The organism is Brevibacillus porteri (genome assembly GCF_003013475.1).
GTDB lineage: Bacteria > Bacillota > Bacilli > Brevibacillales > Brevibacillaceae > Brevibacillus > Brevibacillus porteri.
This window is the reverse complement of the sequence record NZ_PXZO01000052.1, coordinates 115,344-170,761: the sequence shown is the minus strand read 5'-3', so window position 1 is coordinate 170,761 and position 55,418 is coordinate 115,344. Positions and strand designations below refer to the sequence as shown.

The 55,418-nt window shown below is 47.4% G+C and carries 68 protein-coding genes, 1 tRNA gene and 2 pseudogenes (1 of these 71 only partly in view); 68 read left to right on the top strand and 3 right to left on the bottom strand.

The window, feature by feature from the left end; genetic code table 11:
* Nucleotides 1-43: 43 nt before the first annotated feature.
* Nucleotides 44-1,015 (bottom strand): asparaginase, encoded by a 972-nt coding sequence (locus C7R92_RS24875; RefSeq protein ID WP_106835997.1) that lies wholly within the window; start codon nt 1,013-1,015, stop codon nt 44-46.
* 82 nt (nt 1,016-1,097) lie between these two features.
* On the opposite strand from C7R92_RS24875, the gene prsW reads away from it, so the two are divergent.
* From prsW to C7R92_RS24795, 17 genes are all read left to right on the top strand, one after another.
* The gene (gene prsW, locus C7R92_RS24870) at nt 1,098-1,772 is read left to right on the top strand and encodes a glutamic-type intramembrane protease PrsW (protein WP_017248088.1); all 675 of its coding nucleotides are present in this window, start codon (nt 1,098-1,100) and stop codon (nt 1,770-1,772) included.
* Nucleotides 1,773-1,792: 20 nt separating this feature from the next.
* Entirely contained in the window at nt 1,793-1,951 is a 159-nt protein-coding gene (locus C7R92_RS32435; protein ID WP_007716480.1) for a hypothetical protein, read from the top strand.
* Nucleotides 1,952-1,977: 26 nt separating this feature from the next.
* Entirely contained in the window at nt 1,978-2,637 is a 660-nt protein-coding gene (locus C7R92_RS24865) for a cell wall hydrolase (RefSeq protein ID WP_106835996.1), read from the top strand.
* A 32-nt stretch (nt 2,638-2,669) separates the two neighbouring features.
* On the top strand, nt 2,670-4,037 hold the full coding sequence (gene ypeB, locus C7R92_RS24860; RefSeq protein ID WP_106835995.1) for a germination protein YpeB: 1,368 nt from the start codon (nt 2,670-2,672) through the stop codon (nt 4,035-4,037).
* A gap of 115 nt (nt 4,038-4,152) precedes the next feature.
* Nucleotides 4,153-4,836, top strand: a complete 684-nt coding sequence (locus C7R92_RS24855; RefSeq protein WP_017248091.1) for a flagellar brake protein — start codon at nt 4,153-4,155, stop codon at nt 4,834-4,836.
* A 25-nt stretch (nt 4,837-4,861) separates the two neighbouring features.
* Nucleotides 4,862-5,044, top strand: coding sequence for a hypothetical protein (locus tag C7R92_RS24850; RefSeq protein WP_106835994.1), 183 nt, complete (start codon nt 4,862-4,864; stop codon nt 5,042-5,044).
* A gap of 209 nt (nt 5,045-5,253) precedes the next feature.
* Nucleotides 5,254-5,925: a (d)CMP kinase gene (gene cmk / locus C7R92_RS24845; protein WP_106835993.1), complete on the top strand. Its 672-nt coding sequence runs from the start codon at nt 5,254-5,256 to the stop codon at nt 5,923-5,925.
* Entirely contained in the window at nt 5,922-6,515 is a 594-nt protein-coding gene (locus tag C7R92_RS24840) for a lysophospholipid acyltransferase family protein (protein WP_106835992.1), read from the top strand. Before cmk ends, C7R92_RS24840 begins: the two co-directional genes overlap by 4 nt.
* 185 nt (nt 6,516-6,700) lie before the next feature.
* Nucleotides 6,701-7,873, top strand: coding sequence for a 30S ribosomal protein S1 (rpsA, locus tag C7R92_RS24835; protein ID WP_069845431.1), 1,173 nt, complete (start codon nt 6,701-6,703; stop codon nt 7,871-7,873).
* 76 nt (nt 7,874-7,949) lie between these two features.
* The gene (gene fni / locus C7R92_RS24830) at nt 7,950-9,002 is read left to right on the top strand and encodes a type 2 isopentenyl-diphosphate Delta-isomerase (RefSeq protein WP_106835991.1); all 1,053 of its coding nucleotides are present in this window, start codon (nt 7,950-7,952) and stop codon (nt 9,000-9,002) included.
* 85 nt (nt 9,003-9,087) lie between these two features.
* Entirely contained in the window at nt 9,088-9,723 is a 636-nt protein-coding gene (locus tag C7R92_RS24825; RefSeq protein ID WP_106835990.1) for a YphA family membrane protein, read from the top strand.
* Nucleotides 9,724-9,730: 7 nt separating this feature from the next.
* Complete coding sequence (locus tag C7R92_RS24820) at nt 9,731-10,636, top strand: YIEGIA family protein (RefSeq protein ID WP_106835989.1); 906 nt, start codon at nt 9,731-9,733, stop codon at nt 10,634-10,636.
* A gap of 3 nt (nt 10,637-10,639) precedes the next feature.
* Nucleotides 10,640-10,822 (top strand): capping complex subunit for YIEGIA, encoded by a 183-nt coding sequence (locus C7R92_RS24815; protein ID WP_017248098.1) that lies wholly within the window; start codon nt 10,640-10,642, stop codon nt 10,820-10,822.
* A gap of 54 nt (nt 10,823-10,876) precedes the next feature.
* On the top strand, nt 10,877-12,190 hold the full coding sequence (der, locus tag C7R92_RS24810) for a ribosome biogenesis GTPase Der (protein ID WP_069845505.1): 1,314 nt from the start codon (nt 10,877-10,879) through the stop codon (nt 12,188-12,190).
* A gap of 15 nt (nt 12,191-12,205) precedes the next feature.
* Nucleotides 12,206-12,808, top strand: coding sequence for a glycerol-3-phosphate 1-O-acyltransferase PlsY (gene plsY, locus C7R92_RS24805; protein WP_017248100.1), 603 nt, complete (start codon nt 12,206-12,208; stop codon nt 12,806-12,808).
* A gap of 13 nt (nt 12,809-12,821) precedes the next feature.
* Nucleotides 12,822-13,874: an NAD(P)H-dependent glycerol-3-phosphate dehydrogenase gene (locus C7R92_RS24800; RefSeq protein WP_069845427.1), complete on the top strand. Its 1,053-nt coding sequence runs from the start codon at nt 12,822-12,824 to the stop codon at nt 13,872-13,874.
* A gap of 78 nt (nt 13,875-13,952) precedes the next feature.
* Nucleotides 13,953-14,219, top strand: coding sequence for a stage VI sporulation protein F (locus C7R92_RS24795; RefSeq protein WP_007716506.1), 267 nt, complete (start codon nt 13,953-13,955; stop codon nt 14,217-14,219).
* 120 nt (nt 14,220-14,339) lie between these two features.
* Here the strand turns inward: C7R92_RS24795 and C7R92_RS24790 are convergent, their stop codons facing one another.
* Entirely contained in the window at nt 14,340-14,816 is a 477-nt protein-coding gene (locus tag C7R92_RS24790) for a hypothetical protein (protein WP_069845426.1), read from the bottom strand.
* Between the two features lie 134 nt (nt 14,817-14,950).
* Here C7R92_RS24790 and C7R92_RS24785 point away from each other — a divergent pair, with 134 nt between their 5' ends.
* The 45 genes and pseudogenes from C7R92_RS24785 (at nt 14,951) to C7R92_RS24575 (ending at nt 50,570) form a co-directional block, all read left to right on the top strand.
* Nucleotides 14,951-15,139 (top strand): DUF2768 family protein, encoded by a 189-nt coding sequence (locus C7R92_RS24785; protein WP_017248104.1) that lies wholly within the window; start codon nt 14,951-14,953, stop codon nt 15,137-15,139.
* A gap of 12 nt (nt 15,140-15,151) precedes the next feature.
* On the top strand, nt 15,152-15,448 hold the full coding sequence (locus C7R92_RS24780) for a 2Fe-2S iron-sulfur cluster-binding protein (protein ID WP_106835988.1): 297 nt from the start codon (nt 15,152-15,154) through the stop codon (nt 15,446-15,448).
* 16 nt (nt 15,449-15,464) lie between these two features.
* The gene (locus C7R92_RS24775) at nt 15,465-15,812 is read left to right on the top strand and encodes a 2Fe-2S iron-sulfur cluster-binding protein (RefSeq protein ID WP_012686141.1); all 348 of its coding nucleotides are present in this window, start codon (nt 15,465-15,467) and stop codon (nt 15,810-15,812) included.
* A gap of 16 nt (nt 15,813-15,828) precedes the next feature.
* Nucleotides 15,829-16,557, top strand: a complete 729-nt coding sequence (locus tag C7R92_RS24770; protein ID WP_106835987.1) for a hypothetical protein — start codon at nt 15,829-15,831, stop codon at nt 16,555-16,557.
* 180 nt (nt 16,558-16,737) lie between these two features.
* Nucleotides 16,738-18,216: a stage IV sporulation protein A gene (spoIVA, locus tag C7R92_RS24765; RefSeq protein WP_069845504.1), complete on the top strand. Its 1,479-nt coding sequence runs from the start codon at nt 16,738-16,740 to the stop codon at nt 18,214-18,216.
* A gap of 237 nt (nt 18,217-18,453) precedes the next feature.
* Entirely contained in the window at nt 18,454-18,726 is a 273-nt protein-coding gene (locus C7R92_RS24760; protein ID WP_005831316.1) for an HU family DNA-binding protein, read from the top strand.
* A 207-nt stretch (nt 18,727-18,933) separates the two neighbouring features.
* Nucleotides 18,934-19,500, top strand: a complete 567-nt coding sequence (folE, locus tag C7R92_RS24755; protein ID WP_017248108.1) for a GTP cyclohydrolase I FolE — start codon at nt 18,934-18,936, stop codon at nt 19,498-19,500.
* A gap of 66 nt (nt 19,501-19,566) precedes the next feature.
* Nucleotides 19,567-19,643: transfer RNA gene (locus tag C7R92_RS24750), tRNA-Pro, on the top strand.
* 111 nt (nt 19,644-19,754) lie between these two features.
* Nucleotides 19,755-20,465, top strand: a complete 711-nt coding sequence (locus C7R92_RS24745) for a lytic transglycosylase domain-containing protein (protein WP_069845337.1) — start codon at nt 19,755-19,757, stop codon at nt 20,463-20,465.
* 37 nt (nt 20,466-20,502) lie between these two features.
* Complete coding sequence (gene mtrB, locus C7R92_RS24740; protein WP_017248110.1) at nt 20,503-20,733, top strand: trp RNA-binding attenuation protein MtrB; 231 nt, start codon at nt 20,503-20,505, stop codon at nt 20,731-20,733.
* A gap of 76 nt (nt 20,734-20,809) precedes the next feature.
* Nucleotides 20,810-21,325: a hypothetical protein gene (locus C7R92_RS24735; RefSeq protein WP_069845336.1), complete on the top strand. Its 516-nt coding sequence runs from the start codon at nt 20,810-20,812 to the stop codon at nt 21,323-21,325.
* Between the two features lie 125 nt (nt 21,326-21,450).
* A complete protein-coding gene (locus tag C7R92_RS24730; RefSeq protein WP_106835986.1) occupies nt 21,451-22,287 on the top strand; it encodes a heptaprenyl diphosphate synthase component 1 in 837 nt (278 codons plus the stop codon).
* Between the two features lie 4 nt (nt 22,288-22,291).
* A complete protein-coding gene (locus C7R92_RS24725) occupies nt 22,292-23,011 on the top strand; it encodes a demethylmenaquinone methyltransferase (protein ID WP_017248113.1) in 720 nt (239 codons plus the stop codon).
* A 77-nt stretch (nt 23,012-23,088) separates the two neighbouring features.
* The gene (locus C7R92_RS24720; protein WP_017248114.1) at nt 23,089-23,958 is read left to right on the top strand and encodes a UbiA-like polyprenyltransferase; all 870 of its coding nucleotides are present in this window, start codon (nt 23,089-23,091) and stop codon (nt 23,956-23,958) included.
* The gene (locus C7R92_RS24715; RefSeq protein WP_106835985.1) at nt 23,955-24,551 is read left to right on the top strand and encodes a UbiX family flavin prenyltransferase; all 597 of its coding nucleotides are present in this window, start codon (nt 23,955-23,957) and stop codon (nt 24,549-24,551) included. The genes C7R92_RS24720 and C7R92_RS24715 overlap by 4 nt, the downstream gene beginning before the upstream one ends.
* Nucleotides 24,552-24,555: 4 nt before the next feature.
* Nucleotides 24,556-25,419, top strand: a complete 864-nt coding sequence (locus tag C7R92_RS24710) for a menaquinone biosynthesis protein (protein WP_069845334.1) — start codon at nt 24,556-24,558, stop codon at nt 25,417-25,419.
* 9 nt (nt 25,420-25,428) lie between these two features.
* Nucleotides 25,429-26,394 carry a polyprenyl synthetase family protein gene (locus C7R92_RS24705; RefSeq protein ID WP_017248117.1) on the top strand — a complete coding sequence of 322 codons (966 nt, stop codon included), beginning with the start codon at nt 25,429-25,431 and terminating at the stop codon, nt 26,392-26,394.
* 104 nt (nt 26,395-26,498) lie between these two features.
* Nucleotides 26,499-26,942: a nucleoside-diphosphate kinase gene (gene ndk / locus C7R92_RS24700; protein ID WP_007716560.1), complete on the top strand. Its 444-nt coding sequence runs from the start codon at nt 26,499-26,501 to the stop codon at nt 26,940-26,942.
* A 128-nt stretch (nt 26,943-27,070) separates the two neighbouring features.
* On the top strand, nt 27,071-27,844 hold the full coding sequence (locus C7R92_RS24695) for a CheR family methyltransferase (protein ID WP_017248118.1): 774 nt from the start codon (nt 27,071-27,073) through the stop codon (nt 27,842-27,844).
* A gap of 76 nt (nt 27,845-27,920) precedes the next feature.
* The gene (locus C7R92_RS32430; RefSeq protein WP_007716564.1) at nt 27,921-28,079 is read left to right on the top strand and encodes a hypothetical protein; all 159 of its coding nucleotides are present in this window, start codon (nt 27,921-27,923) and stop codon (nt 28,077-28,079) included.
* A gap of 226 nt (nt 28,080-28,305) precedes the next feature.
* Nucleotides 28,306-29,469: a chorismate synthase gene (gene aroC, locus C7R92_RS24690; RefSeq protein ID WP_017248119.1), complete on the top strand. Its 1,164-nt coding sequence runs from the start codon at nt 28,306-28,308 to the stop codon at nt 29,467-29,469.
* Nucleotides 29,469-30,569 (top strand): 3-dehydroquinate synthase, encoded by a 1,101-nt coding sequence (aroB, locus tag C7R92_RS24685; protein ID WP_106835984.1) that lies wholly within the window; start codon nt 29,469-29,471, stop codon nt 30,567-30,569. The genes aroC and aroB overlap by 1 nt, the downstream gene beginning before the upstream one ends.
* Nucleotides 30,570-30,571: 2 nt before the next feature.
* Nucleotides 30,572-30,949: a chorismate mutase gene (gene aroH / locus C7R92_RS24680; protein WP_069845332.1), complete on the top strand. Its 378-nt coding sequence runs from the start codon at nt 30,572-30,574 to the stop codon at nt 30,947-30,949.
* A gap of 290 nt (nt 30,950-31,239) precedes the next feature.
* Nucleotides 31,240-32,754 carry an anthranilate synthase component I gene (gene trpE / locus C7R92_RS24675; protein ID WP_069845331.1) on the top strand — a complete coding sequence of 505 codons (1,515 nt, stop codon included), beginning with the start codon at nt 31,240-31,242 and terminating at the stop codon, nt 32,752-32,754.
* A complete protein-coding gene (gene trpD, locus C7R92_RS24670) occupies nt 32,748-33,773 on the top strand; it encodes an anthranilate phosphoribosyltransferase (protein ID WP_069845330.1) in 1,026 nt (341 codons plus the stop codon). Before trpE ends, trpD begins: the two co-directional genes overlap by 7 nt.
* Nucleotides 33,763-34,563, top strand: coding sequence for an indole-3-glycerol phosphate synthase TrpC (gene trpC / locus C7R92_RS24665; RefSeq protein ID WP_106835983.1), 801 nt, complete (start codon nt 33,763-33,765; stop codon nt 34,561-34,563). Before trpD ends, trpC begins: the two co-directional genes overlap by 11 nt.
* Nucleotides 34,560-35,228, top strand: a complete 669-nt coding sequence (locus C7R92_RS24660) for a phosphoribosylanthranilate isomerase (protein WP_106835982.1) — start codon at nt 34,560-34,562, stop codon at nt 35,226-35,228. The genes trpC and C7R92_RS24660 overlap by 4 nt, the downstream gene beginning before the upstream one ends.
* Nucleotides 35,191-36,411 carry a tryptophan synthase subunit beta gene (trpB, locus tag C7R92_RS24655; RefSeq protein ID WP_017248126.1) on the top strand — a complete coding sequence of 407 codons (1,221 nt, stop codon included), beginning with the start codon at nt 35,191-35,193 and terminating at the stop codon, nt 36,409-36,411. Before C7R92_RS24660 ends, trpB begins: the two co-directional genes overlap by 38 nt.
* 2 nt (nt 36,412-36,413) lie before the next feature.
* Nucleotides 36,414-37,232, top strand: coding sequence for a tryptophan synthase subunit alpha (gene trpA / locus C7R92_RS24650; protein ID WP_017248127.1), 819 nt, complete (start codon nt 36,414-36,416; stop codon nt 37,230-37,232).
* 29 nt (nt 37,233-37,261) lie between these two features.
* Nucleotides 37,262-38,356: a histidinol-phosphate transaminase gene (hisC, locus tag C7R92_RS24645; protein WP_106835981.1), complete on the top strand. Its 1,095-nt coding sequence runs from the start codon at nt 37,262-37,264 to the stop codon at nt 38,354-38,356.
* 69 nt (nt 38,357-38,425) lie between these two features.
* Nucleotides 38,426-39,529, top strand: a complete 1,104-nt coding sequence (locus tag C7R92_RS24640; protein WP_106836001.1) for a prephenate dehydrogenase — start codon at nt 38,426-38,428, stop codon at nt 39,527-39,529.
* A gap of 91 nt (nt 39,530-39,620) precedes the next feature.
* Nucleotides 39,621-40,901, top strand: coding sequence for a 3-phosphoshikimate 1-carboxyvinyltransferase (gene aroA, locus C7R92_RS24635; RefSeq protein ID WP_106835980.1), 1,281 nt, complete (start codon nt 39,621-39,623; stop codon nt 40,899-40,901).
* A gap of 323 nt (nt 40,902-41,224) precedes the next feature.
* Nucleotides 41,225-42,346: an amidohydrolase family protein gene (locus C7R92_RS24630; protein WP_069845324.1), complete on the top strand. Its 1,122-nt coding sequence runs from the start codon at nt 41,225-41,227 to the stop codon at nt 42,344-42,346.
* Between the two features lie 146 nt (nt 42,347-42,492).
* Entirely contained in the window at nt 42,493-43,083 is a 591-nt protein-coding gene (locus C7R92_RS24625) for an RNA polymerase sigma factor (RefSeq protein WP_007716581.1), read from the top strand.
* On the top strand, nt 43,080-43,730 hold the full coding sequence (locus C7R92_RS24620; protein WP_017248132.1) for a zf-HC2 domain-containing protein: 651 nt from the start codon (nt 43,080-43,082) through the stop codon (nt 43,728-43,730). The genes C7R92_RS24625 and C7R92_RS24620 overlap by 4 nt, the downstream gene beginning before the upstream one ends.
* A 128-nt stretch (nt 43,731-43,858) precedes the next feature.
* Complete coding sequence (locus C7R92_RS24615; protein WP_069845322.1) at nt 43,859-44,806, top strand: tetratricopeptide repeat protein; 948 nt, start codon at nt 43,859-43,861, stop codon at nt 44,804-44,806.
* Nucleotides 44,807-44,909: 103 nt separating this feature from the next.
* Nucleotides 44,910-46,028 (top strand): hypothetical protein, encoded by a 1,119-nt coding sequence (locus tag C7R92_RS24610; RefSeq protein WP_106835979.1) that lies wholly within the window; start codon nt 44,910-44,912, stop codon nt 46,026-46,028.
* Between the two features lie 9 nt (nt 46,029-46,037).
* Nucleotides 46,038-46,253, top strand: coding sequence for an IDEAL domain-containing protein (locus C7R92_RS24605; RefSeq protein WP_007716588.1), 216 nt, complete (start codon nt 46,038-46,040; stop codon nt 46,251-46,253).
* 89 nt (nt 46,254-46,342) lie between these two features.
* A complete protein-coding gene (locus C7R92_RS24600) occupies nt 46,343-46,765 on the top strand; it encodes a DUF2487 family protein (protein ID WP_069845320.1) in 423 nt (140 codons plus the stop codon).
* A 253-nt stretch (nt 46,766-47,018) separates the two neighbouring features.
* On the top strand, nt 47,019-47,537 hold the full coding sequence (locus C7R92_RS24595; RefSeq protein ID WP_106835978.1) for a Rieske (2Fe-2S) protein: 519 nt from the start codon (nt 47,019-47,021) through the stop codon (nt 47,535-47,537).
* Between the two features lies 1 nt (nt 47,538).
* A complete protein-coding gene (qcrB, locus tag C7R92_RS24590) occupies nt 47,539-48,210 on the top strand; it encodes a menaquinol-cytochrome c reductase cytochrome b subunit (protein ID WP_012686173.1) in 672 nt (223 codons plus the stop codon).
* A gap of 28 nt (nt 48,211-48,238) precedes the next feature.
* A pseudogene (locus C7R92_RS33510) lies at nt 48,239-48,703 on the top strand (menaquinol-cytochrome c reductase cytochrome b/c subunit); the annotation flags it as partial.
* Nucleotides 48,686-49,027: pseudogene (locus C7R92_RS33505) on the top strand (c-type cytochrome); the annotation flags it as partial. The pseudogenes C7R92_RS33510 and C7R92_RS33505, both read left to right, overlap by 18 nt.
* Before the next feature lie 79 nt (nt 49,028-49,106).
* Entirely contained in the window at nt 49,107-49,706 is a 600-nt protein-coding gene (locus C7R92_RS24580) for a DUF1405 domain-containing protein (protein ID WP_017248137.1), read from the top strand.
* A gap of 48 nt (nt 49,707-49,754) precedes the next feature.
* Entirely contained in the window at nt 49,755-50,570 is an 816-nt protein-coding gene (locus C7R92_RS24575) for a sporulation protein YpjB (RefSeq protein ID WP_106835976.1), read from the top strand.
* A 60-nt stretch (nt 50,571-50,630) separates the two neighbouring features.
* On the opposite strand, the gene C7R92_RS24570 is transcribed toward C7R92_RS24575, so the two are convergent.
* Nucleotides 50,631-51,488, bottom strand: a complete 858-nt coding sequence (locus C7R92_RS24570) for a YitT family protein (protein WP_017248139.1) — start codon at nt 51,486-51,488, stop codon at nt 50,631-50,633.
* A gap of 215 nt (nt 51,489-51,703) precedes the next feature.
* On the opposite strand from C7R92_RS24570, the gene C7R92_RS24565 reads away from it, so the two are divergent.
* The 6 genes from C7R92_RS24565 to C7R92_RS24540 form a co-directional block, all read left to right on the top strand.
* Nucleotides 51,704-52,051 (top strand): nucleotide pyrophosphohydrolase, encoded by a 348-nt coding sequence (locus C7R92_RS24565; RefSeq protein ID WP_016740047.1) that lies wholly within the window; start codon nt 51,704-51,706, stop codon nt 52,049-52,051.
* The gene (dapB, locus tag C7R92_RS24560; protein ID WP_106835975.1) at nt 52,044-52,796 is read left to right on the top strand and encodes a 4-hydroxy-tetrahydrodipicolinate reductase; all 753 of its coding nucleotides are present in this window, start codon (nt 52,044-52,046) and stop codon (nt 52,794-52,796) included. Before C7R92_RS24565 ends, dapB begins: the two co-directional genes overlap by 8 nt.
* 50 nt (nt 52,797-52,846) lie before the next feature.
* Nucleotides 52,847-53,257, top strand: a complete 411-nt coding sequence (locus tag C7R92_RS24555) for a methylglyoxal synthase (protein ID WP_056492842.1) — start codon at nt 52,847-52,849, stop codon at nt 53,255-53,257.
* Entirely contained in the window at nt 53,254-53,949 is a 696-nt protein-coding gene (gene bshB1, locus C7R92_RS24550) for a bacillithiol biosynthesis deacetylase BshB1 (RefSeq protein ID WP_106835974.1), read from the top strand. Before C7R92_RS24555 ends, bshB1 begins: the two co-directional genes overlap by 4 nt.
* Nucleotides 53,950-53,965: 16 nt before the next feature.
* Nucleotides 53,966-55,108, top strand: a complete 1,143-nt coding sequence (gene bshA / locus C7R92_RS24545) for an N-acetyl-alpha-D-glucosaminyl L-malate synthase BshA (RefSeq protein WP_106835973.1) — start codon at nt 53,966-53,968, stop codon at nt 55,106-55,108.
* A gap of 128 nt (nt 55,109-55,236) precedes the next feature.
* Nucleotides 55,237-55,418, top strand: the 5' end (the start) of a protein-coding gene (locus C7R92_RS24540; RefSeq protein WP_106835972.1) for a CCA tRNA nucleotidyltransferase. 1,042 nt of this gene lie beyond the right edge of the window; only the first 182 of its 1,224 coding nucleotides appear in the window; its start codon is at nt 55,237-55,239; its stop codon lies off the right edge, out of view.

The window sequence follows — 55,418 nt, the reverse complement described above, 5'->3', positions numbered from 1 at the left end:
ACTAAATGGGGTCTTGACCAGCCAGGAGGTTGTAGTCATTTAATTACTGGTCGAACAACTGCTGCAGCTCTTTGAAATCCCGTGTTTTTTGCAGCGTTACGATTAACTTGAGACGAGCCTTTTGCCCATTCAAGCCATTGGAGAAGATGATGCCCATCTCTTTTAGTTTGCGGCCTCCACCTTCATAGTCATAGATATCCTGCACCTGGCCATTGTAGCAGCGGGAGACGAGCACGATGGGTACTCCTTTGTCGAGTAGTTGTTGCAGGGTAGGGATGATAGCGGGAGGAAGATTTCCTAATCCAAACGCCTCTACGACGAGTCCATCAATGTGTTGCTCCAATAAAAACTGCAGCCAAGCGGGCTCCATGCCTGCAACTGCTTTGATCAGCGGTACATTCGCATCAGCATGGGTAATGGCGTAATGCTCTCGATCCAATGGAGCATGGTGGTATTGCACACTCTTTTTCGCAATGGTTCCAATCGGTCCGTATTGTGGCGACTGGAAGGTAGCTACATTGCTCGTATGTGTTTTGGTTACGTGACGTGCTGCGTGAATTTCATCATTAAACACAACGATAACACCTTTGTTCAAACTGTAGGAATCTGCGGCTGCACGAACGGAAGAAATAAGATTAACAGGGCCGTCCGCCCCGAGCTCATTGCTGCTGCGCATGGCTCCGGTAACGACAATTGGGACGTTAACCGATAAAGTCAAGTCGAGAAAGTATGCGGTCTCTTCCAACGTATCAGTCCCATGGGTAATGACAATGCCATCGTAGTGATCATTGTGAAAGGCTTCCTCAATATCGAGTCGCAGCTGATTCATGATCGCAGGAGTCATATGAGGGCTAGGTAGGTTGAGTACATTTTTCATGGTGACATCCGCGTGTTTTTCTAAAAAAGGAAGGATTTTGTTGACTGCTTGATCATCCAATGGCTTTACGCCTTCTGAGTCATCGACAGACATGGCAATCGTACCGCCTGTGTTCACTACCAAAATTTTTTTTGACATGATCTCTCTCCTGTAGCGGGTTTTCATCAACCAGTATTCATGGTACGATGAACAATAGTCTTGTGTAAAGGAGTAATAAAAGATGATTGCTTTGATCGGCGCGGCAGTTGCCCCCGGTATCGCCATCTTAAGTTACTTTTACCTGCGTGACAGTCTCGAACCGGAGCCGATTTCGATGGTGATCCGGTCGTTTATCTTTGGGATGCTGCTGGTTGTACCGATTATGGTGCTCCAGTACATCATGCAGAATGAATGGAACTGGCGGGATGGCATTGTCGCGGAAGTTTTCCAATCCGCTGTCGTGGAAGAATTTTTTAAATGGATGGTCATCTATTTTACGGTTTATAAACATTTGGAATTTGATGAGCCATACGATGGAATTGTTTATGCGGTTGCGGTGTCACTTGGTTTTGCTACGCTGGAGAATTTGTTCTACCTCATTATCAACGGAACGAATATCGCCATCTGGCGTGCCTTTTTGCCGGTATCCAGCCATGCGTTGTTTGCGGTGTGGATGGGCTATTATCTCGGACGGGCCAAATTTTCCAAGGACGCCAAACATGAGCGGCTTTTTTTATGGATGTCGATTACCTTGCCGATCGGTTTGCATGCCTTGTACAACGTGATTTTTTTGGCCGTGCAAAACTGGTTGGTAGTGATTGTGCCATTCATGCTCGTTTTGTGGTGGCAAGGCTTAAAAAAGGTACAAAGAGCACACGATTTCGGTTCTAAAAATCTCTCTTCACGTCCACAATAGACGGTAAGGAGGAGACGTACGTGCTAAAAACCGAACGAGCAAAAGTGACAATTCAATGCAATGTATGTGGAGAAAAGTTTACACTGCGTGGTCATCGAGAACCTGGAGGGCAAATAGAAACAGGGTTCAAGCAATGCCTGTGTGACAACGATAAGCATTTTCGGATTGATGAGTCCTGATCTTTTCCTTTCCCAACTGAAAAAGCGTGACAAATCTATGTGGGCCGATGCAAATAGCATCGGTCTTTTTCTATATCCAGATTTACATGCATAATCCATTCTTCCTCCACCAACACTATGCAAAGATTTCAATACATGCCAAGGAGGATTCAGCCGTGCGTACAATCTGGATCGCAGGTGTGTTAGTGATGTTGGTAGCAGCTGGCTTGAGTGGATACAAGGTTGTCTGGAAAGAAAAGAATGTAGCTGCCGTACAAGAACAGCAGATGGCCGCACCTGCTGCAAAGAAAAATACTGCCAAAACCCAAGCCAGCTTTCATCCTTCACGGGTCTCTGACAATGATTTGAGAATCATGGCGAATGCTGTTTACGGGGAGGCAAGAGGAGAGCCGTTTGAAGGACAAGTAGCTGTCGCAGCCGTTATTTTGAACCGCGTCAAGAGTCCTTCGTTTCCTGATACGCCCTCGGCTGTAATATTCGAACCACGTGCTTTTACAGCAGTTGCTGATGGTCAAATATGGCTGACACCGAATGAAAGTGCGACGAAAGCAGTGAAGAATGCGCTAAATGGCTGGGACCCGACGGGAGGCTGCACGTACTATTTTAATCCGGATACAGCAACATCCGGTTGGATTTGGACCAGGCCGCAGGTCAAAAAGATCGGGAAACACATCTTTTGCAGATGATGGATACGTAATCAAAGGAGGAGTGGCAAGGGATGGTATATGGAGCAACAGCACGTGTGTTATTTCCCATTGCCCTGGTTGCCTTAATAGGCGCTGGCGTGTGGGGATATCAGGAGCACAATGAGAAGAACTCGGTCCTGATCAAAGCGGAAAACTCATATCAACGAGCTTTTCACGATCTCACTTATCATGTGGACAAGCTGCACGATGAGCTTGGCAAATCGCTGGTAGTCAACTCGCGCAGACAAATGACCCCCATTTTGACGAGTGTTTGGCGGCTTTCCTATGCGGCACAAGCGGATGTCGGACAACTCCCACTGACCTTGATGGCGTTTAGCAAAACCGAAGAAATGCTGTCGAGGGTCGCAGATTTTTCTTATCGCGTCGCTGTGCGTGATCTGGACAAGCAGCCATTGAGCCAGAGTGAATACAAGACCTTGAAGAGCCTGCACACCCAAGCAAAGGATATCCAGGATGAGCTACGCAAGGTACAAACCCTCGCGATGGACAAACAATTGAGGTGGATGGATGTTGAGACGGCATTGGCCTCCAATAAAAGCAAAGAGGACAATTCCATCATTGATGGCTTCCAAACCATTGAGAAAAAAGTGCAGGAATACCCTGATTTAGACTGGGGCGTCGGGATACAGAGTCTCGATAAGAAAAAGCAGCAGCGAATCAAAGGGATCGATGGCAAAGCAGCCACCAAAGAGGAAGCAGAGAAGAATGCACTGGCGTTTCTCGGGTTGAAGCCAGGGGATGCGAAAGTAGAGGTGAATGAGAACGGCAAGGGGCAGGAATACTCGGCGTATAGTGTACGTGTCACGCCAAAAGGACACAAGACAGGCATTAACCTCGATGTCACCAAACGCGGCGGTAAAGTGGTTTGGATGATGAACGAGCGTGGGGTTGGTGAGGAAAAGCTGGACATGACACAGGCAGAAGAAAAAGGTCGCGTGTTCTTGCGTAACCACGGATTTGACAATATGCAGGTCTCCGAGATTGACAGCTACGACCGCAACGCACTCTTTACGTTTGTGCCTGTTCAGGATGGCGTCAGAATTTATCCTGACGGGGTGGTCGTCGAGATCGCGTTGGACAATGGAGAGGTTACTGCCTTTAACTCGACGGAGTATCTGTTTAATCACAAAAAGAGAATTCTCTCCGAGCCTCGTCTCACGAAAGAAGAAGCAAGGAAAAAAGTCAATCCGAGTGTAAAAGTGACGGATCAACGCCTTTCTCTCATCGAAGGGAAAAACGATGGAAAAGAAGTATTGACATGGGAAATGACAGGTAGCTTTGAAGGAAATTCGTACATGGTCTATATCAACGCCATGAATGGAGAAGAAGAAGAAGTTGTGAAAATGGAAACGGGATCAGCACAGAACGAGGGACAATAGCGTTTGAAAAATCATGGGGAAAGCTAGTTTTTTAGCGGCTTTCCCTATTTGCTGATTCGAAACAAAAGGGTATATAATGGAAAGGGTGATAGGGAAGGGGAGGAACATTTACTTTATGATGCTTCCACGAATAGGACAAACAATCAGACTAAACTTCACGAGTTCCTCAGAAGAAATGGAGCTGCAAACGTTCAAAAGCCGAGTGGCTGATTTGAAGGATGATGTAGCTTCCATCGAGTTGCCAACCAGCGAAAACACTGGACGGACTGGGATATTTCAACCAGGGACAGAATGCTTGGTTTGGTATGTTGGCGAGGATGGCTCACGCTATGAATTCCGCTCTGCGATTGTCGGCAGGCAAAACAACCACATTCCTGTACTGCTTTTGCAACTCCCGGCGAAAGAGGAGATTGTGCGCACACAGCGACGAAACTACTTGAGAATTGACACCACGGTAGACATCGCAGTCAAGCTGGATGATCCGATTCGACGCTATCATTTTCTGGCACGAACGCTGGATATCAGCGGTGGTGGGCTGTCTTTTAGCTGTGAGGAAAGCTATCATTTGAAGGAAAAAGACAACTTGCACGTCTGGATTTCCCTTCCAAGCAAAAATGGACAGGTTCAACATGCCTTTGTTGAGATGGAAATCGTCAGACAAAAACCGGCGGAAGAAAAAGGTTTGCACCAATGGATTTCGGGTAAGTTCACCCAAATCAGTGAGCAAGATCGGGCAAAAGTGGTTAGAGCGTGTTACGAGAGACAGCTAGAGCTTCGCAAAAAAGGCGTTGTGGATTGACGCTTCATCAGAGGAAGTGACCCTATTGACCAGTCAGTACAACGATCGTTTTCGCAGCTTTTCCAAACGGGTAGAAAAAGGCATCATGATTGGAATTGTCATATGTGCGATTGTACTGACCATAGGCGAAGTCCTCATTCAGTACGTTCCCGCAAGACTAGTATTAATCGAAACAGAGCGCTTGGAAGGCGTGTCCAGAGAGCCCTAAAGGTTTGCGCATGCTTCCATACTATGGTACTATTATAGATAACATAGAAAACGGTCTTGGATCGTTTTTTTGTAGACCATTAGTGGTCACAGCCAAATCCGAAAAACGCAATATCGTTTTTCATCACACAAAGAATGGGAAAGGGCTTCGACAGAAGCTTTTCTTGTTTTATTCCCATCCGAACTAACGTACATAGCAGGTGAGAAGTAATGAACATTGCCATTGATGGACCAGCGGGAGCAGGCAAAAGCACTGTCGCCCAAAAAGTAGCGGGACAACTGGAATACGTGTACATTGACACGGGTGCCATGTATCGTGCCCTCGCTTGGGCAGTCCACCATCATCAGCTCCCTATCAACGATGAGTCTGCAGTTTCCGAACTTTTGCAAAAAAACAGGATTCAACTGGTTCGGGAAAACGGACAGCAACATGTATTCTGGAATGAAATCGATGTCACAAGCTGGATACGTTCCACAGAAGTGAGCCAGTACGCCTCCATTGTAGCGAGCTACGGTTCCGTACGTGAACAAATGCTTGTGCTCCAGCGACGATTAGCGACTCAAGGCAATGTCGTCATGGACGGTAGAGATATCGGTACTCATGTTTTGCCTGATGCAGATGTGAAGATATTTCTGACAGCCTCCATCCAAGAGCGTGCAGAACGCCGCTGGAAGGAACTACTCGCAAAAGGTACCCAGACAGACTTATCTGAGCTGGAAAAAGAAATCGAAGAGCGAGATCGACGGGACATGCAGAGAGAAGTCGCGCCGTTGCGCCAAGCGGAAGATGCCGTTTTGGTAGACACAACAGGAATGACCATTGATCAGGTGGTCGATCGCATCTTGCAAATCTGCGAGCGAACGGGAGAGTCAACCCATTGAGTTACTATCGTTTATTCAGAGGTTTTTTTCGCATAATTTTTTCGCTTGTCTTTCGTTGGCAAGTGATCGGGCGTGAACATATACCTAAGGAAGGCCCAGTGATCCTTTGTGCCAACCATATTTCTTTGTGGGATCCACCTCTTCTCGGGAGTGGTATCGAGCGTCAGGTTCATTTCATGGCCAAAGAAGAGCTTTTCAAAATTCCGGTCATATCCTTTCTCATTACCAAATTCGGTGCATTTCCGGTCAAACGGGGTGCAGGAGATCGTGCGGCCATTCGCACGACTCTCAAATTGCTGGAAGATGGAAAAATCTTTGGAATCTTTCCTGAGGGAACTCGCAGCAAAACAGGGGAACCAGGGGAAGCAATGCCGGGTGTGGCGATGTTCGCTCTCAAATCAGAAGCCGCGGTCATTCCGGTAGCCATTATCGGGCCATATCAGCCGTTTCGTTCTATTAAGATCGTTTACGGTAAACCGATCGATCTGACTCAACTGCGCGAGGCCAAATCAAGCGCAGATACGTTGAAGGAAGCGAGCGATCTGATTATGGAGCACATCAAGCAATTACGGAACCAGCATCTCTCTTAGCAAACGGTATAGAATTGCTAAAGGGACGAATACTAAATCTGCTGGAACTTACTGGCTTCATCAGTACTAACTGCCAGCCATCAGGCGACAGTTAAAAATATACATGCTCCCGCTTCGTGTAGTGAGGTTGTACACAACCTGTACATAGACGTTTGGGACTGGATGGTATTAAGGAGGTCTTTTGAATGATGGAAGAAACGAACGTAAGCTTGACGGATGCAACAACCATTTCCGTAGGAGATGTCGTAAAAGCAACCGTAACAAAAGTTGAGGACAAACAAGCGCTTGTAGATCTAGGTTACAAGTACGATGGTCTGATTCCTATCAGCGAACTGTCTCCACTGCATGTTGAAAAGGTATCTGATGTAGTAGCGGTTGGTGATACTTTCGAAGTGAAAGTCATCAAGCTAAACGACGAGAAAGAAGAGCTCGTTGTTTCCAAGAAAGCCGTAGCGATGGAATCTTCTTGGTCTGATCTTGAGCAAAAAATGCAAGCGGGTGAGATCATCGAAGCGTCCGTGAAAGAAGTAGTGAAGGGCGGCCTGGTTGTTGATGTAGGCGTTCGCGGCTTTATTCCGGCTTCCATGGTAGAGCGTCATTTCGTTGAAGATTTCTCTGATTACAAAGGCAAAACATTGGCTTTGAAAGTAGTAGAAATGGATAAGGAAAAGAATAAAGTCATCCTGTCCCACAAAGCAGTTTTGGAAGACGAAGTAAAAGTGCAAAAGCAATCCATTATGGATAAAATCCAAGTGGGTCAAGTATTGGAAGGAACGGTTCAGCGCATGACCGATTTCGGCGTATTCGTGGATATCGGTGGTGTTGATGGATTGGTTCACGTATCTGAACTTGCTTGGAACCGTGTAGATAAGCCGTCCGATGTCGTGAAGGAAGGCGACAAGGTGCAAGTGAAGGTCCTCAAAATTGACCGTGAAAACGAGCGCATTGGCCTTAGCATTAAGGAAACGCAAGCAGGTCCATGGGCGAGCGTTGCAGAAGATTTCAAAGCGGGCTCTATTTTGAATGGAACTGTAAAACGTTTGGTGTCCTTCGGTGCATTTATTGAGCTGGCTCCTGGAATCGAAGGCCTGGTACACATCTCGCAAATTGCAAATCGCCGGGTGAATACACCGAGTGAGGTTTTGAAAGAGGGCCAAGAAGTACAAGTGAAAGTTTTGGATGTTGTTCCACAAGAACAGCGCATTAGCCTCAGCATCCGTGCAGTTGAAGAAGACCGTGTGGAGCAGGCAGAACGTGCGAGTAAGCGTGAACAGCAACAATTCACGCAAGAAAACAACCAACCAATGGGCGTGACATTGGGCGAGTTGTTCGGTGATCTGAAAGACAAGTTCAAGTAAGATAAAAAGTAGGACTCATGGGGATACGCTCTGGCGTATCCCTTTTTTCTGGGAGTGAAAGTCTAGGAGGGGTAGAATGGATCGTCGTTCGATTAGGAAACTGGACCATATTCGAAATGCTCTTGTTACCGGGGAAAATGGTGCGAATAGTTTTGATGATGTTAGCTTTGTTCCAAACAGCTTGCCGAATGCAGCATTTGCTGAAACTTCACTGGACACCGAGATCGCATCCTTACGACTCTCCTCACCGATTATGATTAATGCGATGACGGGTGGAGCTGGTGGGACTACGCAAATCAATCAAAAACTGGCGATCATTGCGAGGGAACGCAATCTGGCTATGGCTGTTGGCTCACAAATGGCAGCTCTGCGTGATCCGGATGTTACGGATAGCTATCGGATTGTCAGAAGGGAACATCCACAGGGGATCTTGTTTGCAAATGTTGGGGCGGAAGCGACAGTGGAGCAGGCAACAGCAGCGGTGGAGATGATCGAAGCGAACGGACTGCAAATCCATCTAAATGTCATGCAAGAGCTGCTGATGCCAGAGGGAGATCGGGATTTTCGCGGCTATCTCGAGAGGATTCAAGCAATCAGGGAGAGTCTGGATGTACCGGTTATGGTCAAAGAAGTCGGTTTTGGCATGGCGAAGGAATCAATCGAGAAACTCATAGAAATCGGGATCAGAACCATCGATGTGGGTGGAAGGGGCGGAACAAATTTTGCTCAAGTCGAAAATATGCGTAGTGATCATCCTCACACGATGTTTGAAGATTGGGGATTCACGACGGTAGAGAGCTTGCTGGAAGCGAATGCTGTCGGTCATCCGGGAATGTCGTACATAGCAACAGGCGGTGTTCGTCATGGTCTCGATGTAGTCAAAGCCGCTTCTTTAGGTGCGTCCGCTGTCGGGATGGCGGGGGCAATGCTGCGTCTGGTTCAACGCGAATCTCTGGAAGGATGCTTGTCTACCGTAGACAGATGGCATCACCAAATTCGTGTGGCGATGACGGCACTAGGTATGAAAGGTCTGGCAGACGCAGTTTGTACTCCTGTTATGATCACGGGAAAAACAGCGGAGAGAGCTAGGCTTCGTCACATCCAATTGGAGAGACTGGCGCAACGTTAGTTAGTGGACGAGCATTCGATTCATGAAATTTCCTTGATTGAGGCATACTTTTGGGGGAGACAACCATCATTTTGAGGAGATGAACATGAACGAGGGAACCGTTGCGATCCTCATCCAGTGGTCTTTGCTGTGTCTTGTCTGGATGGGAAGCTTTGACTTGCAGCTGCAAAACATGAAGATGGAACGCAGACGAGTGCTCGCAGTGATCAGTGCGTTTTTAATTTGTACGTTTGTGAACTGGGAAATCTATTTTGCCCCCATTCAAGTTAGTCTAAGTGGAACGATATTGCCACTGATCGCAAGCATTGTCCTTTACACCAAGCTCATGTCAAAAATACGCAGATTGTACTTGCTGAGTGCGCTGGCAACGGCCCTTTTGCTATTTTGGCTGCGCTGGCTGTTTTTTACCGATCCGATCTTGCTGTTTTGGGATGAGAGGATCATCGTACCCGCTGTTGGAGTTAGTACGATTTTTTTGATGAGCAGAACGAATCTGGGCCAGCTGTTTCAGCTTACGCTCGCCATGCCACTCGCAGATGTGATACATTCGCTTTATTTTTGGAAATTGTCGGGTTCCTGTCAATGGGGATCGGAGTATGCGCAAGATCTCTTGTGGAGTGGCATATCACTATGGGCTCTCGTCAGCATCGTCTGGTCTGCGATTCGTCGTATTCTTGGTAGAACAGAAACAGAGTCTTCCCATTCCGATACGGGCAGGTGACGCTAGGGTGTTGAAGGAATTGCTAGCTTACGAATATGTTTTTCCATTAGTTCTGGGTTTCCTATTCGGCATTATGTGCCGGATTCATCTTTTGCGAACAGATTATCGACAATATCCAACCTATCCCCACGGAAAAATTATTCACATTTCACTTGGGGTGATTGCATCCGCGCTCGGAGCGATAGCGATTCCCGCCCTGCTCAAGGAGAATTACACGGCGGTCACATTTTTAACGGTGGCTGCTCAGCAATTCCGCGATGTCAGGAACATGGAACGCACTACGCTCACAGAGATCGATAAGCAGGAGCTAGTGCCCCGTGGTGGTCCCTACATCGAAGGAATCGCAATGGTGTTTGAAGGACGCAATTACATGGTCATGTTTACTTCTTTGGTGACAACGACGGCTACCATCTTTTTTCATTGGTGGGGAGGTGTCATCGCGGGTGTCATCGCCTTGATGATTTCTCGCAAGCTGCGCTCTGGAAAAACACTGTCGCTGATTGCAGAGATCGAGCCGGGGGAAGTGAGAATGGAAGGAAGAGACTTGTATGTGAACGACATTTACATCATGAACGTCGGGTTGGCAGATGCCCAAGAGATCATACGTGAGCAAGGTGTGGGTTTTATTCTGACACCGAGGGATGCCAATGCCAAGGTCACGATTGCCCACCCAGGACAGCGGCAAGCGATATTGCACGATGTCGCGACGCAGCTCGGCGTTTATACAGATACGGGAGAGCCATCGCTATCACCATTGGTAAAACGTGATATACAGTCAGGGAGACTGGGTGTATTTTTATTACCGCAAGAAAAAGATGTGGAACGCGCAACGTCCGTCATTCGTGCAGTCCCAATTCTCGAAAGCGTCTTCCGAATGCCAACGAAGACTAGAATGGTGAAAAAGGAGCTGTAGGCCATGACAGGATTAATCTTGTCGGTGATTACGACGAACAAAGACAGGATTGCGGGTGGTGTCCCGATTTTTATCGAATCTACCACGGAGAAGATGCAGCAAACGGCTTTCACGCTGGAAAAGATACTGGACGCGATGGTGCATGAAGTGAGCGACGATACCCTTATCATTGTTCGGCATAAGTAGTGTATGGTATGATTAGCTAGTCAAAACGTAAAATGAGAGAGAGTGTTGTTGATTATGGGATTACCAGTGGTAGCCATTGTGGGGAGACCCAACGTGGGAAAGTCCACGATTTTTAACAGATTGATTGGCGAACGAGTCGCGATCGTGGAGGATATGCCGGGAGTAACCCGTGACCGCCTGTACGGGAAAGGTGAATGGTTAACTCATACTTTCCATGTGATTGATACCGGTGGAATTGAGTTTGGCGAGACCGACGCGATTCTTACACAGATGCGTTACCAGGCAGAGCTTGCGATTGACGAAGCAGATGTCATCATTATGATTGCAGATAGCCGCACAGGTGTGACAGATGCGGACGTTGAACTGTCACGAATGCTGAATCGGACAGGAAAACCTGTCGTACTCGCGGTGAACAAAGCGGATAATCCGGAAATGCGTGCGGATATTTACGACTTTTACTCCTTGGGCTTGGGCGAGCCATTCCCTGTCTCGGGTAGCCATGGTCTTGGCTTGGGCGATATGCTGGAAGACGTGGTTCAGCATTTCCCAGCAGAGGATGACGAAGAGAAAAGAGACGATATCATTCGTGTATCCATCATCGGTCGTCCAAACGTCGGGAAGTCTTCCTTGACGAATGCGATTCTCGGTGAAGAGCGAGTCATTGTCAGTGATGTTGCCGGAACGACCCGTGATGCGATCGACACGCCATTTGAGCGTGATGGCCAAAGCTACATTCTCGTAGATACGGCAGGTATGCGCAAGCGCGGGAAAGTGTATGAAACAACGGAAAAATACAGTGTGATGCGTGCGATGCGTTCCATTGAAGATTCCGATGTCGTTCTTGTTGTCATTAACGGGGAAGAGGGCATTATCGAGCAGGACAAGAAGATCGCGGGTTATGCACATGAGGCTGGCCGTGGTGTCATTATTGTCGTGAACAAATGGGATGCTATTGAAAAAGACGACAAAACGATGCAACGCTTCACAGAGTTGATCCGCGAAGAATTTAAATACCTGGATTACGCTCCGATCATGTATGTGTCTGCAAAATCGAAGCAACGTGTCCATACGATTCTGCCGAAGGTTAATGAAGTAGCACAAGCACATACTATGCGCGTTCCTACCGGCGTTCTCAATGATTTGGTAACAGATGCGACGATCCGTACACCTCCACCATCTGATCGCGGCAAACGCTTGAAGATCAACTATGCGACACAAGCGACAGTGAAACCACCGACGTTCATTTTGTTTGTGAACGATCCAGAACTTATGCACTTCTCCTATGAACGTTACATAGAGAACAAGATCCGTGAAGCTTTTGTGTTTGAAGGCACACCAGTTAGAATCTGGACACGGAAAAAAACGTAGGGAGAGAAAAACGCCATGGTGTTATTATCCTGGGTGATTAGCTATTTAATCGGTTCTATTAGCTTTAGCTATCTTATCGCCAAAAAAGTCGCAGGAATTGACATACGTTCTCATGGCAGCGGAAATGCCGGTGCAACTAATACCTTAAGGGTGTTAGGAAAAGGCCCCGGCATTGCCGTTCTCCTTCTTGATGCACTTAAAGGAACAGCTGCGATGGGACTGACTCACCTGATGACAGGAGACCCGGCAGCGTATGCTGTGGCAGGCTTGTTTGTTATCGCCGGTCACAATTGGCCGATCTTTTTTGGATTCCGCGGAGGGAAAGGCATTGCGACCACGCTAGGTGTCGTGTTAGGTTTTTCTCCCTTGGCTTTTTTGATCGCTGCCGTGTTGGCTGTCATAGTCATTGCGATCACTCGCTTTGTTTCATTAGGATCATTGGTTATCGTAACGGTTATTCCATTCACCCTTTACTTGTTGGACAAACCTATTTCCTTTATTTGGGCGAGCTTGGCGATCGCAATCTTTGCTTACATTCGTCATTATAATAATATCCGCAATCTTCTTTCAGGAAACGAACGGAAACTAGGAGATAAGTCCAACCGGAAGCTGGGATAATGTACGAACGGACATGAGAAAAGTGGAGGGGGACGTATTGATTCAAAATGTTACGGTGATTGGGGCCGGAAGCTGGGGAACGGCACTTGCAACTGTTTTGGCGGACAACGGGCATCAGGTTACGCTTTGGGTACGGGATACCAAGCTGGCAGAAGAAATAAATAGCAAGCATGTGAATGAAAAATACCTGCCTGGAGAAAAGCTTTCAGTAAACATAGTGGCGACGACCAACATTCAAGAGGCTGTAATAGGCAAGCGAATTGTTCTTCTCGTTGTTCCTTCCCATGCCATGCGCCAAATCTGTCAGCAAGTGGCTCCGTACTTAGAACCGGATGTACTTTTGATTCATGCGACAAAAGGCTTTGAACTGGAAAGTCTGAAGCGAATGTCAGAAGTCATTGCGGAAGAGGTGCCGAAAGAGATTGCGTCTAGAATGGCTGTGTTGTCAGGACCGAGCCATGCTGAGGAAGTAGTCAAACGGCAACCAACGACAGTTGTGATGGCGTCTGAATCGGAAGAAAGCATGCTGCGCTCTCAGGATTTGCTGATGAATACGAATTTTCGTGTGTATACTAACCCGGATTTGATTGGCGCTGAGATCGCTGGAGCGTTGAAGAACATCATTGCACTTGGTGCAGGGATGTCTGATGGGTTAGGGTATGGAGACAACGCTAAGGCAGCGCTGTTGACCCGTGGCTTGGCGGAAATTAGCCGTCTGGGCATTAAGCTCGGTGCTAAGCCGCTTACGTTCTCAGGTCTGGCTGGTGTCGGCGATTTGATTGCCACATGTACGAGTAAACACAGCCGAAACTGGCGTGCAGGTTATATGCTCGGACAAGGAAAAAAACTCGATGACGTACTGGCGCAGATGGGGATGGTCGTCGAAGGCGTTCGGACAACAAATGCAGCCTTTTCCTTATCGCAACGCGAGCAAGTGGAGATGCCAATCACTTCTGTTCTGTATGGCATGCTGTTTGAAGGAAAAGAAGCTCGTCAAGGCGTGGAAGAACTGATGGGGCGCGGAAAAACCTTTGAAATGGCATACCTCAATCCTGATGCGGAATAAGTCATGAATGAAGTATCACCGATTTAGGCTTCTGCACATACGATAGGGTGAAAGCCCATGTGCAGGAGGAGATTTCACATGAATAATATGTCGAAACGACTTTTTGAGCGCTTGCAAGGAAAAGCAACGGAAAATGTTGATGAAGAAAAGCTTCGCTCACTAGCCGGTCAGGTCAAGCGCAGTGATTTTGAAGATGAGACTAAGCTGCGTCAAATCATTCGTACACTTGCTACCCTTAGCGGCAAGCAATTAACTCCTGAAAAGGAGGATAAGGTCATTGAAATGTTTCGCAATCAGGAAATCAATCTGGGTGACATGTCCACCTTGACCAAGCTGCTCAAATAAGAGAAATGGGCGATTATGCCCGTTACCTGCAACAAAAACCGTCATACAGTAAGACTAGGAACAATCATGGCTCTACAGGGACATGGCTGACCTACAGATTGCAAGAAAAAAAGAGGGATCTTATCCCTCTTTTTTTCGTTCCTTGGAGTTGCTGCTTACCTGTGTAATCAGGTTCTGGACTAATGGGGATTGCAGGAGACCCAGTAATTGCCCGATATCTATATTGCCCAAAAGGTTGCCTAAGCCTGATTCCTGTGGTGCTGTTTCTGCTGCCTTTTGTGGCTCTGGAGCAGCTTTGCGTTTGCCAGTAGGCTTTTCGGCAACGACCTCAGGCTCAGGCGTGCGTTTTCCGAGGTTCTCCATCATCTCCATCGCCCCGTACAACGAATCCATCGTGTCTTCTACCTGCCGGATCGTGCTGCCGATCCCTTTGATGTTATGGCGCATTTTCGAAACAGAGGTGCGCAAATCAACCGTGGGCAGGATTCTTTTCGGTGAAATGGAAAGGGAGACATTTTCGATTTGGTCGCTTAATTTTTTGCTGGGTATAGGCGCGTATGGATTCCGCCATTTTCGATTATTTACTTTATTACTCAACGTTTCATCCCTCCAATGGGCGAATTCATCACGATAGTCTATGCGAATGTCTAGTATTAGGTTCGCAAGCGTCAGACGAAGATGGGGAAGTATGGTATAATAAAGCAAAAAATGCAAAGGATGCTGCAGTCCCGATGTATATTGATCCTATGACAAAGATGAACATTTCCTTAATTGCCATTGGGCTCATGTTCGTCTGCAATTTAGTTATGATCTTTGCCAGAAAAATAACCAATGCGTTTTTGCGGTTCCTGGTGAAGACCTTCGCATTCTTACTATTACTCGTCGTGCTTGTCATGATTTTGATTGTGATTTTTGTCTAGGGAGGATTATCGATGTCAACGATCACATTACTTACTCGTGCAGGCATTCATGAAGTCTCGATCGAGTTGAATGAATCCATTGTTGCTCTTGCGAAAAAGAACAACGTCGTGTGGGGCCATGCCTGCCAAAGAGGGGTATGTGCACAATGCCGTACGTATGTTCTGGAAGGAGCAGAGTACTTAAACGAAGTGACACCAGAAGAAAAACTGCGATTGCGCAAGGCTGAACGCACAGAAGGCTACAGATTAGGCTGCCAGACAAAGATTGTTTCAGCAGGAACAGTCAAGGTAGCTCATCGGCCGTACTAGTAAAGGAAGTGACAAAATGGGGAAAGTAACCTTTCTCCCGAGCAAGAAGAGTGTGAAGGCGCGGACAGGGCAAACCTTGGTCGGTGTAGCTTCGTCAGCTCGCGTCGTAATCCCGCAGAGATGCGGTGGGCATGCATCTTGTCTGATGTGCCGTGTGGTCGTTGAGAATGGCCTGCTGTGCCCGCCAACGGCGCTGGAAAAGCGCAAGCTGCCTGAAAAGGATCTCGCGAATGGGATTCGTTTGGCCTGTCAGGCAAAAACGACGGAAAAGGATTGTACGGTCAGGATTCCAGAAAGCAAGCTGAAATCAGTGGTAGCCGCTGCACTCGAGCGACAACGCAAAGAAAATGAAGATGGAATGTAAGAGGTGTGTATATAAGATGTGGCAATCGTGGCGAAAATCGTTCAAGCTCGTGATCAGTTTGACGATTCTGTCTTCCCTTTTATCCGGATGCTTGTATCCGGATGAGCGCAGAGCAGAGAATCAAATTCCTAGTACCTTTTTTGTAGAAGCAACACAAAAAGCGATTGAGCAATTCAAAAAAGACACAGCAGTATTGCCAATCGTAACGAAACCCCTCGATACTCCTATTTTTGAAAAATACGAGATTGATTTCCGTAGGATGATCCCTAAATACATGCCGGATGTACCAGGGAACGCATTTGAAAAAGGTGGCGTATACAAGTACGTACTCATTGATGTGGATACAAAGCCGACAGTGAAGCTCATTCATTTGACCGCTGTAAGTACAGTAGCGGATGTACAGAGCGAAGTAGACCGTTACAAGGGACATTTCGAAAAGCTGCCTGTACTCGCTGACCTGGGGAATGGCTACTATTCCATCGATCATGAACGACTCGGGTTAAAAGCGTGGCAGGTGCCGTCCACGATGGGGACTTACTTATTGCCACTGGTCATGAACGCTGAAGGACAAGTCGGGATTGACTATGCTTCGGATATCGCGCAATTGCTTCGGGATACAAAAGTAACCGTGCCGGAAAAAACAGACCCGAGGTACGTTCTTGCACGCCATTCGATGTTTGTGCCAGCGAAATCGTTTCCATATGAAATGGTCGATGGTGACCCAAGGCTTCTCAAACTAAATTAGCTTTACGAAAAACGACTCTGATCAGGGTCGTTTTTTTTGTTCTAGTTAACGCAAAAATACATATATTTGTACTGTCCACAAAACTAGTACGAGATTCCCTACGAAAATACTGGCGGTCAGGGATAATTCGGAAAATCGGTCATAGTGTAAAAATAGACAAATAGAAGGAGGTCATCGATGGTGGAACGAGTCGACATCTTTAAAGACATTGCCGAACGGACGGGCGGAGACATCTACCTCGGAGTGGTAGGCCCTGTTCGTACGGGAAAGTCTACCTTTATCAAACGGTTTATGGAGCAAGTTGTCATCCCGAATATTAACTCTGAAGCGGAGCGGATACGAGCGACAGACGAGTTGCCGCAGAGCGCTTCAGGACGAACAATCATGACAACCGAACCCAAATTTGTTCCGAATCAGGCTGTTAACGTACATGTGACAGAAGGGCTAAGCATCAATGTCCGCCTCGTTGACTGCGTTGGCTATACGGTGCAAGGGGCAAAGGGCTTTGAAGACGACAATGGCCCAAGAATGGTAAATACACCTTGGTATGAAGAGCCTGTACCATTTGAGGAAGCGGCCGAAGTCGGGACACGCAAGGTTATCCAGGAACATTCAACCATCGGGATTGTTGTGACAACGGATGGCAGCATCGCGGAAATACCGCGTGTAGGATACATCGATGCAGAGGAGCGGGTTGTAAACGAGCTGAAGGAAGTCGGAAAACCGTTCGTGATCGTTGTAAACTCGACGCGTCCGCGAGCCGACGAAGCACAGAACCTTCGCTTACAGCTTCAGGAAAAATACGATGTCCCAGTCGTTGCCTTGTCGGTTGATCATATGACAGAGCAGGAAATCTTGCTTCTCATGAGAGAAGTTCTGTTTGAATTCCCAGTTCATGAAGTAAATGTAAATCTGCCGAGCTGGGTAATGGTGCTGGAAAACGGGCACTGGCTGCGTCAGAACTACGAGGAAGCCGTACGTGAGACCGTGCAGGATATCCGCCGGTTACGCGATGTGGACCGTGTCGTCGGCTTCTTCAATGACTATGACTTCGTAGAGAGAGCCTCTCTTGCTGGTATGCATATGGGGCAAGGGATCGCAGAGATTGACCTCTACGCTCCAGATGAACTGTATGACCGCATCTTGATGGAAATTGTCGGTGTTGAGATAAATGGCAAGGATCACTTGTTGAAAATCATGCAGGAATTCGCACATGCCAAGCGCGAGTTTGATCAGGTAGCGGAAGCATTGCACATGGTCCGAAGTACGGGCTACGGTATAGCAGCCCCGTCGTTGCATGAAATGACCTTGGACGAACCTGAACTAATCCGCCAGGGGCCGCGCTTTGGAGTCAGACTTAAAGCAACAGCACCGTCTATTCACATGATTCGGGTGGATGTCGAGTCTGAATTCGCTCCGATTATCGGAACAGAGAAGCAGAGTGAGGAGCTTGTCCGCTATCTGATGCAAGATTTTGACAAAGACCCGCTTTCCATCTGGAACTCCGATATTTTTGGACGCTCGCTCCATTCCATCGTAAGAGAGGGAATTCAGGCAAAAATTACCATGATGCCAGACAACGCGAGATACAAATTACAGGAGACTTTAGGTCGAATCATCAACGAGGGATCGGGTGGCCTGATTGCGATCATACTCTAATAAATAGTTCTAAAGTCCTATAAACAACAAATATAGGGAAGGCATCTGACATGACGAGATGCCTTTTTTTCTTGTATTTCGTTCAATTTCGACAGGAGGGGCTTGAATTTAAGAAATCGGTGTATTACTATAAGCTTGTCAGATCGGTAAAAACAACCATTCGTGTATAAAACGCTTCGTTTCGGTTAAGAAAAATAATAGCTAGGACTTGGTGTTCTTTGAGGGGAGGTGAATAAAATGAACAAAACAGAACTGATTGCAAAAGTGGCTGAAACCACAGAACTCACCAAGAAAGATGCAACAAAAGCAGTTGATGCAGTTCTTGACGCAATTGCAGATGCATTGAAAACTGGTGATAAAGTCCAACTGATCGGCTTTGGTAACTTCGAAGTTCGTGAACGTGCGGCTCGTAAAGGTCGTAACCCACAAACTGGTGAAGAGATCGAAATCGCTTCCAGCAAAGTACCTGCGTTTAAACCAGGTAAACAACTCAAAGACTCCATCAAGTAGTTGTTTCTTTTGAGAACGAAGCACTTACATAAAAAAATCCACATTGATAAAATGTGGGTTTTTTTCTGTGTACATACAGTTTGCCTATGAAAATACTGGCATATTTTTTTGTCTTTTTTAAAACGATATGGTAAGATTGGCTTTGATCGCGAGCAGGCAGAGCTTTTGGATGAGAAACAAGGCGTATGCCGTTACGTAGGAGGTACAATGATGAACGTCGATTTGGATAAAATACAGCAAGCTGTTCGCATGATCCTAGAAGCAGTAGGGGATGATCCTAATCGAGAAGGAGTCCTCGATACCCCTAAGCGAGTCGCGAAAATGTACGCTGAAGTATTTGAGGGCATGCATATAGACGAAGATCAGTATTTTGAGACTGTCTTTAGCGAAGATCATGAGGAAATGGTGTTAGTGAAGGACATTCCGTTTTACTCCATGTGTGAGCATCACTTGGTTCCCTTTTTCGGTAAAGCGCATGTCGCTTACGTACCGCGTGGGGGCCGCGTGGTTGGACTGAGCAAGTTGGCGCGTGCGGTTGATACCGTTGCCAAACGCCCGCAGTTGCAGGAACGCATTACATCGACAGTAGCAGACGCGATTATGCGCAAGCTCGATCCGCATGGCGTGGTTGTGGTTGTTGAAGCAGAGCATATGTGCATGACGATGCGTGGCGTGAAAAAGCCAGGCTCGAAAACGATCACCTCTGCTGTTCGCGGGATGTTTGAGAAAGATGCGGCTGCCCGTGCAGAAGTATTTAGCTTGATTCGCTCATAAAAATTCAAAAATAAGGAAATTATATTGACTCTATAAGTAAAATATTGTATAGTACGGATGTACAGTCGGGATGTGGCGCAGCCCGGTAGCGCGCACCCTTGGGGTGGGTGAGGTCCAGGGTTCGAATCCCTGCATTCCGACCATCTGCATATAACGATCAGAAGCCTTGAGCAAAGGCTTCTTTTTTATGTGAAATGGCTACTCTCCCAAGTAGTACCATTTTGCTATTGGCTTCTTGATCTTTCTTTTTTATAATGATAGGTAGACAAGCTAGGGAAGGGTTGTTCAATGCTATGAAGGTGCCTGTATCACTTCAACCATATTTGCAAACATTGCCGCAAACCTATGACGCCTCTTCGCTTTCGTATGGAGACGAGGGGCTCTTCTCGGACATCCTGCAGTCCCAGTTAGCAACAACCGGCCAGCGGGTTATCAGTTCGCAGGAGATTTTAGCCAAGTTAGATGGTTCTAGGAACTGGAAGATTCCTACCCATATTCAAAATGAGCAGTCCCTATTTTTTGCAAAAGGGCCATCTGTTCCTACCCCGGAAATTTTGGGCAAGATTGATCAGACAGCGAAAGCGATCGGAGTGGACGCTGATCTAGTGAGAGAGGTCGTCAGGGCCGAATCCAATTTCAATCCGAATGTAGAATCTCACGCAGGGGCGAAGGGCTTGATGCAGCTGATGGACAATACGGCAAAAGCCATGCAAGTCCGTAATGTATACGACCCTGATGAAAACCTTGAAGGTGGAACAAAATATTTGAAGTCGCTCTTGGATCGTTATGATGGAGATGTGAAAGTAGCACTTGCTGCTTACAATGCTGGTCCAGGTCGGATGAGTCGTCTGGGAATCAGCAGTGATGACGAACTAGAAGCGAAGTTTGACCAATTGCCGCAAGAGACACAGCGCTATGTAGACAAGATCATGAGCCGACTGGAGTCAGAAGGGGCATCATACTAGACATACTCGCATATCGTATTGGTCAGGAGGAAACATATTGGCACAACCATCGGGATTTAATCAGGATTATTTCGTAGTCAAAGCGAAGGAAAATGGCGTTCATGTGATCGGATTAACAAGAGGCACTGATACGCGTTTTCATCATACAGAGAAACTCGATAAAGACGAGGTCATGATTTTTCAATTTACTGAGCACACCTCTGCGATTAAGGTGCGAGGAAAAGCAGTGATTTACTCGCAGCATGGCGTCGTGGATACGACCGAATAAAGAGCAAGTCGTTTTGCTAAGAAGCAGGCATAGCCTGCTTTTTTTGTTTGTACAATGGAGGAGAGGAGGGATGTCTATGCCGCGCCAATTGTTGATGGCGATTGCTGTTTCCACTTTCTTGGCTCTGATGCTGTCGCTCGTTCCTACAAATCAGTGGATGCAAGCGGATATACCGACATTTCAGTCGGCACGAGCCATTCACTTAAGCGAGCAAAATGCCCTTGATTTGTTTACAAGGTTGTCGACACATTATAATATTAAGCGTATAAAATGGGAAAACCCATCGATCTATGTCGATTTTGTGGTGAAACCTGCCGAAAAAGTAGAGCTAAACACCGTCTATCAAGATTTTTACCGTTTGACATACGACTTGCGTACCTATGCAGACAATGTTGGGCCCGTGTACTATCGCTTGTTGGAGGAGACGGATCCACCAAAAGAATCGAGATTATTGATTGCCATACAATCGACAACGGGAAATCTCGCAGGGCATGACAAACCTTTGACCGACCCTTCGGATATCCAGTCCTTTGTAAGCAGTACATTTCCCATTCGAATCGAGCCGTATTTTTATGAGCGAATTAGTCCCTGATGGAAGAAGTATGGTATGATAGTAGAGACGGCCTTTTGACCGGACGGCAGAGGAAGACCGAAGAGTAAGGAACAGTACGGAACAGGCAGACATCTTTAGGTTGTGCAGCTTGTGGAGGAGGACGCATGAGCAAAGAACTTTCCCCGAATGTAGAAGAGGTTCGGTCCATTATCGAACAAATCTACAAGAGAATCACCCATTCCTATGTAGAACATTATGTTGACGTTCCTTCCATGGCGGAAAATCGTCTAGAGCTGTTGTACCTTTTTTTGCTGGAACAAGGTATGCCGAAGGAAAAGGCTTCGGTTTTATGTACAGCAACAGGACTTGTCCAATTGGGACTGGACACGCATGAGCTCGTGAAAAATGAGTACGACTCCTCACAGAGCGCGGAGCGAAACCGACAGCTGACCGTACTTGCGGGTGATTATTACAGCAGTCGCTATTATCACCTTCTGGCTTCAGCGGGTGAAATCCAAGCTATTCAAGTGTTGTCGGCAGCCATTCAGCGAGTGAACGAAGCGAAAATGAGACTCTACATCGCTGGGCGAGATAGCAAGATTTTATCAGATGAAGAGTACTGGGAACTGCGAAATACGATTGATACGGGCTTATACGTGGCTGTTGTAGAGGAGTATTCTGATTCAGCTGATCGCCGTCGATTCTGGAGCGATCTGATGAAGGAAACAGCCAAGGTAGAGAGTGTGATCGGAGAGTGGGAGCAGCTCAAATGGCAAGAACAAGTCCCTTTTGGTTTTGCCCGTTTTTTGCTGCAAAAACCCGGTGCTACACTCGCGCAAGTTTTGTCTGGCGTTGAGGGAAAAGCCATCGAATTAATCGGTTTATGTGAGCAAATGGTGCGTACGCTGCATCCGGCAGAGACGCGGAACATGCTTGCATCCATTACGGCACGGTACTCCCATCGGATCAGTCGCTTGAAGAAGGTAATTGAGGAGATGTAGCCAAGTGAACCAGACACAGATGAATGAGAAAGCAGAGTACGTTCACTCCGTTTTCGAGAGCATTGCAAACGATTACGACAAAATGAATAATGTAATCAGCTTTGGCAGTCATATTGCTTGGCGTAATTACACGATGAAGCAGATGAATATTCAGCCAGGGCATACAGCGTTGGATGTCGCTTGTGGTACAGCAGACTGGACCATTGCATTGGCCAAGGCAGTTGGTAAAGAAGGCAGCGTTGTTGGCCTTGATTTCAGCCAAAATATGTTGGATGTCGGGGCATATAAAGTGGCGAACGCTGGTGTTGGCAACAACGTAAAGCTAGTAAACGCAGATGCGATGAATCTGCCCTACGAGGATCATACATTCGACTTCGTGACAATCGGGTTTGCCCTGCGCAATGTACCGGATGTTCAGCAGGTCTTGAATGAAATGGCGCGTGTTGTGAAGCCGGGCGGTAAAGTCGTTTCTCTGGAAGTGTCCAAGCCCCCGTTCATTCCGTACCGGAAGCTATTTTACTTATATTTCTACAAAATCTTGCCATTTATCGCGAAGCTGACAGTCAACAAGTACGAAGAGTATGCGTGGCTGCCACAATCCCTGACCAATTTCCCGGACAGTCGCGAACTGGCAAGCATGTTTCAGAAAGCAGGCTTGGACCCGGTTCAGGTCAAATTGTTTATGGGCGGCGTATCAGCCTTGCATATTGGCACAAAGCCATAGGTTGACGAATGCGATGGCCCCAAACGCGTATATGGGGAGTAAACCGGTATTTCTTCACTAGATAGGAAGTGTCATAGATGGGTCTACGTAAATTGAAAGTCATCTTGGAAATGATTAAATTCGAGCACTCCCTTTTTGCCTTGCCTTTTGCTTTTATGGGAGCTGTTTTGGGAAGTATTGTGGTAGAGAATGCATGGCCTACCTGGTCGGAAATTTTCTGGGTGACGGTAGCGATGGTGGGCGCTCGAAGTGCAGCGATGTCCTTAAACCGTGTCATCGACCGGGTGATTGATGCGAAAAATCCTCGGACGGTCACACGAGCGATACCTGCTGGTCTCATTTCGATTGTGGAAGTCATTTTATTTATCGTGGTGTCCTTTGCGGTGTTGTTCATTGCTGCATTCCAGTTAAATGATTTGGCTGTGAAATTGTTGCCACTCGCTGTGTTTGTTCTTGTGCTTTATTCCTATACGAAACGTTTTACTTGGCTTTGCCATTTTGTTCTCGGGGTTGCCATCGGGTTTGGTCCGTTAGGTGGCTGGGTAGCGACAACAGGTCAAGTAGATGGCATCGGCCTTCTATTGTTTGCATCTGTTATGTTCTGGACAGCAGGATTTGATATCATTTATGCGTGCCAGGACGCAGATTTTGACCGTAAAGAAGGACTTTATTCCATGCCGAGCCGCTTCGGAATTGCCAATGCACTTCTGATTGCCCGCGTATGCCACGTTCTTACTTTCGTTGGTCTGATGTCGTTGTATGTAGTCGCAGACTTGTCTATCTGGTTCTTGGTAGGCGTGCTTATTTCTGGTGCGATTTTGATCTATGAACACACGCTGGTAAAGCCGACAGACCTGTCCAAGCTGGACATGGCATTCTTCAATATGAATGGCATCTTGAGTGTCGTGATGTTTACCTTTACGATGATTGATTTGGTGATTGCATGAACAAGCAAAAGTGGGCTGTCGGGATAACGGGTGCAAGTGGTGCTATCTATGGTGTTCGAGTCGTCCAGGAGCTTTTACGTGCTGGACATATCGTTCACTTGATGATTACAGAAGCAGGCTGGCAAGTATTTCGTGATGAACTGGATTGGCACACGGATGACAGAGAAGCTCTATTGCAGGAGAAGCTGCAACAAGACTTTTCGGGTGAGCTACATTATTGGGGACTGCGAGATTTCAATTGTCCCGCAGCCAGTGGTTCCTATCGCTGTGACGGTATGATCGTAGTACCGTGCTCGATGGGGACTGTTTCTGGCATCGCGCATGGTGCATCAGGTAATTTGCTGGAGCGTGTTGCAGATGTCATGATCAAGGAAGGTCGGCGCTTGGTCATCGTTCCGAGAGAGACGCCGTTCAATGCGATTCAGCTCGAGAACATGCTCAAATTAAGTCGTCTGGGAGTCAAGATTCTGCCTGCTATGCCAGGCTACTATCAGAAACCGCAAACCATGGACGATCTGATCAATTTTGTAGTAGGGAAAACTTTGGATGCAATTGATGTACCACATTCGCTGTTCCGGCGTTGGGGGGAATAAACGCATGCAAAAGTCTTTGCGTGTTGGACAAATTTTGTATACCAATGTATTGCCGGTTTACTTCTATTTTGATCAGGCGAAATTCGAAGACCGAATCGAATTCATCCGCCAGGTTCCTGCCCAGTTAAACACTGCAATGGCGAATGGCGAGATAGACTTGGGACCGATTTCTTCGTTTAGCTATGCAGAGCATGCCTCCGAATACGTGGCATTGGCAGATCTGTCTGTCAGTGCCAAGGGGAGAGTAGGCTCCCTTTTCTTGTTCAGCAAAAAGCCGATTGAACAAATAAACGGTGCCAAAATAGCCTTGACCAACACATCGGCTACCACAGTGAACCTCTTAAAGATCATTCTCCATAAGTTTTACGATTATGAGATTTCCTACGTTACACAGGAACCCATTTTGCAAGAAATGCTGGAGGATGCTGATGCAGCGCTCTTGATCGGGGACGACGCTATTTCAGCTGAGCGAACGGCCAAAGACCTGCATGTCTATGACTTAGGAGAGCTGTGGCATCAATTTACGGGCTATTCCATGACCTTCGCCATTTGGGCTCTTCGTCGAGCGGTTATTGCCGATCAGCATGATTTGATCGCGGAAGTCCATGCTTCTTTTTTAGAGAGCAAAAGGAAAACAAGAGCGAATACAGCCCCTTTGATTGACTACGTTCACACACATTTCGGTGGAGAGAAAGAGCAATGGATCCACTATTTCCAAGGATTACAGCACGATTTCGGTGACGTTCAGCGGATTGGACTGGAGTACTATTACCGATGCGCAGCGGAGCTGGGACTTCTATCGGCACCTGCAACCGTCGATCTGTGGCAAGCTGGCGGCCGACAGACCAATACTACGTTGACGAGATAGGTGGAACGGATGAATCTAGTCGATATTTACTTCAAGATGAAAAAAGATGTCCAATACATAGAAGATGAACTGGAAAAAGCGATTGATACGCCGGTTCGAGAGCTGTATCTATCTTCGACTCACTTACTCAAGGCAGGAGGAAAGCGGATTCGTCCCGTTTTTGTTTTGCTTGGCGGTAAGTGGGGCAATTACGATGTCAAGAAGCTAAAGCATGTGGCCGTTCCTCTTGAACTGATCCACATGGCTTCGCTTGTCCATGATGATGTGATTGATGATGCGGATAAGCGTCGCGGAAAAGATACCGTTCGGATGAAGTGGGATAACAAAGTAGCCATGTACGCAGGCGACTATATTTTTGCGCGGGCATTGGCCATTGCCTCCCAGCTCCCGATTCCGCAATTGCACCAAATTCTCTCGAATGCAATCGTCGAGGTTTGCAAGGGAGAGATCGAGCAAGTAAAGGATTTGAATAACTGGGACCAAAATTTCCGTACGTATTTGCGCAGAATCAAACGAAAAACGGCGCTTTTAATTGCGATTAGCTGTCAATTAGGAGCAGTGGCAAGCGGAGCGTCAGCTGACATGATTCGCAAAATGTACTGGTACGGCTACAATGTGGGGATGGCTTTTCAAATTACCGACGACATTTTGGACTTTACAGGGACTGAGAAGCAGTTAGGGAAGCCTGCTGGAAGTGACTTGGTGCATGGAAACATTACGTTGCCTGCGCTTTATTCTGCTCATCATGGAAAGGCACGTGCGCAATTCCAGGAATGGATCGCGCAAAATACGTTTTGGGATCATACAGATGAAGCAGTTCGTATGGTGCGAGAAGATGAGGGCATTGCTTTTTCGCAGCGCCTCGCTGAACGTTACATCGCCCGTGCGCATGCCATTCTCGTAGATTTACCTAACAACCAAGCTAAGACATCTTTGACAGGTATCGCCAATTACATCATCGATCGCAAATTTTAATGATTTTTTGACGGTCTTCCTGTTGCTTGACCACTCTAGTTTTGATAAAATTTACGTTGGTGTCCTATGCACCAATACATAGCTCTAATGGAGGCATACTTACAATGGAAAAAACATTCCTTATGGTAAAACCAGATGGCGTACAACGCAACCTGATCGGGGAAATCGTATCCCGTTTTGAGAAAAAAGGCTACCAACTCGTAGGTGCTAAGCTGATGACAGTAAGCCGCGAATTGGCTGAAGAACACTATGCAGAGCACAAAGAGCGCCCATTCTTCGGTGAACTGGTAGACTTCATCACTTCCGGACCAGTATTCGCTATGGTATGGCAAGGTAACAACGTAATCACAACTGCTCGCGCTATGATGGGCAAAACAAACCCAGTAGACGCTGCTTCCGGTACGATCCGTGGCGATTTCGCTACTTCCGTTGGCATGAACATCATCCACGGTTCTGACTCTCCTGAGAGCGCTGAGCGTGAAATCGGCCTGTGGTTCTCCGCTGAAGAAGTTCTCTCCTTCGAGAAAACAATCCAACGCTGGATCTAAGACTGATCGAGAAAACCCCCATTTAGTGGGGTTTTCTTTTTTTGTCAAAATCTTTGTCAAAACAGATAGGATAATGACGAAATATAGCGAATGAAGTTAAGGAGTTTTTAAAGGGGGTACGATTCAGCATGGAAGATAAGGACTTTCTCCAATTTATTGCTAGTGTGAAGAAAATGACTGGAATTGATCTTGCCCTCTACAAGGAAGCACAGATGAAGCGCCGTCTAACCTCGTTGAGACAAAAGCGGGGGTACAACACATTTGCCCAGTATTTCGATGCCATCGCTAAAGACAAGGAGCTTTTCTATGAGTTCCTCGATAGGATGACCATCAACGTATCGGAATTTTTCCGCAATCCAGGCCGGTGGGAAGTTCTCGAGAATAAAATTTTGCCACGCTTGGCGAAGCAATCGCCGCGGGTGAAATGCTGGAGTGCTGCATGCTCGACAGGGGAGGAGCCGTACACACTCTCACTGATTTTGCTGAGCAAGAAGATGGATGCGACCGTGCTCGCTTCCGATATTGATGAGGGAGCACTGGCAAAAGCAAAGCAAGGGGTATACACGGATCGCTCCCTGCAAGATTGTCCGAAAGACCTCGTAACGAAGTATTTTGAAAAAGATACACTTAGCTATCGCATAACGGACGAAGTGAAGAGAAAAGTGACGTTCAAAAAACATAATTTATTGGCGGACTCATTTGATTCTCAATTTGATTTGATTATTTGCCGGAACGTGATGATTTACTTTACCGAAGAAGCAAAGCATGAGCTGTATCATAAGTTTAGCCGGGCACTGAAACCTGGTGGGGTACTCTTTGTAGGCAGCACGGAACAAATTTTTCAGCCGCAACAATACCAACTGGAGACAGAGGATACGTTCTTCTATCGAAAAATGGGTTGATTCATGTTGGCCTTGGTATATCTCTGCTGTTTTTTCCCAAGACTAGGAATACCTACTTTGCAAGAGGAGGCAGCAGATGGATAAACACAAGGTCATCGAAGCATACCGTCGAGGGCTGATCACGCTGCAGGAATGTGGTCAGATATTAGGGGCGGAGAGGACACAACTAGATGATTTGATACGCGTAGATCACACTCGCAAACCGCTGAGCCCCAATCCTTTTTTCAACGTGTAGGTATGTCAATCCTGATTTATTCGCGATAGCGTAACGAGAGCGCTTCTCCTTATACGGAGGGGCGTTTTCCTGTAAAAAGAAAAGGTTTTTCGCAGACGTTTGCCACTTTTGTATTTCCACGGCGTACTAGGTATGATATTATAGCGCTTAAAAGTGATAAAGGACAGCATCCCGAAAAGAGTCATTTTGGGATACAGGCTGCCTGGAGGATGGAGGAAGGATAGAGATGCGTTACTTGACAGCAGGGGAATCCCACGGGCCGCAATTAACAGCTATCATTGAGGGCGTACCGAGCAACTTGCCGATTTCCATTGAGGAAATTAATGAGCAGTTGGCACGTCGTCAGAAAGGCCATGGCCGCGGCAGAAGAATGCAGATTGAAAAGGATCAGGTGAAAATTCTTTCTGGTGTCCGTCATGGATATACAACCGGAGCTCCTATCACACTGGTCGTTGAAAATAATGATTGGACGCATTGGCAAGGAATCATGAGTGCTGAACCTGTAGAGGAAGGCACTGAAGAAAAGCGTCGTGTTTCCCGTCCACGCCCTGGACATGCTGATTTAAACGGGGCTATTAAGTATCATCAACGCGATATGCGCAATATTCTGGAACGTTCCAGCGCTCGTGAGACCACTGTCCGCGTAGCTGTTGGTGCAGTAGCTCGCCAATTGCTGGCTCCATTTGGTATCCGTATTGGCGGACAGGTACTCCAGATCAATGAGATCGTGGCGAAGCGACAAGAAGTAAGTCTGGACGAGCTGATTGCACGCACAGAAGAATCGCCAGTACGCTGCTTGGATAAAGAAGCAGAGCCACTGATGATGGCGGCGATTGATAAAGCAAAAGAAGACGGGGATTCCCTCGGTGGTACCGTAGAAGTTATCGTTGAAGGCGTGCCGATTGGTTTGGGTAGCCATGTGCAATGGGACCGCAAGCTGGATGGACGTCTTGCACAAGCGATTATGAGCATTCAGGCTTTCAAAGGTGTCGAAATCGGCATCGGATTCGAGGCATCTGGTCTGAAAGGCTCGCAAGTTCATGACGAGATTATTTGGAACGAAGAAACCGGCTACAGCCGTAAAACAAACCGTGCAGGTGGACTCGAAGGCGGAATGACGACAGGAATGCCTGTAGTTGTTCGGGGTGTCATGAAACCGATCCCTACCTTGTACAAACCGTTGATGAGTGTGGATATTGACTCGAGAGAGCCATTCTCAGCGAGCATTGAGCGTTCCGACAGTTGTGCTGTTCCAGCGGCAAGTGTGGTTGCGGAGGCAGTGGTAGCGTGGGAGATCGCGAGTGCAATGTGCGAAAAATTCCCTTCTGATTCTCTTGACGACATGGCAGAAAACGTACGTCAATACCGTGCGTATACGGAGAAATTCTAATGAGTGTAGAGAAGCTGACTGTTGAACTGGGGGAGCGTTCCTACGAGATTGTGATAGGCGACGGTCTTTTGCACGATGCAGCAGCGTTGCTAGTAGAGGCAGGAATTGCTTCTACTAGCAAGCTGATGATTGTCACAGATGAGAATGTAGCGGTTCATTACCTAGAGCCTTTGCTTGAAGTTTTGCGACAGCATGGGTATAAGGCCCACTCAGCTGTCATCGCTGCTGGAGAACAATCGAAGAGCCTGGCTGTCTACGAACGATTGATGACAGAGGCAATTGATGCAGGACTGGACAGGAAGTCTGCTGTATTGGCTCTCGGTGGTGGAGTCGTCGGAGACTTGGCTGGATTTGTGGCTGCTACGTACATGCGCGGCATTGATTTCGTTCAAATGCCGACCACCTTGCTCGCACATGATAGTTCGGTTGGTGGAAAAGTAGCGATCAATCATCCACTCGGAAAAAATCTCATTGGTGCTTTTCATCAGCCGAAAGTTGTCATTTACGACACGAAAGCATTGCATAGCTTACCGAAGCGGGAGGTCGCAGCAGGTTTTGCAGAAGTTGTTAAGCATGGTCTTATCGCCGACGCTGCCTTTGTCGATTGGCTGGAAGACAACGCGGATAGGCTATGGCAGCTCGATTCAGAATTATTAGGGAAAGCCATTGAAAAAGGTTGCGCAGTCAAAGCGGCTATTGTTTCGCAAGACGAGACAGAGCAAGGGCAGCGTGCATTGCTTAATTTGGGTCATACGTTTGGGCATGCATTTGAAGCGCTGTCTGCTTACTCCACCCTGAATCATGGGGAAGCTATCTCAATTGGGATGTGTTTGGCAGCCAAGGTAGCAGAACGCATTGGTTTTGCCGAGACAGGTGTATACAATCGCACGAAACGGATGCTGGAATTGTTCCACTTGCCAACGGCGTGGCCGGGTAATCTCTCGCCAGAAGCTGTGCTGGAAGCCATGAAACGGGACAAAAAGACGGTAGGCGGAAAACTGGCATTGGTGTTGCCTAGGGCAATCGGGCAGGTTGAAGTCGTCAAAAATATAGAAGAAGAACTCATACTGGGAGTCATGAGAGAAGAAGTGGAGGGATAAGGATGGGAATGAGAGGAATCAGAGGCGCAGTCACGGTGGAAGCCGATACGCGCGAAGAGATTGTCTCCTCTACAAAATGGTTGTTGGAAGAAATGGTAAGTCGCAATGAAGTAAACCCCGAAGACATTGGTAGTATTATTATCACGACGACAGAGGACCTCTGTGCGACCTTCCCTGCTCAAGCGGCTCGCCTGCTTGAAGGAGAAGCTTGGCAATATGTGCCACTCATGTGCGCAAGAGAAATCCCAGTGCCGGGTGGCTTGCCGCTTTGTATTCGTGTCATGATGCATGTGAATACAGACAAGACAGCAAAAGACATGCATCACGTCTTTTTGCGTGATGCAGTCAAGTTGCGCCCGGATTTGACAAATCGCGGTTGACAATTAGGGCGCTCTCTTTTACCATAAGTGAAACGAGAGCGCCTCGTTTTTCCGGTAATAAGCAAAAGCCGGCTGAGAGCAGAGAATGAGTTGAGCAGAGTTGAGATGAGTTAGGTTGAGGAGAGAAGAGAAGGCTGGGTACATATTGACACCCAATCCAGGTCTCTTTGTCTGGGTTTTTTTTGTATACAAAAAATTCCTCCCCCCTACCTCTCGCTCTAGGAAGCGGGTGTAGAAAAGGCGATGTCTGATTCCCTTTTCTCTCCCACTAATTGAGGAGATGAGAGTTCATGTATTTCCCTTCCCTTGCCGAGGTTAAGACCCTCTCGGCGTCGTATTCCCTTATCCCTGTAAGCATGAAACTGTTGGCGGATCAGGAGACACCGATTCGCTTGTATCAGAAGATTCGCACGAGTGATTCCTTTTTGCTGGAGAGCGTAGAAGGTGGTGCGCGCTGGGCTCGTTTTTCGTTCATTGGCATGAATCCTTTTCAAATCGTAGAAGCAAAAGGGGAAGAAATCACCATTTCCTATCGTACTGGTGAAAAGCTTGTCCAGACAGGAAACCCCGTCTCCTTTTTGCGTGAAGAAACCGATCGCTACAAAAGCCCAAAGCTACCCGGGTTACCTCGTCTCAGTGGAGGTGCGGTAGGCTTTTTCGGCTACAATACTCTGCGCTACTTCGAAAATTTGCCAGCACATCGCAAGGAAGCTGTACGAGTGCCGGATATGCGCTTTCTGTTCGTTGATGAGATGATCGCCTTTGATCATTTGAAGCAGGAAATTCAATTGATTGTGAACCTCCATGTGGAGCCAGGCGACACTGCGGATACTATTGGTGAAAAATACAAGCAAGTCTGCGAACGAATCGAGGAGCTCGCTGCAAAAGTTATGGCTCCGCTTGAAATGGATCAACGCATTCAAGTAGCGGCGGATACACCAACGCCATTAGCAGTAGAGCCAAATATGACGCGTGAGCAATACGAGCAACTAGTCGTGCAGGCGAAAGAATATATCGCAGCCGGCGACATTTTTCAAGTCGTGTTGTCGCAACGTTTTTCTGTAAAGACAGATGTCGATCCTTTTGCGGTGTATCGATTGTTGCGCACGTTGAATCCTTCCCCGTATATGTACTATCTCGAATACGAGGGCGAGACCGTGGTCGGGACATCACCAGAACTGCTCGTGCGTGTAGAAGATGAAAAAGTAGAGATGCGACCGATTGCCGGAACGCGGAAAAGAGGGGCAACCCCACAAGAAGATGCTGCGCTGGCGGCTGATCTTTTGGCAGATAAAAAGGAGAGAGCCGAGCACTACATGCTGCTGGATCTAGGGCGCAACGATGTAGGAAAGGTCTCTGCTTACGGAAGTGTGAAAGTGGAGGAAGCACTGATTATTGAAAACTACTCCCATGTGATGCATATGGTTTCGCATGTGACAGGCAAGCTTCGTGAGGGACTGCACGCTTTCGATGCATTGCTAAGCGCTTTTCCGGCAGGGACGGTATCTGGTTCTCCCAAGCTACGGGCGATGGAAATTATTGCAGAGCTCGAGCCTGACGCACGTCATCTGTATGCGGGAGCAATCGGCTACATTTCATTTGATGGTTCACTTGATAGCTGTATCACGATTCGAACGTTGTTCTTTCAGGATGGGTACGCACATGTACAAGCAGGAGCAGGCATCGTAGCGGACTCAGTCCCTGCGAGTGAATATCAAGAGACGGTGAACAAAGCAGCAGCGATGCTCTCCGCTTTAGAAAAAGCTGAACAGATGTTTGTCAGAAAGGTGGAGTTGTCATGCTAACATACGCGCTGGAACAAATTCTGCTTGGGAAGCACTTAACACGGACGGTTGCAGAAGAGGCCATGGGTGAGATTATGGACGGAAAGGCAACTCCAGCTCAAATTGGTGCATTTTTAGCGAGTCTTCGCTTGAAAGGCGAGCAAGTGGAAGAGATTATCGGTTTTGCTAAAGCGATGAGAGCGCGGGCGATGAGTTTTCCGATCGATCTGCCAGGTCTGGTAGACACCTGCGGAACAGGCGGAGACGGAAGTCACACCTTTAACATTTCGACGGCGAGTGCCATTGTCGCAGCAGCTGACGGTGTACGTATCGCCAAGCACGGGAATCGTGCAGTTTCCAGCAAAAGTGGCAGTGCTGATGTGTTGGAAGCGTTGGGAGTGCCCGTCAATTTATCTCCAAAGGACGCTGCAGATTGCCTGCGAGCGACCAATCTCTGCTTCCTGTTCGCTCCTCTGTACCACCAAGCAATGAAGCATGCAGCTGGACCGCGAAAAGAATTGGCGATTCGCACAGTGTTTAATTTATTGGGACCATTGACGAATCCAGCAGGTGCCAGCCATCAGCTTATGGGCGTGTATGATGCCAAGCTGCTTCCAAATGTAGCCGCAGTCTTACACGAGCTGGATGTGAACAGAGCGCTCGTTGTCGCAGGTTCGGATGGTCTAGATGAATTGACGGTAACGGGAACGAGTCATATTGCCGAGTTGCGCGATGGGCGTATTTTGACGTATGAAATCGAGCCTGAGCAGTTCGGTCTTCGCAGACATGAAAAGGATGCTTTGCGCGGCGGTGATGCCAATGAGAATGCCAAGATCATTCACGACGTGTTTTCCGGTGCACGTGGGGCAGCACGCGACATCGTTTTGCTGAATGCGGGCGCGATCCTCTACCTCGCAGATCGTGTTAGCTCGATTGAAACAGGGGTTATACGTGCAGCGGAATTGATCGACAGCGGACTGGTCACGCGAAAGCTTGAGCACGTTCGTCACATCGCAGGAGGTATGATTCATGCTTCGTAAAATCGTAGAAAAGAAACGCGAAGAGATCGCACGTCTTCAAGCAGAAACAACCGTTTCAGCATTGCTCGCAGCAACGAAAGAAGTACAACGTCCACGTGGATTTCGTCACGCATTGGAGACAAGTGTACGGCCTGTAAGCGTGATTGCCGAAGTAAAAAAAGCATCGCCATCCAAAGGGTTAATCCGACCTGATTTCCAAGCAGTGACCATTGCGAAGGCTTATCAGGCCGCTCGCGCAGAATGTTTGTCTGTTTTGACAGACGAGTCCTTTTTCCAAGGGAGCTTGAGCTATCTACGGCAAATTCACGAGGCAATTGATCGTCCATTACTCAGAAAAGACTTTCTACTTGATGAAATTCAAGTCGTGGAAGCAAGAGCAGCAGGCGCTGATTGTGTGTTGCTCATTGCAGCCATTCTCGATCGAGAAACACTTCGCCACCTGAACCAAACTGCCGAGGAGCTGGGCATGGATGTACTGGTGGAGGTTCATGACAAACGCGAGTGCGAGCTTGTTTTTCAAGCGATGGAACCTAAATTGCTCGGGATCAACAATCGAAACTTAAATACGTTTCAAACTGACCTAGCCGTTACGCATGAGCTGATTGCAGAACTGCCTACGTCATTGACGATTGTGAGCGAAAGTGGGATTTCGACACCAGCGGATATTGAGAATGTACGAAGTGCAGGTGCCCGGGCTGTCTTGATTGGAGAGCATTTCATGCGCCAAACAGACGTAGAGCGCGCAGTCATTGATCTCGTGGGAGAAGCCGCATCGGGGGTGAGTGTATGACTCGTTTGAAAATATGCGGGATTAAGCGAGCGGAAACACTTGCGCTGTTAAATGAGCTGGAAGTCGATTACGTAGGCCTTGTTTTTGCCCCAAGTAAGCGACAAGTAGATGCCCAGACTGCTGGACAATTGCTTGCAGCCGTTTCGGGCCATCCTCCTGCTGTTGGTGTGTTCGTAAATCCGACGATGGAAGAACTGGAGGAAGTGCTACGTGAGGCACCATTATCTGTGATCCAATTGCATGGACAGGAGACGCCACAATTTTGCCAGCAAGTTCGGGAGCGGTTTGCAATTCCGGTATGGAAGGCGTTGGCAGTGGGCGGAGAAGCGGATGCTGCTCAAGCAATTGAATCCTATCGAGGCATTGTCAGTGCCTTTTTGTTTGATACGTATGACCCTAGTCAAGCAGGTGGTACAGGGAAAAAGTTTTCGTGGGAGCAAATCCCTGCATTGCAAGCAGCATGCGAGGAAGCAGACTGCATCATTGCTGGAGGGATTCATGCGAAGAATGTCGGAGAATTAATGGGGCAGTATCAAGCAGGGATAGTCGATGTGTCCAGTGGAGTAGAGACAGATGGCGAAAAAGATGCCGAAAAAATAAAAACATTGGTGGAGAGGGTGAAGGCGCATGAACAACATTCAAACAACTACGCGAGTCGTGCCTGACGAAAACGGACGATTTGGTGCCTTCGGAGGCAAGTTTATTCCGGAAACCTTGATGAATGCGGTGACAGAACTCGAGATCGCTTTTGAAGAAGCACGTCGAGACCCGGCATTTGTTCAAGAATTGAATGGACTGCTCAGCGAGTATGCTGGACGCCCAACTCCGCTCACCTATGCAGAGCGTTTGACGAAAACGGTCGGCGGTGCCCAAATCTATTTGAAACGAGAAGATCTTAACCATACGGGTGCACATAAATTGAACAATGCTTTGGGCCAAGCCTTGCTAGCCAAGCGCATGGGCAAAAAATCAATTATTGCCGAAACGGGCGCTGGTCAGCACGGAGTGGCAAGTGCAACTGTGGCAGCAAAGCTCGGACTCTCTTGCAAGGTGTTCATGGGGGAAGAAGATATTCGTCGCCAGTCGTTGAATGTTTTTCGGATGAAGCTACTTGGTGCCGAAGTCATTCCTGCTGTATCCGGCTCACGTACACTTAAGGATGCGACAAACGAAGCGATTCGCCATTGGGTTTCCCATGTCGAAGAAACGTTTTATGTCATCGGATCTGTCGTTGGCCCACATCCATATCCGTACATCGTACGCGAATTCCAAAAAATTATCGGAGAAGAGACTCGCAGTCAAGTCCTACAAATGCTCAAAAGGCTTCCAGACGAGATCGTTGCTTGCGTTGGTGGCGGCAGCAATGCGATTGGCATGTTTTATCCGTTCATTCAGGATGAGTCTGTCGCGCTTAGAGGGGTAGAAGCGGCAGGAAAAGGAATCGATACTGAAAAACATGCAGCAACACTAACACTTGGACGCCCGGGAGTCATCCACGGTTCCTTAACCTACTTGTTGCAGGATGAATGCGGACAGGTGCAAGAAGCGCATTCGATTTCGGCTGGCTTGGATTATCCAGGAGTAGGACCTGAGCACGCCTATCTCAAAGACAGTGGAAGAGTGACCTATACATCGGTAACAGATGCGGAAGCGCTCGAGGCAGTACAAGTGCTTTGTCAAACGGAAGGGATCATTCCAGCGTTGGAGAGCGCACATGCGATAGCTGAAGCGATAAAACGTGCGAAAGAAATGACTTCAGACCAAATACTCGTGATCTGCTTGTCTGGTCGAGGGGACAAAGACGTACTAACTATTCAAGAAGCGCTGACAGCAGGAGGGGGAGAGTAATCATGACGACAGCTCTTAACAGAATCGATCAATTATTCGCGGATCGTGATCGCAAACGATTCATCCCATTTCTAACGGTAGGCGATCCTTCAATAGAAGCAACCTTTCATCTCGTAAAAGCGATGGTCGAAGCAGGAGCAGATCTCATTGAGCTCGGCGTCCCTTACTCCGATCCCTTGGCAGATGGCCCAACGATACAACGGGCTTCAGAACGCGCGCTGAAAAATGGCGTGACGATCGGGGATGCTTTGCACTTGGTCAAAAGGCTTCGCGAATCAGGTATGGAGGCTTCCATCGTCCTGTTCACCTACTTCAATCCGGTTTTACAATATGGCATCGAGCGCTTTTTTGCCGATCTCGCGGCCTATGGTGCTGATGGTGTTGTGATTCCTGATTTGCCGATTGAGGAAAACGGTCCAGTAGTAACCGCAGCACAACAGAATGGCATTCATGTCATTTCGCTGGTGGCACCAACTTCTAGTTCCAGAATCAATACGATTGGCGCGCAAGCAACCGGATTTCTTTATTGTGTATCGTCGCTCGGTGTGACGGGTGCCCGTGTCGACCTGCGAGAGGATTTGGCAGATTTTCTGGAACGAGTAAAGGCCAGTACATCGGTTCCTACTGCGGTAGGCTTCGGAATATCCACGCCGGATCAGGTACGAGCAGTAGCACCCCATACAAATGGTGTCATTGTGGGAAGTGCCATTGTACAGCTAATCGAGGAACATGCTGAGCAACTGAAAGACCCAAAACAGATGCCAGAAGCAGTAGAAAAAATAAAAACCTTTGTACATCAGTTAGCCAGTGCGCTACAATAGTGGGAAAAATGTGACTGGAGTGAACGTGGATGCAACCGAAACAACGCATACTCAATGCCCCGGTATATCAACCTGGCAAGCCCATTGATGACGTTAAACGTGAATTTGGTCTGACCGAAGTCATCAAGCTGGCGTCCAACGAAAATCCTTTTGGTTCCTCACCGAAGGCTAAAGCCGCCATTGCGGAACAGTTGGACAATTTGGCCCTATATCCAGACGGTGCAAGCCTTAATCTACGCTGGGATCTTGCTGACTTCCTCGGAGTCAAACCAGGTCAATTGTTTTTCGGCAACGGGTCTGATGAAATTCTGTTGATGATCTCTCGTGCTTTTTTGGGCGAAGGAACAAATGCAGTCATGGCGACGCAAACGTTCTCGCAATATCGCTCAAATGGGATTATTGAAGGAGCAGACTTGATTGAGGTGCCGTTGAAAGATGGCGTTCACGATCTCGAAGCGATGGCGGCTGCCATCAACGAACAGACGAAGGTCGTATGGGTGTGTAACCCGAACAATCCATCTGGGACGATTGTAACAACATCCGAGTTGGAAGCTTTTCTGAAAAAGGTTCCCAAAAATGTGCTGGTCGTATTGGATGAGGCTTACTACGAGTATGTGGTGGATCCAGAGTATCCACAAACAGTACCGATGCTCGCTGAGTATCCGAACCTGATTATTTTGCGTACTTTCTCCAAAATCTACGGTTTGGCTGCCCTTCGTATCGGCTACGGGGTCGCGTCAGAGGAGCTCATTTCCTCTTTGGAACATGTGCGTGAGCCGTTTAATACAGGCACACTTGGCCAAGTAGCAGCACGTGCGGCGTTAAAAGACCAGGAATTTGTGAAAGCATGCCGCGATCGCAACCGTGAAGGCATGAAGCAGTTTACCGATTCCTTTGACGAGTGGGGGATTTCCTACTATCCATCTCAGACCAACTTTATCTTGGTTGATTTGAAAAGGGATTCCGATGAAGTATTTAAGAAGCTGCTCTCTCAAGGCATCATCGTTCGCTCTGGTAATGCGCTAGGCTTCCCAGGTTTTCAACGTATTACCATCGGGACCAAAGAGCAAAATGATAAGATTCTTTCTGTATTAAAAGAAATCGTGACTGGAGCATTGAAATAAAGAACGAAGATGCCGGGCATGCCTCGGCATCTTTGTCTAAGAGAGATGAAGGAAGGATAGAGAGTGGAGATGAAAAGAACCACCATTACTGTAATCGGCGTCGGGTTGATTGGCGGCTCAATCGCGCTGTCTATGCGACGTGATCCAAATATTCGGGTAGTCGGCTACGATTTACGTCAGGATTGTTTGGATAAAGCACTGACTCTTGGTGTCATTCATGCTGGCACAACTGATTTGCAGACTGCAGTTCGAGAAGCAAATGTCATTTTCCTCGCATCACCTGTAGAGCAAATCGTTGCAACCATTCGCTCGTTAGTGGAAATGGATCTGCAGCCTGGTGTGATCATTACGGATGTTGGCAGTACAAAAGCAGGTATTGTGAGACAAGCGGTGGATGTCATTCCCGATCATGTTACGTTTATTGGTGGACATCCGATGGCTGGCTCGCATAAATCCGGCGTGGAAGCTGCTTCTGACCGTCTTATGGAAAACGCCTATTATGTTTTGACACCAGCGCCGGGAACACCTGAAGAAAAAATAAAGCAATTGTCTGAACTACTTACACTGACTCGCGCAAAAGTCGTGCAAATGGACGCGGATTCGCATGATCAGGTCGTGGGTGCAGTCAGCCATTTCCCGCATATTCTCGCTTCTGCTCTGGTCAATCTGGTGGCAGGGTACGACGAGGAAAATGCTTGGCATGCTACGCTTGCTGCTGGTGGCTTCCGTGACATTACGCGCATTGCATCGAGCAACCCTCAGATGTGGCGTGATATTTTGCTGCAAAACCGTGATCCGATCCTGAAAATCGCAAAAGATTGGGCAAACGCATTGGAAGATGTCGTTCACCTTGTAGAACAGGGAGATCCAGAAGGAATCGAGCATTTCTTCAAAACGGCACGAGAATTCCGCGACAGCTTGCCTGAGCGCAAAACGGGTGCATTGCCTCCTTTGAACGATTTGTATATCGATATCCCTGACAACCCGGGTGAAATCGGACGAATTACGACACTATTGGGAGCAAGAGAAATCAACATCACGAATCTCCAAATCAGAGAGACACGAGAAGACATTTATGGGGTGCTACGCATTACGTTCCATTCGCAACAAGAGTTGGAAAAGGGAGAGGAAGTTCTTCGCTTTTTCGATTACAATGTATACAAGCGCACATAAGTTTTTTTATGCAAACACACTTTACAACGAAGACGCTTCACAGTGCGACTGGCGTTCTGGGAGAGCGTGAGAGAGAAAAGGAGTGGAAGAAATGCTTCGCGTACAACAAGCCAAACAAATCAAAGGTACCGTTCGCGTGCCAGGAGATAAATCCATTTCCCACCGTGCAGTTATGTTTGGAGCTCTAGCAGAAGGAACCACAACCATTGAAGGCTTTTTGCCGGGTGCCGATTGCTTGAGCACGATTAGCTGCTTTCGTCGGATGGGGATTGAGATTGAACAACAAGGAGATGCCGTAACCGTACAAGGAAAAGGCTGGTATGGCTTGCAGGAACCGTCTCAACATTTGGATGTAGGGAACTCCGGTACGACCATTCGTTTAATGGCAGGGATCATGGCAACACAGCCTTTCCATGTGGTGATGGAAGGCGATGAGTCCATTGCCAAAAGACCAATGCGTCGTGTGATCGGACCGCTTCGTCAAATGGGCGCCAAAATCGATGGAAGAAAAGACGGCGAATACACACCGTTATCCATTCGAGGTGGGGAGCTTCAAGGGTTCGCGTATCAATCCCCAGTTGCGAGTGCACAAGTGAAGTCAGCGATTATGCTGGCAGGGTTGCAGGCAAAAGGCGTGACGAGTGTAACAGAGCCGCATTTATCTCGCGATCATACGGAGCGTATGCTGCAAGCATTTGGTGTACAAGTTGTGCGTGATGGCTTGACCGTTTCGGTAGAAGGCGGACAAAAGCTGAAGGGCCGTGCCATTTCTGTTCCCGGTGACATTTCTTCCGCTGCCTTTTTGATTGCGGCTGTAATGGTTGTACCAGACAGCTCTCTTCTCATTGAAAATGTCGGAATTAACCCAAGCCGCACGGGCATTATTGACGTTGTCAAGGCGATGGGGGGAAGTCTGGAGCTTTTGAATGAGCGAGTCGTAAATGAAGAGCCGGTTGCAGACCTCCTCGTGACACATTCGGAGCTGCACGGTATTGAAATTGCTGGAGATATCATTCCACGCCTGATTGACGAAATTCCGGTGATTGCGGTCATGGCAACGCAGGCCAAAGGTCAAACCGTTATCCGTGATGCGGAAGAGCTGAAAGTAAAGGAGACAGACCGTATTGCCACGGTGGTTAGTCAACTGTCCAAATTCGGCGCTAGGGTGACAGCTACAGATGACGGAATGATCATTGAAGGAAAAACAGGATTGACAGGGGCTGTCATCGATAGCATGGGGGATCACCGAATCGGCATGGCGATGGCGATTGCGGGTCTCGTTGCCGAGGGAGAGACGACCATCGAAAATGATGATGCGATTGATGTATCGTTCCCTGGCTTCCATGACTTGCTTGTGAAAATCAGCCAATAAGAAAAAATGAAAGAGAAGTCTGTGCCTTTATAAGGTAGCAGGCTTCTTTTTTTTGAGGGAGGACAAAGCGTTCCGAATTTTAGCAAAAATGATTTGACAAGCGCTTACATTCCGTTTATTATAAAACTACAGTATGGTTTCTCTCCACTCCTATCCAATATAAGAAAGCACGTGTGTGCTACCGTCGTTTGAATGCGCTTACATCAACGGCGGTCTTTTTTTGTTTAAAAAGCGGTTTGATCCTCATTAGTACTTTTTCTCCTTTCTGTGCATATGCTCGTACAAGGGTAGTGTGTGCATGAGAAACGGGAGGGGGACGAGCTATGCTGGAGCAAGGGACGGTCATACGTGGGGGAACGATTGTCACAGCACTAGGAATGAAAGAAGTAGATATTTGGATTCGTCATGGGAAAATTGTACGAATGGCTAAAGATACCTTGACGAAAAACCCCTTCAACGATTTATATGAAGAAATAGATGCTACCGGTATGTATCTTTTGCCCGGTTTCGTCGCACTCCCGACACATTCGTTGTATAAAATCAAAGATGTAGATGTTTATATAGAAGCCATGCGAAATCTCATCAGCTCGGGATGTACAAGCCTGGTGGACGTCTTCCAACCAGAGCGTTGGATGAGCAGACCGCAAATTCACTATCAACAAACCCAGCACTTCAACAGTTTGTTGGATTATGTTTGGCATGTGGAAATCGATGTCGCTGATCTTCACGGTGACCGCTTAGCGGAGTGGATGAACCATGGCTATTCTTCGTTTCATGTCACGATTCGAAATCCAGAAGAAATTTCCACAATAAAATGGGAAACGCTTTTGCAACTTCATACGTCTAAACATACGATCCTGCACATGCAGGTACAGAATGATCCGTTTTTGAAAAAAGAACAACGGGAACTCATTAGACAGATTTGGATGGAGGCTACTCGTTATTGGCGATTACGCACAGTCATCACTGATTCTCAAGCGGCCTTTCATTTTGAAGAAAATGATCCGTTCCTGCATATCTTTCGTTTACCTGCCGAAGTGACGGATCAAGGTCTTCGTCAATTACATCGTCAATGGTTTGGGAGTTGGCAAGTAGCATCTCCGATTCACGATGTGCGGATTGATACACGAAAGAACTGGTGTACGCCTGAAGAATTGCTTTGCTTGCTAGTCAGGCTCACTTCGACAAATGTCGCAAAAGCAATTGGACTGTATCCGCGAAAAGGAAGCTTGACAACTGGCGCAGACGCTGATATCGTTTTCCTGAAAAAGGAAAACTGGTTGACAAAGAATGATCTTTCCACTATTCTCAATTTTAGTGAAATGCATCTTCCAACATCTGTTATGTCGAACGGTAAATGGATATATCGAAATATGCGATTTATCCCTTTGATTGGTATGGGTAAGTGTTTATTCGACACGAAGCCCTACGCTTATGTCATATAACCCCGGTTGGGGGTTTTTTCGTGAATGGTTTCCAGCAGACACACGAGAAAAAGAATCGTAAGGTCGCGCAACTTTTTACATCCCCAGCAGTCTAATTATGCAAAAGGCCGCTGAGGGATCGGAATCGCAAGGAGGTAATCCTGATCATGACCGATTCCCAGCTTATCCGAGAGATTAAAGAAGGTAATCTGGAATGCTATGCTGAACTGATTCGTCGATATGAAAAAAAGATCCTCTCATTTGTCACTCATCTTTTGCGTCAGGCACATTTAGAGCATATAGCGGAGGATATATGTCAGGAGACGTTTTACAAGGCGTATAAGAGCATTCATTCTTTCCGAGATGTAGAAGCTACATTCTCCACCTGGCTCTATACGATTGCACGCAACTCCGTACTCAGTGAATTGCGCAAGAGTCGCAATTCTGATGTGTATCTGGATGATACGTTGCAAGTGCCTATGGCATCTCCCAAGACACTGCCTGAGCAAGTTTTGCTCCGGAATGAACGGGAGAGCATGGTGAGACTGGCAATCAACAGTCTGCCAGAGAAGCAACGCTCAGCACTGATATTACGCGAGTACGAACAAATGGATTACACAGAAATCGCTACGATTCTGGATTTAACAGTGAGCTCTGTGAAGTCTCTACTGTTTCGAGCGCGGCAAAGTATTCGTGGACAGTTGGAAAACTACATCCTGGACCCTCATTTGGATGAAGCTGAAGGGATGAATCGATGATGAGATGTGAAGAAGTTCAGGAAATGCTGCCTGAATACGCCGAAAATCTGTTGCCTGAGGTGACCCAACGTCGGGTTGATCACCATATGGCCGCATGCTATGCCTGTCGTTCCGACTATGAGATTTGGTCGGACAGTGGTGAGTGGATGGAAATGGATAAAGAAGAATATCATTCTGTAACTCCATCACGTTCCATTGTAGACGCGGTGATGGCCCGTATTTTATCGGAAGAGCAGTGGGCGATCCCGATCGGCAGAAAAATTTTCAGCGTGACAGCGAGAATGCGACGCATGGGTGCGAGTGTAGCGGTTTTGTTGCTCATGGTCTTTTCATTCACTTTATATGTGAATACAAGTACCACGGAGCATGCGAATTCTCTCGTTATTAACGGAGAAGTCATGGAGATTAACACGCCAAAGGCGCAAGTCATTTCTTCTTCCATGCAAACAGACGACGGTACATACGTGGTAGAAGCACAGCCATATACGTCGCAAGGTGATTCACTGGAACATGCTACTGCATCGATCGTACCGCTCGATGGAAAGCCGACTTCTACTGATTTAGCCAAGCCGAATTACAGCATTGTGCTTAGTATTTTTGGAATCCTTATTACTGTTCTTACAATGAGCTGGCTAACGCGAGCATAATGGTATATGATCAAGAGTAAAAGAAAAGACCGTCTTCGGACGGTCTTTTGTGGCTATTTTATTAGAGTGGTTGTTCAGCAAGCGCGTAGAGCAACAAGGCCACGCAAAATACATATGAGGTGAAAGAAATGCCGAAAAAGTGGCTGTATGTCATAGACGAAGCGATCAAGCGGATTGAAAACGATGAAGTGGAGTTGGGCTTGACCGCTCTGCAAAAGGTTCAGGAGCATGGAAAAGATATGCCGGATGTCATGATGTATTTGGCGGAGGTCTGGTATCATCTCGGTCATTTGGAGGAGGCGAGTCAATTGCTGACAGATGTCATGGCCAAAAATCCCCAAATGGATTCCTCTTTGCGCAGAGAATGCCAGCTGCTGCTAGCAGAGATTGCTTTGGATTCCAGTGATTTTGAGACGGCGCAACATCTTCTCTATGAATGCAAAGAATCTGGCTTTGAAAGCATCCAGCTTGACTTATTGCTAGCGGATCTGTATTCCCTCCAAGATTTAGATGAAGTAGCGGTCAAATATTTGGAGCAAGCAAGACTGAAGGAGCCAGATAACCAAGATATTATGGCAGCGCTGGGTAACTTGTATTTCCGCATTGGAGATGACGAGAAAGCAATGAAGCTCCTGGAACAAGCCGGGGATGAAAGTCTGTCCATGCTTTTGACAAAGGGGCGCTCGTACGCTCAAAACGGTCAATTCGAACAGGCTTACCAAGTATTCCGTCAGGCGCTGGTCATGGATCGTTCGCCAGAAGTACTCTACGGATGTGCACTGATGGCATTCCACGTAGGACGACTGGATGAAGCAGCCGAATTGGTCAGCAGCTTGCAAGCGGTTGACGAGGAGTATGTGGCTGCGTACCCATTAGCTGCAGATGTGAATCTTTCGATGGGGAAAACAGAAGCAGCTATTGAGGCCCTAAAGCAATATGTATCGTTGTCAGGGTTCGATTTGGATCAAATCCGCAGGCTGATCGCTCTTTTGACTCAAGCCGGGCGCTATGAGGAAGCGAAAGAATACCAACAGCTTCACGACCAGTGGGACCATGAATCCGAAGAGGAGCAATAAAAAATCGACAAACAGGAAGTCACTTCGGTGGCTTCCTGTTTATTTTTCCGCATTTTGGCAAGAATGAGAGACAAGTAAGCCATCGTAAAGAAGGGATGCACAGATGAACTTGGCTGAGATCTTGGTGTACACCGATATCCGGCAGCTCCATCAGATTGCCAACCATTACGGATGCGAATGCAACCCTCATTCCAAAAACGAATTGATTACGTCACTGTTGTCTAGCTTGAGGCACAGGTTGACAATCTCTCAAGAAGTTGAGCAGCTGAGCAGTGCAGAAACCCATTTTTTGCTCCAACTGTTCCTGGACAAGCGTACGGTCATGTCGCTTGAGGATTTATTGGCGAAAGCCGGGGTGGCACTGGAGTGTGAAAAGGAAAAAAAGCAGGAGGAAGGACGGAAGTTTGTCGCAGCAGCAATGAAGCGAGGATGGATTTTTCCGGCGAAAAGTAAAACCATAGGGCAGTATCAAATTCCGCTGGACATCCGTGAGCCGTACTTGCAAGCGTGGCTGACAAAATGGCGTGATTCAAACGCATTGCTTCATCCTGGTCCGCAAGCTTATAGGGATGAGGGAACAGCACTCTGCGATGATATCATGCAATTTTTACAATTTCTCCAGCAGGAGCCAGTACCGCTAACCGCAGAAGGTGGCATGTACAAGCGTCATCAGCAGCAGCTTTTTCAATTTTTGTATGTAAAAGAAGAGCCGCTTTTGCCGCAAAAATGGCGTTTTGGGTACGGGCTGCATTTTGATTTATACCCTGACCGTTTTTCCTTGCTCTACGATTTCTGCTACTATCACCGATGGATTGTAGAAGTGGACGGCAAGGTAGCAGTAACGGAAGCGGGGAGGGAGCGACTGGAGCAACCGTATAACGATCAACTGTACCACGATGTCATTCGCTTCTGGATGAGGCTGTACAAGCGGGCTGTCCCGAACTTGCCGATGCTGGTTCAGCTCATTCCGTTGATCGCGTCGGGTGGATGGGTAAGTCAGCAATCGCTGATGGACACGCTACTCCATTGGATGAAAGAGTTTTACTACGATTCGCCTACAGATATCTTGGTGAATCGGGTATGCAAAATGATGGTGCATCTAGGACTGTTGCGCGTCGGACAAGACGAACAGGGGCAGTGGTTATACACCGCAACGTATGCGAGCCAGACTTGGCTTCGAAAATACAATGGTTTTACCGAAACGACTATTTTATTGAAGTGAGGGATGGGTATGGAGTGGCCGAATTTCTATTCCAACGCGTACGGAACGAACAATCAAATGGTTTCTGGTTTGCTATCTGAAATGGTGATCGATGAGCAAATGCGTCAATATCGCAAGCGCACGCTAATCCAGGAGATTGATGAGGCACTTGCATCGAAGAACAAAGAGTTGTTTTTGCGCTTAACAGACGAATTAAAAGAGATCATGGCTTATGAGCAAGCCTAAATACATAATCGTATGCGTTATTGCGAGTCTCCAACCATTCATGGTACGCTAGTTTCCAGAAATGAACAAGGAAATGAGGAGACAGCTCTATGCAGTGGAACTTGAACGATTTTGAAAACTGGGAGGAGTTGCGGTCCTTTGTGGATACCGCGCTGCTCCCTCTTTATTTGTACAACTCGGACAGAAAAGTAGAAGAGCATGTTGTACGCATGAACTACTTATTGAATGTAGCGGCGGGGATTGAGCAGCGACTGAAGGGACGCGTATTGCTATTTCCGTTAAGCTATCAAATAGGAGAAGAGCAGCTGGAACAACGAACACCGGCGGCATTCCCCTATAAAGTACTGCTTCATTTTCGGGGAGAACAGATTCAATTAAAGGAACGAACGGAAGAAGGCGTGTTGACTTTATTGGTAGGGGATGAAGACCTGGAATCTTCTTTGCGTTTCGAAGTGACCGTGGATGTGCTATACAAAGAGGTCATCAAGTTGTGGCAAACCGGGCGAGGATAATCGTTTTGACTAAAAAATAGAGACGCAATAGAGAAAGCGTTTTCCGGTAATACTACAGAAAAATGGGTGGGGCAAGGTCATAAATTTGACAATCTGGCAACAATATCCTGTCACACATCGTTTGGGTAAAGACATGTCCACTGGACATTCTTGACATCTTTATAGGCGTTAGCTATGATTGGGATTGACCTAGTGTATATGTATGAAAATGCCATCGTAGCGCTATTTTACAGGATAAGGAGGGAAAAAAGATATGGGAGACAAACGCGAAATTTCCAGGCGTACATTTTTGAACTACGCCCTGATGGGAACTGGCGGATTCCTTGCTGCGGGAATGATCACCCCAATGATTCGCTTTGCGGTAGACCCCCTTCTGCAAGGACATGCAGGTGGAGATAAAGTAGCTGTCGGCAGTCCGGATGAGTTTAGTGCCGTGCCAAAACGCGTAGAATTCAAGGTCCATACCAAGGACGGTTGGTATGAATCAGAATCTACACTTACTGCATGGGTTACCAAGAACGACAAGGGTGAGATTCTTGCTCTGTCCCCGATCTGTAAGCACTTAGGGTGTACGGTTAGCTGGGGAACAGGCCCTGGACAACCAAATGAGTACTTCTGTCCTTGCCACATGGGTCGTTATTCGATCAATGGCGAGCACATTTTGGGAACGCCACCGACGGCCTCTCTTGATGAGTATGAGACAGAAGTCAAAGATGGAAAATTGTATTTAGGTAAAGTAAAAGCAAATCCTCGTCCGGGGGTGAACGGCTAAAATGATGCAAAAAATGTATGATTGGGTCGACGAGCGCTTAAACATCACTCCGATGTGGCGTGACTTGGCTGACCACGAAGTACCTGAGCACGTGAACCCGGCACATCATTTTTCAGCTTTTGTTTACTGCTTTGGTGGACTTACGTTCTTTATTACCGTTATTCAAATCTTGTCTGGTATGTTCTTGACGATGTACTATGTACCAGACGTTATCAATGCTTACGAATCCGTTAAGTACCTGCAGAACGAAGTAGCGTTCGGGGTAATCGTACGCGGTATGCATCACTGGGGCGCGAGCTTGGTAATCGTGATGATGTTCCTACATACTTTGCGTGTATTCTTTACAGGTGCATACAAAAAGCCTCGTGAATTGAACTGGGTAGTCGGCGTACTGATTTTCTTCGTTATGCTGGGCCTCGGTTTCACAGGTTACCTGTTGCCTTGGGATAACACCGCATACTTTGCGACCAAAGTAGGTGTGCAGATCGCAGACTCGGTACCATTTATCGGTCCGTATGTGAAAACATTGCTCACCGGTGGAGACATTCTAGGTGCGCAAACGCTTACTCGCTTCTTCGCGATTCACGTGTTCTTCCTGCCAGGGGCACTGCTTGGACTGTTGGGAGCTCACTTTGTTATGATCCGTTCGCAAGGTATCTCGGGTCCACTATAATCGGTCTTCGAAAAAAGGAGGAAATAGCATGGCAAAACAAGATAAAGATGCTACCTTCGTCGGAGATTCCCGAGTATCGGCGAAGCGTATCCCAAACATTTCTCCATCCTACTCCGACTTTCCAGGTAAAAACGAGCCGTTTTGGCCAAACTTCCTGTTGAAAGAGTGGATGGTGGCAGCCGTTTGTTTAGTTGGCTTCCTCGTGTTGACGGTTTCACATCCGTCGCCGTTGACAGACAAAGCAAACCCGAATGATACTTCATTCATTCCGTTGCCAGACTGGTACTTCTTGTTCCTGTATCAATTGCTGAAATATCCATGGGCTGCAGGGGATTGGGTCGTTCTTGGAATCGTTGTTATTCCAGGTATCGCATTTGGTGCACTGATGCTGGCGCCTTGGCTGGATACCAGCAAAGAGCGTCGTCCTAGCAAACGTCCAGTTGCTACAGGCTTGATGCTGACGGCACTCGTTGGTATTTTCTACCTGACTTGGGCGGCAAACCATGAATATCATCTGGCTCACCCAGATAAAGGTAAAGGAACTGGTGGCAAAGAGGGATCTAGTGCAACAGCACCTGCTCCGGCTGACACCAGCTTTAAAGCAGATGCGCTTTGGAAAGCGCAAACAAGCTGTATGGGATGCCATGGTAAAAACATGGAGGGCGGCATGGGTCCAAACCTCCAAAAAATCGGTGCAACTTTGGATGCAGCCAAGATTACTGATGTCATCAAGAACGGTAAAGGCGCAATGCCAGGCGGTATGATCAAAGATGATGCAGAAATCGCAAAGCTAGCTGAATACATGGCTGGCTTGAAATAAGCTAATAGGGGAAAAGCTGGCTGGTAATGCGGTCAGCTTTTTCGTTAGCGGCGTACACAGCGGGAGACGATTATAGATGATCTGGATATGGGAGTGGTTTCGGCAATCTTTGGGCAAAAGGTGGTTTCTTTGGACGCTGTTCGTCGTCAACTTTTTGGGAACCATATATGGATTTATCTGGTACGGTAACCAATTAGCTGAGACACCAGCATATTTGATTCCTTTTGTTCCGGACAGCCCGACAGGTAGCGGACTTTTTTCGCTTGTACTCCTTACCTATTTGTTGGGTCGCCACATTCCTGTACTGGAAGCTTTGGCTGGCATCACCAATTTTAAGTACGGTGTCTGGGCCGTCTGCATTATCGTGGCTGGTTGGATGATGGGCAATGAAGTGCGTTGGACAGACGTGATGCTAATCATTTCCCACACCGGCATGGCTGTGGAATCTGTTTTGTATGCGCGTTTTTACAAGCTAAGTCTTCTGCCGGTGGGAATCGCTGCGCTGTGGACACTAAATAATGATTTTCTCGATTACGTCATGGACATCCATCCGTGGCTGCCGAGTGTACTGGATCCGTATGAAGGCTTCGTTGGTTTGTTTACGGTTCTTCTCAGTCTGATCTCGATCTCGGTGATCTGGTGGGTGAATATGAAGTATACGACAAATAAGGTCTAATCTTGTCCTCCTTTCCATAGGCTGTACTAGGGAAGGAGGTTATTTGCGTTGAAGAAAAACATCCGGTTTTTATTATTCTTTCTCATGATCGGGTTGTTCTTGTCGTGGCCCATTCATAATTTGTACTCGAAGCTGAATCAACCAATAGAAGAAAAGCAGTTGGCCGCATTGGATCAAATTGCACATGAGTTACTGACGTATGCAAAAAAGGGAGATCTTGAAGGGGCAGAGCAGCGCATTGTACAGCTGGCAGAACGATTCCCGAACCAGCATTTGCCCAATCCGATACGAATTGAGAGTCTGAATGCAGTGACACAGTCCATACTGGCAGCCAAGCAAAGCTTTGCTTCCGCAAACGCAAGTGAACAGCAATTGCTGTGGCATGCGACGCGGGTCCGTATCGCCATAGATGCTCTGACGCATGATCACCAGCCGATGTGGCGTAGCTACTATCCTTCTCTCGTAACACAGGTCCAAAACCTGCAGCTATCGGCTGTTGAGCGGAATTTCAGTCAGTTTCGCGAACAGTTCGATGAGAATTACCGATTATTTTTGGCCATTAAGCCGGGGATGAGTATTCAGCTCCCAGAGGGGCAAATGTCCTCGATTACGGTTGCGTACGATATCATATCCAAAGAGATGCGAAACAGCCAGGTAGATTGGCAACTAGTACGAGAGGCGTTGCGAGAATTGAACACCTCTTTTCAAGTGGCTTTTGTGGGAGAAGAAAAGAGTACGTTTGCTCGTTTAATGATGCGGCCAGATTCACCAATTGTCATTCTCGCCTCGATTTCGATTGCATTGATCATGGCCTTGTCGTATGTGGCGTGGAAGAAATATGACGGAGAAATCCGTTCGACTTAATGGATGCAAAAAACCCTTGCCTGTACGAAAAGGCAAGGGTTTTTGTTGTGCTGCTTCGTGCTAGTCGTGAAGCGGTTTCTTGTTTTCGTCGAGAGTAAAGCCTTCTCCGAGTACCTCATGAACATCGTTGACGATGACAAAGGCATGCGGGTCAATTTCTTGCACGATATTTTTAAAACGCATCACTTCGTTGCGGCTGATAACCACATAGATTACTTTCTTTTCATCACCAGAGTAGGCGCCTTTTCCTGCTAAAAGGGTAACACCACGACCGAATTCAAGGATTTGATTGGCAATCTTGTCCGCTTCGTTGGAAATGATCGTCAGTGCTTTGCCGGCATATGCCCCATCTTGGAAAAAGTCGATGACACGTGCTGCGATAAAGACGACGACAAGTGTGTACATGGCGCTTTCCAGATTCAAATAGACGAGAGATGCCCCAATGACCAAGATGTCTCCGAAAAACAACGTCCTCCCCATACTGATACCCATGTATTTCTGAAGCAGTCTGGCAATGATGTCCACTCCGCCAGTGGTCCCGCCGTAACGGAAAATAATCCCTAAACCGACTCCGACAGCTACCCCGGCATAGAGGGAGGCGAGCAAGCGATCCTTCATTTGAAGCGGAAGAACTCCATCAAACAAGGATAAGAAGACGGAGAGTGAAACCGTTCCCAAAATCGTGTAGAAAAAAGAAGTTCGTCCAAGAATTTTCCAGCCTAGAAAAAATAACGGTACGTTTAGGACGAAGAAGACGACCCCCTGATCCACAGATGGAACTAACAGCTTGATCAAAATACTGATACCAGTGATACCGCCCTCAGCTAAATGGTTGGGAATGTTGAACGCATTAATACCAAATCCCATAATGGCAGAACCGATGATAATGGCAAAGATACTATCAAGACGAATTTTCATATGTCCTCCTGTTCGCCGGATCAGGAATGGCTTCCCCCCGGACATGATGTGCAGGTAATACTTGTGTTACCTGAGGGCTATCCGAAAGCCATTATAAATGAACGCTCGTTTGATTGTCCATATGCTGGAAAGACGAAGTATTGTGATTTGGCAAACCAAGCCTTTTTTAGTACGATAGGTGAAAGAGAGAAGACTGTGAAAAAAGGAGTGGGCGGATGGAACGGCAAAAGACGATGCAAGAGATGCAGCAAGAAGTTGATCAATACATATCGCAATTTAAAGAAGGATATTTTTCTCCGCTTTCGATGCTGGCTAGAATGACAGAAGAAGTAGGGGAATTAGCCAGAGAGATCAACCATTTTTATGGAGAAAAACCGAAGAAAAAGGACGAAGGCGAAAAAACAGTAGAGGAAGAGCTGGGTGACGTACTCTTCATCGTGATTTGTTTCGCAAACTCGCTCGGAATCGATTTGCAGGAAGCGTTTGATCGTATTATGCACAAGTTTAATACTCGCGATAAAGATCGCTGGACGAGAATAGAGGAGAACGAGCAGCATGACTAAACAAATTCGTGTAGCAGTTGCAGGCGCAAATGGTCGAATGGGGCAAGAGGTAGTGAAAATGCTGGCGCAGGATACCTCACTTGTTTTTACTGGCAATCTGGATACGCGTGTGAGCGAAGAGAAAATCAATCAACAACTGGACGAAATGAAGCCGGATGTTCTGGTCGACTTTACTACACCCCATACGGTTTACCGTCATATGGAGCTCTGTTTGGCTCGTAGTGTGAGACCAGTTGTCGGAACTACGGGCCTGACAACAGAACAGCTGCAAGAGATGACTGCGCGCTATAAAGAAGCGGGACTGGGTGCTATCATTGCCCCGAATTTTGCGATCGGCGCGATTCTATGTATGAAGTTTTCCGCAATGGCAGCAAAATATATGCCGCATGTGGAAATTATCGAGTTGCATCATGACCGCAAGCTGGATGCGCCAAGCGGAACTGCTTTGAAGACCGCTGAGATGATTGCAGCCGTTCGGGAAGAGCTCAAGCAAGGGCATCCTGAAGAGGTAGAAACGATTCCAGGCGCTCGCGGAGCAGATTACGAAGGATTCCGGATTCACAGTGTCCGTCTTCCAGGTATGGTTGCTCATCAGGAGGTTTTGTTTGGTGCAACAGGCCAAACGCTGTCTATTCGCCATGATTCGATTAACCGGGAATCTTTCATGCCAGGCGTGAATATGGCCATTAAAGCCGTAATGAATATGAACGGATTGATTTACGGATTGGAACATCTGATTGATTAAACGTTTGATTAACATACACACGATACCCAGCCATAAAGGGAGAGGTTTTCTTGAAAATTGCATTGATTGCCCATGATCGAATGAAAGAACAGATTGTGCAACTAGCGATGGCCTATGAATCCATTTTGGCAAAACATGACCTGTATGCCACAGGAACAACTGGGTCGCGAATCATGGAAGCTACGTCGCTGTCCCTAACCCGATTTCTGTCAGGGCCATTAGGAGGCGATCAACAAATCGGTGCGATGATCGCCCGCAATGAGATGGATTTGATTATCTTTTTGCGTGATCCGCTTACCTCTCAACCACATGAGCCTGATATTATCGCACTGCTTCGACTGTGTGATGTGCACAAGATACCGTTTGCCACCAATCTCGGTTCGGCAGAAATCATGCTGAAGGCTTTGGAGCTGGGACAACTGGATTGGCGTGAAGTGGTGCATGAGGAGAATGAAGCATGAGTTCACTCGATATTTTGGCAATCGGCGCTCATCCTGACGATGTCGAGATCGGTGCGGCAGGCAGTCTGATCTTGGCCGCTAAACAGGGAAAGCGCGTGGGGATTCTCGACTTGACCTATGCTGAATTGTCTTCGAATGGAACGGTTGAAAGAAGGCAGCAAGAAGCGACAGCAGCTGACCAAGTGATGGGAGTGGCTGCTCGCTATAACTTTGGCCTGCCTGATCGTGGCTTGGAAGCAGTCAGAGAAAGTGCGATTGAACGTGTCGGCAAGCTCATTCGCGAAACTCGTCCAGCCATTGTGCTTGCGCCTTATTTCGCGGATCGTCATCCAGATCACGAAAGTGTAAGTCGAATCGTTCGAGAGGCGGTGTTTAATGCGGGCATCCGTAAGTATTTGCCAGAGCCTTCTGTGCCTGCCTATCGACCTTCGCAATTCCTTTACTATTTCATTAATTCGACTGTCACGCCTCAGGTTGTCGTGGATATCACCGCTGTTTATCCGCAAAAAATGGAGGCGCTGCGTTGCTACCGTAGTCAGTTTGAGCTAGAAGAAGGTGGCGTTCAAACACCGCTTACCAACGGGTATCTGGAATCTGTCGAGTATCGAGAGCGACTGTTTGGTCAGCAGGCTGGTGTAGCCTACGCAGAAGGATTTGTCAGTGCAGCTCCGTATGTATTAAAGAGCTTGTGAGAAGGAGTGACACTGTATGAAGATCGGGATTACTTGCTATCCGTCATTGGGCGGATCGGGTGTAGTAGCCACAGAGCTGGGCAAGCTATTGGCCGAGCGAGGACATCAAGTCCATTTCATCACAGGTGGAATGCCATTTCGCTTAGGTGCGTTTCACCCGAACATTTTTTATCATGAAGTAGAAGTGAACAACTATGATGTTTTTAAATATCCACCTTATGATTTGACCTTGGCGAACCGAATGGCGCAAGTGGCGAAAAATGAAAACCTGGACTTATTACATGTGCATTATGCTGTGCCACATGCGTTGTGTGCGTTTCTCGCGAAGCAAATGGTAGGGGATCATTTGAAAATTGTGACCACCTTGCACGGGACTGATATTACTGTTCTGGGTTATGACTCGAATTTGAGTGATATGATCCGCTTCGGTATTGAGCGAAGCGATTTGGTAACAGCGGTGTCCAATGATTTGATCAGGCAAACGAAAGAACTGCTGCATACTGAAAAAGAAATTGTCCCTGTGTACAACTTCGTAGACAAGCGGCGTTATTACCCAAAAGAGGTTACGAAGCTGAAAAAGGTATTTGCACCGAATGGTGAAAAAATTCTTATGCACATTTCTAATTTCCGTCCGGTCAAACGAGTGCCAGATGTGATTGAAATATTCTCGCGAGTACGTGAAGAAATGCCTTCCAGACTGATCCTCATTGGTGAAGGTCCCGAAATGGGGCTGGTCCGTAAGTTGATCGCTGAGCTCGGTCTGAACGACGATGTTTGCTTCCTCGGCAAGCAGGAAGATGTCGCCGAGGTATTGTCGATGGCAGACATCATGCTGCTTCCATCAGAAAAGGAAAGCTTCGGACTCGTCGCATTGGAAGCAATGGCTTGCGGTGTGCCTGTCGTCGCTACAGTGGCAGGCGGCTTGCCCGAGGTCGTCCTGGATGGTGTGAACGGCTTCTTGCGCCCAATTGGGGACGTGGAAGGCATGGCGAAAGAAACGATTCGTCTCTTGCAAAACGAAGAGCTATATCGCGAATTCTCCGCGAATAGCATCGAGCGATCCTGCAAAACGTTTTGTCACGAAACGATTGCCTCTCAGTATGAAGCACTTTACGCCAACTTGTTGGCAAGCAAAACCGAGGAAAACCTAAGCTTTTGAACGTGAGATCGAGCTTTTGGCTAGTTGATGTACCTTGGATATTAAAATGAACAACCCATACAAAACTCTCATGAGAAACGCCTCCTTGTGTAGATCAGGCGGAGCAAACCAGAAAGGGGGGAATTGGATTGGCGATAGAATTGGCAAAGCGTGTTCTTGACAGATTAGAGGAACACGGCTTCGAAGCCTACTATGTGGGTGGTTGCGTCCGAGATTGGCTTTTACAACGACCTGTTCATGATATAGATATATGTACGAATGCCCATCCCGGCGACGTCATCCGATTGTTTCCCGATCATGTCCCGACTGG

What these genes read in the sequence shown, in the direction of transcription:
- C7R92_RS24875 (WP_106835997.1), bottom strand. Translation starts at nt 1,015, where the DNA reads ATGTCAAAAAAAATTTTGGTAGTGAACACAGGCGGTACGATTGCCATG.
- prsW (WP_017248088.1), top strand. Translation starts at nt 1,098, where the DNA reads ATGATTGCTTTGATCGGCGCGGCAGTTGCCCCCGGTATCGCCATCTTA.
- ypeB (WP_106835995.1), top strand. Translation starts at nt 2,670, where the DNA reads ATGGTATATGGAGCAACAGCACGTGTGTTATTTCCCATTGCCCTGGTT.
- C7R92_RS24855 (WP_017248091.1), top strand. Translation starts at nt 4,153, where the DNA reads ATGATGCTTCCACGAATAGGACAAACAATCAGACTAAACTTCACGAGT.
- cmk (WP_106835993.1), top strand. Translation starts at nt 5,254, where the DNA reads ATGAACATTGCCATTGATGGACCAGCGGGAGCAGGCAAAAGCACTGTC.
- rpsA (WP_069845431.1), top strand. Translation starts at nt 6,701, where the DNA reads ATGATGGAAGAAACGAACGTAAGCTTGACGGATGCAACAACCATTTCC.
- fni (WP_106835991.1), top strand. Translation starts at nt 7,950, where the DNA reads ATGGATCGTCGTTCGATTAGGAAACTGGACCATATTCGAAATGCTCTT.
- C7R92_RS24825 (WP_106835990.1), top strand. Translation starts at nt 9,088, where the DNA reads ATGAACGAGGGAACCGTTGCGATCCTCATCCAGTGGTCTTTGCTGTGT.
- C7R92_RS24815 (WP_017248098.1), top strand. Translation starts at nt 10,640, where the DNA reads ATGACAGGATTAATCTTGTCGGTGATTACGACGAACAAAGACAGGATT.
- der (WP_069845505.1), top strand. Translation starts at nt 10,877, where the DNA reads ATGGGATTACCAGTGGTAGCCATTGTGGGGAGACCCAACGTGGGAAAG.
- plsY (WP_017248100.1), top strand. Translation starts at nt 12,206, where the DNA reads ATGGTGTTATTATCCTGGGTGATTAGCTATTTAATCGGTTCTATTAGC.
- C7R92_RS24800 (WP_069845427.1), top strand. Translation starts at nt 12,822, where the DNA reads ATGAGAAAAGTGGAGGGGGACGTATTGATTCAAAATGTTACGGTGATT.
- C7R92_RS24795 (WP_007716506.1), top strand. Translation starts at nt 13,953, where the DNA reads ATGAATAATATGTCGAAACGACTTTTTGAGCGCTTGCAAGGAAAAGCA.
- C7R92_RS24785 (WP_017248104.1), top strand. Translation starts at nt 14,951, where the DNA reads ATGTATATTGATCCTATGACAAAGATGAACATTTCCTTAATTGCCATT.
- C7R92_RS24780 (WP_106835988.1), top strand. Translation starts at nt 15,152, where the DNA reads ATGTCAACGATCACATTACTTACTCGTGCAGGCATTCATGAAGTCTCG.
- C7R92_RS24775 (WP_012686141.1), top strand. Translation starts at nt 15,465, where the DNA reads ATGGGGAAAGTAACCTTTCTCCCGAGCAAGAAGAGTGTGAAGGCGCGG.
- C7R92_RS24770 (WP_106835987.1), top strand. Translation starts at nt 15,829, where the DNA reads ATGTGGCAATCGTGGCGAAAATCGTTCAAGCTCGTGATCAGTTTGACG.
- C7R92_RS24760 (WP_005831316.1), top strand. Translation starts at nt 18,454, where the DNA reads ATGAACAAAACAGAACTGATTGCAAAAGTGGCTGAAACCACAGAACTC.
- folE (WP_017248108.1), top strand. Translation starts at nt 18,934, where the DNA reads ATGATGAACGTCGATTTGGATAAAATACAGCAAGCTGTTCGCATGATC.
- C7R92_RS24745 (WP_069845337.1), top strand. Translation starts at nt 19,755, where the DNA reads ATGATAGGTAGACAAGCTAGGGAAGGGTTGTTCAATGCTATGAAGGTG.
- C7R92_RS24735 (WP_069845336.1), top strand. Translation starts at nt 20,810, where the DNA reads ATGCCGCGCCAATTGTTGATGGCGATTGCTGTTTCCACTTTCTTGGCT.
- C7R92_RS24730 (WP_106835986.1), top strand. Translation starts at nt 21,451, where the DNA reads ATGAGCAAAGAACTTTCCCCGAATGTAGAAGAGGTTCGGTCCATTATC.
- C7R92_RS24720 (WP_017248114.1), top strand. Translation starts at nt 23,089, where the DNA reads ATGGGTCTACGTAAATTGAAAGTCATCTTGGAAATGATTAAATTCGAG.
- C7R92_RS24715 (WP_106835985.1), top strand. Translation starts at nt 23,955, where the DNA reads ATGAACAAGCAAAAGTGGGCTGTCGGGATAACGGGTGCAAGTGGTGCT.
- C7R92_RS24710 (WP_069845334.1), top strand. Translation starts at nt 24,556, where the DNA reads ATGCAAAAGTCTTTGCGTGTTGGACAAATTTTGTATACCAATGTATTG.
- C7R92_RS24705 (WP_017248117.1), top strand. Translation starts at nt 25,429, where the DNA reads ATGAATCTAGTCGATATTTACTTCAAGATGAAAAAAGATGTCCAATAC.
- ndk (WP_007716560.1), top strand. Translation starts at nt 26,499, where the DNA reads ATGGAAAAAACATTCCTTATGGTAAAACCAGATGGCGTACAACGCAAC.
- C7R92_RS24695 (WP_017248118.1), top strand. Translation starts at nt 27,071, where the DNA reads ATGGAAGATAAGGACTTTCTCCAATTTATTGCTAGTGTGAAGAAAATG.
- C7R92_RS32430 (WP_007716564.1), top strand. Translation starts at nt 27,921, where the DNA reads ATGGATAAACACAAGGTCATCGAAGCATACCGTCGAGGGCTGATCACG.
- aroC (WP_017248119.1), top strand. Translation starts at nt 28,306, where the DNA reads ATGCGTTACTTGACAGCAGGGGAATCCCACGGGCCGCAATTAACAGCT.
- aroB (WP_106835984.1), top strand. Translation starts at nt 29,469, where the DNA reads ATGAGTGTAGAGAAGCTGACTGTTGAACTGGGGGAGCGTTCCTACGAG.
- aroH (WP_069845332.1), top strand. Translation starts at nt 30,572, where the DNA reads ATGGGAATGAGAGGAATCAGAGGCGCAGTCACGGTGGAAGCCGATACG.
- trpE (WP_069845331.1), top strand. Translation starts at nt 31,240, where the DNA reads ATGTATTTCCCTTCCCTTGCCGAGGTTAAGACCCTCTCGGCGTCGTAT.
- trpD (WP_069845330.1), top strand. Translation starts at nt 32,748, where the DNA reads ATGCTAACATACGCGCTGGAACAAATTCTGCTTGGGAAGCACTTAACA.
- trpC (WP_106835983.1), top strand. Translation starts at nt 33,763, where the DNA reads ATGCTTCGTAAAATCGTAGAAAAGAAACGCGAAGAGATCGCACGTCTT.
- C7R92_RS24660 (WP_106835982.1), top strand. Translation starts at nt 34,560, where the DNA reads ATGACTCGTTTGAAAATATGCGGGATTAAGCGAGCGGAAACACTTGCG.
- trpB (WP_017248126.1), top strand. Translation starts at nt 35,191, where the DNA reads ATGAACAACATTCAAACAACTACGCGAGTCGTGCCTGACGAAAACGGA.
- trpA (WP_017248127.1), top strand. Translation starts at nt 36,414, where the DNA reads ATGACGACAGCTCTTAACAGAATCGATCAATTATTCGCGGATCGTGAT.
- hisC (WP_106835981.1), top strand. Translation starts at nt 37,262, where the DNA reads ATGCAACCGAAACAACGCATACTCAATGCCCCGGTATATCAACCTGGC.
- C7R92_RS24640 (WP_106836001.1), top strand. Translation starts at nt 38,426, where the DNA reads ATGAAAAGAACCACCATTACTGTAATCGGCGTCGGGTTGATTGGCGGC.
- aroA (WP_106835980.1), top strand. Translation starts at nt 39,621, where the DNA reads ATGCTTCGCGTACAACAAGCCAAACAAATCAAAGGTACCGTTCGCGTG.
- C7R92_RS24630 (WP_069845324.1), top strand. Translation starts at nt 41,225, where the DNA reads ATGCTGGAGCAAGGGACGGTCATACGTGGGGGAACGATTGTCACAGCA.
- C7R92_RS24625 (WP_007716581.1), top strand. Translation starts at nt 42,493, where the DNA reads ATGACCGATTCCCAGCTTATCCGAGAGATTAAAGAAGGTAATCTGGAA.
- C7R92_RS24620 (WP_017248132.1), top strand. Translation starts at nt 43,080, where the DNA reads ATGATGAGATGTGAAGAAGTTCAGGAAATGCTGCCTGAATACGCCGAA.
- C7R92_RS24615 (WP_069845322.1), top strand. Translation starts at nt 43,859, where the DNA reads ATGCCGAAAAAGTGGCTGTATGTCATAGACGAAGCGATCAAGCGGATT.
- C7R92_RS24610 (WP_106835979.1), top strand. Translation starts at nt 44,910, where the DNA reads ATGAACTTGGCTGAGATCTTGGTGTACACCGATATCCGGCAGCTCCAT.
- C7R92_RS24605 (WP_007716588.1), top strand. Translation starts at nt 46,038, where the DNA reads ATGGAGTGGCCGAATTTCTATTCCAACGCGTACGGAACGAACAATCAA.
- C7R92_RS24600 (WP_069845320.1), top strand. Translation starts at nt 46,343, where the DNA reads ATGCAGTGGAACTTGAACGATTTTGAAAACTGGGAGGAGTTGCGGTCC.
- C7R92_RS24595 (WP_106835978.1), top strand. Translation starts at nt 47,019, where the DNA reads ATGGGAGACAAACGCGAAATTTCCAGGCGTACATTTTTGAACTACGCC.
- qcrB (WP_012686173.1), top strand. Translation starts at nt 47,539, where the DNA reads ATGATGCAAAAAATGTATGATTGGGTCGACGAGCGCTTAAACATCACT.
- C7R92_RS24580 (WP_017248137.1), top strand. Translation starts at nt 49,107, where the DNA reads ATGATCTGGATATGGGAGTGGTTTCGGCAATCTTTGGGCAAAAGGTGG.
- C7R92_RS24570 (WP_017248139.1), bottom strand. Translation starts at nt 51,488, where the DNA reads ATGAAAATTCGTCTTGATAGTATCTTTGCCATTATCATCGGTTCTGCC.
- C7R92_RS24565 (WP_016740047.1), top strand. Translation starts at nt 51,704, where the DNA reads ATGGAACGGCAAAAGACGATGCAAGAGATGCAGCAAGAAGTTGATCAA.
- dapB (WP_106835975.1), top strand. Translation starts at nt 52,044, where the DNA reads ATGACTAAACAAATTCGTGTAGCAGTTGCAGGCGCAAATGGTCGAATG.
- bshB1 (WP_106835974.1), top strand. Translation starts at nt 53,254, where the DNA reads ATGAGTTCACTCGATATTTTGGCAATCGGCGCTCATCCTGACGATGTC.
- bshA (WP_106835973.1), top strand. Translation starts at nt 53,966, where the DNA reads ATGAAGATCGGGATTACTTGCTATCCGTCATTGGGCGGATCGGGTGTA.